This window comes from Haladaptatus ordinarius, assembly GCF_054177595.1.
This window is the reverse complement of record NZ_JBPEHH010000030.1, coordinates 1-53,714: the sequence shown is the minus strand read 5'-3', so window position 1 is coordinate 53,714 and position 53,714 is coordinate 1. Positions and strand designations below refer to the sequence as shown.

General features: G+C 62.4%; 50 protein-coding genes and 2 pseudogenes. 33 read left to right on the top strand and 19 right to left on the bottom strand.

Features of this window, described 5'->3' with window-relative positions; all coding sequences use genetic code 11:
• Both ACR3FF_RS12835 and ACR3FF_RS12830 read left to right on the top strand, forming a co-directional pair.
• Positions 1–799, top strand: a 799-nt coding sequence (locus tag ACR3FF_RS12835) for an ABC transporter permease (protein ID WP_458188464.1), incomplete at its 5' end; no start/stop codon positions are given.
• A 121-nt stretch (positions 800–920) separates the two neighbouring features.
• Positions 921–1,385 (top strand): DUF4112 domain-containing protein, encoded by a 465-nt coding sequence (locus ACR3FF_RS12830; protein WP_458188463.1) that lies wholly within the window; start codon positions 921–923, stop codon positions 1,383–1,385.
• An 86-nt stretch (positions 1,386–1,471) separates the two neighbouring features.
• On the opposite strand, the gene ACR3FF_RS12825 is transcribed toward ACR3FF_RS12830, so the two are convergent.
• Together ACR3FF_RS12825 and ACR3FF_RS12820 are read right to left on the bottom strand one after the other, a co-directional pair.
• The gene (locus ACR3FF_RS12825) at positions 1,472–1,933 is read right to left on the bottom strand and encodes a pyridoxamine 5'-phosphate oxidase family protein (protein WP_458188461.1); all 462 of its coding nucleotides are present in this window, start codon (positions 1,931–1,933) and stop codon (positions 1,472–1,474) included.
• 56 nt (positions 1,934–1,989) lie between these two features.
• A complete protein-coding gene (locus ACR3FF_RS12820; protein ID WP_458188460.1) occupies positions 1,990–2,694 on the bottom strand; it encodes a hypothetical protein in 705 nt (234 codons plus the stop codon).
• 116 nt (positions 2,695–2,810) lie between these two features.
• Between ACR3FF_RS12820 and ACR3FF_RS12815 the strand changes: the two genes are divergently transcribed.
• From ACR3FF_RS12815 to ACR3FF_RS12795, 5 genes are all read left to right on the top strand, one after another.
• A complete protein-coding gene (locus ACR3FF_RS12815) occupies positions 2,811–3,245 on the top strand; it encodes a molybdopterin-dependent oxidoreductase (RefSeq protein ID WP_458188459.1) in 435 nt (144 codons plus the stop codon).
• 81 nt (positions 3,246–3,326) lie between these two features.
• Positions 3,327–3,884: a 20S proteasome subunit A/B gene (locus tag ACR3FF_RS12810; RefSeq protein ID WP_458188458.1), complete on the top strand. Its 558-nt coding sequence runs from the start codon at positions 3,327–3,329 to the stop codon at positions 3,882–3,884.
• 524 nt (positions 3,885–4,408) lie between these two features.
• Positions 4,409–8,206, top strand: coding sequence for a PAS domain S-box protein (locus tag ACR3FF_RS12805; RefSeq protein WP_458188457.1), 3,798 nt, complete (start codon positions 4,409–4,411; stop codon positions 8,204–8,206).
• Positions 8,207–8,444: 238 nt separating this feature from the next.
• On the top strand, positions 8,445–8,726 hold the full coding sequence (locus tag ACR3FF_RS12800) for a hypothetical protein (protein WP_458188456.1): 282 nt from the start codon (positions 8,445–8,447) through the stop codon (positions 8,724–8,726).
• 419 nt (positions 8,727–9,145) lie between these two features.
• Positions 9,146–9,400, top strand: a complete 255-nt coding sequence (locus ACR3FF_RS12795; RefSeq protein ID WP_458188455.1) for a hypothetical protein — start codon at positions 9,146–9,148, stop codon at positions 9,398–9,400.
• Between the two features lie 33 nt (positions 9,401–9,433).
• On the opposite strand, the gene ACR3FF_RS12790 is transcribed toward ACR3FF_RS12795, so the two are convergent.
• Positions 9,434–10,702 (bottom strand): amidohydrolase, encoded by a 1,269-nt coding sequence (locus tag ACR3FF_RS12790; RefSeq protein ID WP_458188454.1) that lies wholly within the window; start codon positions 10,700–10,702, stop codon positions 9,434–9,436.
• Positions 10,703–10,770: 68 nt separating this feature from the next.
• Here ACR3FF_RS12790 and ACR3FF_RS12785 point away from each other — a divergent pair.
• The 9 genes and pseudogenes from ACR3FF_RS12785 to ACR3FF_RS12745 form a co-directional block, all read left to right on the top strand.
• Positions 10,771–11,261, top strand: a pseudogene (locus tag ACR3FF_RS12785) (oligopeptide/dipeptide ABC transporter ATP-binding protein); the annotation flags it as partial.
• A complete protein-coding gene (locus ACR3FF_RS12780; protein WP_458188453.1) occupies positions 11,254–12,348 on the top strand; it encodes an ABC transporter ATP-binding protein in 1,095 nt (364 codons plus the stop codon). The pseudogene ACR3FF_RS12785 and the gene ACR3FF_RS12780, both read left to right, overlap by 8 nt.
• A gap of 2 nt (positions 12,349–12,350) precedes the next feature.
• Positions 12,351–12,551 (top strand): hypothetical protein, encoded by a 201-nt coding sequence (locus ACR3FF_RS12775; protein WP_458188452.1) that lies wholly within the window; start codon positions 12,351–12,353, stop codon positions 12,549–12,551.
• 269 nt (positions 12,552–12,820) lie between these two features.
• On the top strand, positions 12,821–14,656 hold the full coding sequence (locus ACR3FF_RS12770; protein ID WP_458188451.1) for a PhoX family protein: 1,836 nt from the start codon (positions 12,821–12,823) through the stop codon (positions 14,654–14,656).
• Positions 14,657–14,881: 225 nt separating this feature from the next.
• The gene (locus ACR3FF_RS12765) at positions 14,882–15,133 is read left to right on the top strand and encodes a hypothetical protein (protein WP_458188450.1); all 252 of its coding nucleotides are present in this window, start codon (positions 14,882–14,884) and stop codon (positions 15,131–15,133) included.
• A 68-nt stretch (positions 15,134–15,201) separates the two neighbouring features.
• Positions 15,202–15,939: an SDR family NAD(P)-dependent oxidoreductase gene (locus ACR3FF_RS12760; RefSeq protein WP_458188449.1), complete on the top strand. Its 738-nt coding sequence runs from the start codon at positions 15,202–15,204 to the stop codon at positions 15,937–15,939.
• A gap of 137 nt (positions 15,940–16,076) precedes the next feature.
• Positions 16,077–16,289 (top strand): Rossmann-fold NAD(P)-binding domain-containing protein, encoded by a 213-nt coding sequence (locus tag ACR3FF_RS12755; protein WP_458188448.1) that lies wholly within the window; start codon positions 16,077–16,079, stop codon positions 16,287–16,289.
• Between the two features lie 168 nt (positions 16,290–16,457).
• Entirely contained in the window at positions 16,458–17,117 is a 660-nt protein-coding gene (gene tenA, locus ACR3FF_RS12750) for a thiaminase II (RefSeq protein WP_458188446.1), read from the top strand.
• 104 nt (positions 17,118–17,221) lie between these two features.
• Positions 17,222–17,581, top strand: a complete 360-nt coding sequence (locus ACR3FF_RS12745) for a hypothetical protein (protein ID WP_458188445.1) — start codon at positions 17,222–17,224, stop codon at positions 17,579–17,581.
• A 98-nt stretch (positions 17,582–17,679) separates the two neighbouring features.
• On the opposite strand, the gene ACR3FF_RS12740 is transcribed toward ACR3FF_RS12745, so the two are convergent.
• The 5 genes from ACR3FF_RS12740 to ACR3FF_RS12720 all read right to left on the bottom strand — a co-directional run bounded on the left by ACR3FF_RS12740 (position 17,680) and on the right by ACR3FF_RS12720 (position 22,489).
• Positions 17,680–18,117: an HD domain-containing protein gene (locus ACR3FF_RS12740; protein WP_458188444.1), complete on the bottom strand. Its 438-nt coding sequence runs from the start codon at positions 18,115–18,117 to the stop codon at positions 17,680–17,682.
• Positions 18,118–18,351, bottom strand: a complete 234-nt coding sequence (locus tag ACR3FF_RS12735) for an HD domain-containing protein (protein ID WP_458188443.1) — start codon at positions 18,349–18,351, stop codon at positions 18,118–18,120.
• Between the two features lie 95 nt (positions 18,352–18,446).
• Positions 18,447–19,331, bottom strand: coding sequence for a CehA/McbA family metallohydrolase (locus ACR3FF_RS12730; protein ID WP_458188441.1), 885 nt, complete (start codon positions 19,329–19,331; stop codon positions 18,447–18,449).
• Between the two features lie 92 nt (positions 19,332–19,423).
• The gene (locus tag ACR3FF_RS12725; protein ID WP_458188440.1) at positions 19,424–20,863 is read right to left on the bottom strand and encodes an alkaline phosphatase family protein; all 1,440 of its coding nucleotides are present in this window, start codon (positions 20,861–20,863) and stop codon (positions 19,424–19,426) included.
• 243 nt (positions 20,864–21,106) lie between these two features.
• Entirely contained in the window at positions 21,107–22,489 is a 1,383-nt protein-coding gene (locus ACR3FF_RS12720; protein ID WP_458188439.1) for an LVIVD repeat-containing protein, read from the bottom strand.
• Positions 22,490–22,902: 413 nt separating this feature from the next.
• Between ACR3FF_RS12720 and ACR3FF_RS12715 the strand changes: the two genes are divergently transcribed.
• Positions 22,903–24,072 carry a thiolase domain-containing protein gene (locus tag ACR3FF_RS12715; RefSeq protein WP_458188438.1) on the top strand — a complete coding sequence of 390 codons (1,170 nt, stop codon included), beginning with the start codon at positions 22,903–22,905 and terminating at the stop codon, positions 24,070–24,072.
• Entirely contained in the window at positions 24,069–24,452 is a 384-nt protein-coding gene (locus ACR3FF_RS12710) for a Zn-ribbon domain-containing OB-fold protein (protein WP_458188437.1), read from the top strand. The genes ACR3FF_RS12715 and ACR3FF_RS12710 overlap by 4 nt, the downstream gene beginning before the upstream one ends.
• Before the next feature lie 266 nt (positions 24,453–24,718).
• On the opposite strand, the gene ACR3FF_RS12705 is transcribed toward ACR3FF_RS12710, so the two are convergent.
• Positions 24,719–26,143 carry a pyridoxal phosphate-dependent decarboxylase family protein gene (locus tag ACR3FF_RS12705; protein ID WP_458188436.1) on the bottom strand — a complete coding sequence of 475 codons (1,425 nt, stop codon included), beginning with the start codon at positions 26,141–26,143 and terminating at the stop codon, positions 24,719–24,721.
• A 116-nt stretch (positions 26,144–26,259) separates the two neighbouring features.
• Between ACR3FF_RS12705 and ACR3FF_RS12700 the strand changes: the two genes are divergently transcribed.
• Positions 26,260–27,441, top strand: a complete 1,182-nt coding sequence (locus ACR3FF_RS12700) for an AGE family epimerase/isomerase (protein ID WP_458188435.1) — start codon at positions 26,260–26,262, stop codon at positions 27,439–27,441.
• A gap of 291 nt (positions 27,442–27,732) precedes the next feature.
• Complete coding sequence (locus ACR3FF_RS12695) at positions 27,733–28,578, top strand: VOC family protein (protein WP_458188434.1); 846 nt, start codon at positions 27,733–27,735, stop codon at positions 28,576–28,578.
• A 71-nt stretch (positions 28,579–28,649) separates the two neighbouring features.
• On the opposite strand, the gene ACR3FF_RS12690 is transcribed toward ACR3FF_RS12695, so the two are convergent.
• Positions 28,650–29,045 carry a hypothetical protein gene (locus tag ACR3FF_RS12690; protein ID WP_458188433.1) on the bottom strand — a complete coding sequence of 132 codons (396 nt, stop codon included), beginning with the start codon at positions 29,043–29,045 and terminating at the stop codon, positions 28,650–28,652.
• A gap of 193 nt (positions 29,046–29,238) precedes the next feature.
• On the opposite strand from ACR3FF_RS12690, the gene ACR3FF_RS12685 reads away from it, so the two are divergent.
• Positions 29,239–30,174 carry a hypothetical protein gene (locus ACR3FF_RS12685; protein ID WP_458188432.1) on the top strand — a complete coding sequence of 312 codons (936 nt, stop codon included), beginning with the start codon at positions 29,239–29,241 and terminating at the stop codon, positions 30,172–30,174.
• Between the two features lie 61 nt (positions 30,175–30,235).
• Here ACR3FF_RS12685 and ACR3FF_RS12680 read toward each other — a convergent pair whose 3' ends face one another.
• The 4 genes from ACR3FF_RS12680 to ACR3FF_RS12665 form a co-directional block, all read right to left on the bottom strand.
• Positions 30,236–31,939: a right-handed parallel beta-helix repeat-containing protein gene (locus ACR3FF_RS12680; protein ID WP_458188431.1), complete on the bottom strand. Its 1,704-nt coding sequence runs from the start codon at positions 31,937–31,939 to the stop codon at positions 30,236–30,238.
• 78 nt (positions 31,940–32,017) lie between these two features.
• A complete protein-coding gene (locus tag ACR3FF_RS12675) occupies positions 32,018–33,997 on the bottom strand; it encodes an amino acid permease (RefSeq protein WP_458188430.1) in 1,980 nt (659 codons plus the stop codon).
• Positions 33,998–34,345: 348 nt separating this feature from the next.
• Positions 34,346–34,510 (bottom strand): FmdB family zinc ribbon protein, encoded by a 165-nt coding sequence (locus tag ACR3FF_RS12670; RefSeq protein WP_458188429.1) that lies wholly within the window; start codon positions 34,508–34,510, stop codon positions 34,346–34,348.
• Positions 34,511–34,752: 242 nt separating this feature from the next.
• Positions 34,753–35,517, bottom strand: coding sequence for a carbon-nitrogen hydrolase family protein (locus ACR3FF_RS12665; protein WP_458188428.1), 765 nt, complete (start codon positions 35,515–35,517; stop codon positions 34,753–34,755).
• A gap of 121 nt (positions 35,518–35,638) precedes the next feature.
• Between ACR3FF_RS12665 and ACR3FF_RS12660 the strand changes: the two genes are divergently transcribed.
• From ACR3FF_RS12660 to ACR3FF_RS12615, 10 genes are all read left to right on the top strand, one after another.
• Positions 35,639–38,503, top strand: a complete 2,865-nt coding sequence (locus ACR3FF_RS12660; protein ID WP_458188427.1) for an FAD-binding and (Fe-S)-binding domain-containing protein — start codon at positions 35,639–35,641, stop codon at positions 38,501–38,503.
• Positions 38,500–39,363, top strand: coding sequence for a DUF6282 family protein (locus ACR3FF_RS12655; protein ID WP_458188426.1), 864 nt, complete (start codon positions 38,500–38,502; stop codon positions 39,361–39,363). Before ACR3FF_RS12660 ends, ACR3FF_RS12655 begins: the two co-directional genes overlap by 4 nt.
• 99 nt (positions 39,364–39,462) lie before the next feature.
• Positions 39,463–40,287 carry an amidohydrolase family protein gene (locus tag ACR3FF_RS12650; protein WP_458188425.1) on the top strand — a complete coding sequence of 275 codons (825 nt, stop codon included), beginning with the start codon at positions 39,463–39,465 and terminating at the stop codon, positions 40,285–40,287.
• Between the two features lie 68 nt (positions 40,288–40,355).
• A complete protein-coding gene (locus ACR3FF_RS12645; protein WP_458188424.1) occupies positions 40,356–41,693 on the top strand; it encodes an MmgE/PrpD family protein in 1,338 nt (445 codons plus the stop codon).
• A gap of 25 nt (positions 41,694–41,718) precedes the next feature.
• Complete coding sequence (locus ACR3FF_RS12640) at positions 41,719–42,417, top strand: helix-turn-helix domain-containing protein (protein WP_458188423.1); 699 nt, start codon at positions 41,719–41,721, stop codon at positions 42,415–42,417.
• Between the two features lie 165 nt (positions 42,418–42,582).
• Positions 42,583–43,026 carry a universal stress protein gene (locus tag ACR3FF_RS12635; RefSeq protein ID WP_458188422.1) on the top strand — a complete coding sequence of 148 codons (444 nt, stop codon included), beginning with the start codon at positions 42,583–42,585 and terminating at the stop codon, positions 43,024–43,026.
• 130 nt (positions 43,027–43,156) lie between these two features.
• Complete coding sequence (locus tag ACR3FF_RS12630) at positions 43,157–44,059, top strand: glycine betaine ABC transporter substrate-binding protein (RefSeq protein ID WP_458188465.1); 903 nt, start codon at positions 43,157–43,159, stop codon at positions 44,057–44,059.
• 4 nt (positions 44,060–44,063) lie between these two features.
• Complete coding sequence (locus tag ACR3FF_RS12625; RefSeq protein WP_458188421.1) at positions 44,064–44,873, top strand: ABC transporter permease; 810 nt, start codon at positions 44,064–44,066, stop codon at positions 44,871–44,873.
• Entirely contained in the window at positions 44,870–45,826 is a 957-nt protein-coding gene (locus ACR3FF_RS12620; RefSeq protein WP_458188420.1) for an ABC transporter ATP-binding protein, read from the top strand. The genes ACR3FF_RS12625 and ACR3FF_RS12620 overlap by 4 nt, the downstream gene beginning before the upstream one ends.
• 1 nt (position 45,827) lies before the next feature.
• Positions 45,828–46,517, top strand: a complete 690-nt coding sequence (locus tag ACR3FF_RS12615; protein WP_458188419.1) for an ABC transporter permease — start codon at positions 45,828–45,830, stop codon at positions 46,515–46,517.
• Positions 46,518–46,633: 116 nt separating this feature from the next.
• Here ACR3FF_RS12615 and ACR3FF_RS12610 read toward each other — a convergent pair.
• Together ACR3FF_RS12610 and ACR3FF_RS12605 are read right to left on the bottom strand one after the other, a co-directional pair.
• Positions 46,634–47,664: pseudogene (locus ACR3FF_RS12610) on the bottom strand (alkaline phosphatase PhoX); the annotation flags it as partial.
• Positions 47,621–47,845, bottom strand: coding sequence for a hypothetical protein (locus tag ACR3FF_RS12605; protein WP_458188466.1), 225 nt, complete (start codon positions 47,843–47,845; stop codon positions 47,621–47,623). The pseudogene ACR3FF_RS12610 and the gene ACR3FF_RS12605, both read right to left, overlap by 44 nt.
• Positions 47,846–47,921: 76 nt before the next feature.
• Between ACR3FF_RS12605 and ACR3FF_RS12600 the strand changes: the two genes are divergently transcribed.
• Positions 47,922–49,172 carry a M20 family metallopeptidase gene (locus ACR3FF_RS12600; RefSeq protein WP_458188418.1) on the top strand — a complete coding sequence of 417 codons (1,251 nt, stop codon included), beginning with the start codon at positions 47,922–47,924 and terminating at the stop codon, positions 49,170–49,172.
• Between the two features lie 178 nt (positions 49,173–49,350).
• Here the strand turns inward: ACR3FF_RS12600 and ACR3FF_RS12595 are convergent, their stop codons facing one another.
• From ACR3FF_RS12595 to ACR3FF_RS12585, 3 genes are all read right to left on the bottom strand, one after another.
• Positions 49,351–50,475 carry an MBL fold metallo-hydrolase gene (locus ACR3FF_RS12595; RefSeq protein ID WP_458188417.1) on the bottom strand — a complete coding sequence of 375 codons (1,125 nt, stop codon included), beginning with the start codon at positions 50,473–50,475 and terminating at the stop codon, positions 49,351–49,353.
• Between the two features lie 266 nt (positions 50,476–50,741).
• Positions 50,742–51,179 (bottom strand): universal stress protein, encoded by a 438-nt coding sequence (locus ACR3FF_RS12590; RefSeq protein ID WP_458188416.1) that lies wholly within the window; start codon positions 51,177–51,179, stop codon positions 50,742–50,744.
• 246 nt (positions 51,180–51,425) lie between these two features.
• Positions 51,426–52,787, bottom strand: coding sequence for an MFS transporter (locus ACR3FF_RS12585; RefSeq protein ID WP_458188415.1), 1,362 nt, complete (start codon positions 52,785–52,787; stop codon positions 51,426–51,428).
• A gap of 159 nt (positions 52,788–52,946) precedes the next feature.
• On the opposite strand from ACR3FF_RS12585, the gene ACR3FF_RS12580 reads away from it, so the two are divergent.
• Positions 52,947–53,714, top strand: a 768-nt coding sequence (locus ACR3FF_RS12580; RefSeq protein ID WP_458188414.1) for an IS110 family RNA-guided transposase, incomplete at its 3' end; no start/stop codon positions are given.

Here is a 53,714-nt window from a genome sequence, read left to right as displayed (position 1 = left end):
GTTCGGTTCTCTCCATCTGTGGACTCTAGTTCTCCTTCACTCAGCTACTACACCAGCGTTCACTCTGGTCATCCGTGACTCAGCACAGCTCACGAAGCGACGCTCGGGAAGTACCGACATTCGAACAACGCTCGTCGTGACGCAACTCAAGGATTTACTCGGCGAGTTCGAACGCCAGGAACGGGTTCGTCTCGAATCCCGACTCGAACGGACGCTGGTCTCGCTCCCGCCCGAGAGCACGGCGAGTCCGTACTTCGGATTCACCTACACCGTACTCGTCCCGCTGTTGACCTTCCTCCCGGTGTTTCTTTCCGGCAGCGTGGCGGTGGACGCCATCGCCGAGGAGTTTGACCGGGGGACGCTCGAACTCCTGCGTGTGACCCCACTGTCCGGCGTGGACATCGTGGACGGGAAGATGCTCGCGATGGGGGTGCTCGCCCCACTGCAAGCCGGAGCGTGGTTGGTGTTGCTCTCTCTGAACGGCACGACGGTCGAGAACCCCGTAGAAATCCTCTTGCTCGTGACGGGATTCTCTCTGAGCGTGGTCGCGATGGGTGCTGCGCTCGCCCTGCAGTTCCGCGACCGAAAGCAGTCCCAGTTTCTCTTCTCGATGGGTGTGCTCGTCGTCTTCAGCGCGACCTACCTGCTTCCCGAATCTCCCGCGAACACGGTGGCGAAATTCGTCATCGGCAGTCCGACGCCGCTGACGCACGTGATGGTCGGCGTCTACGTGGCGCTCTCGCTCGTGGCGTACGCAGGTGTACGACGGCTTGTCGGTTCGCGCGGGCTCGGCGAATGAGGAGAATCGGTCTCCTTTCGGTGAGTCGCCTTCGTCCGAGACGGGGACGAAACGGCAGTGACCGGTGTCGAAAACATATGCAAGCACCGGTTTTATTGGCCCACGCCGACTGTTGTCACCTATGAACGAGGACAGAAAACCCTTCGACACGAGCGCGGCGTTCGACGGCGAGTTCGACGACGAACTACCGGCGACAGTCGACAGGAGGGCGATCGAGCGAATGCGGACGGTCGCGCGTCTCTTCGACGACTTCGTCCGCGTCCCGGGGACGGATTTCAAGGTCGGAATCGACCCCGTACTCGGGGTGATTCCGGTCGTCGGTGACGTCATCAGCGCGGGACTCTCGATGTACATCGTCCTCGAAGCGGCGAGACTCGGCGTCTCGTACACGACGCTCGTGCGGATGATAGCGAACGTCGCCATCGACGTCGGCGGTGGCTCGATTCCCTACGTCGGAGGCGTCATCGACGCCGTCTGGAAGGCGAACAAGCGCAACCTCGAACTGGTCATCGAAGACCTGGTCGAGCACGCACCCGAAGAGCGATTCGACGAGGAGGACGACGCGGTGACTATCGAAGTCGAGTAACGAGTCCGTTCGGTGCGAGACGCGGTCGAAGAGTCGCCGTCCGGCGCCGTAGTGACACGCGTCTCGAAATACGATTCGGCGATTGCTCACGACTCGCGTGTCTCGGGCGACTCGCCGGTCTGTCGACCGGAGAGGTCGTCTACGACGAGCTGGTACATCTCGAACTCGACGTCGTCAGGTGGCACGTCGAACATCGTCCGAATCGGCAGTTCGGCCTCTCGGAGCACCCGGACGACGCTCACGTCGACGTCGCTGTCGGTGACCAGTTCGATTCGTCCCGACGCGATGACGCTCTTCCACCCCGACGCCACTTCGTCGTAGACGACGAGACGCGCCGTTTCGGAGGCGTCCAGATACGTCCGTTTCTCACTCTCGTCGGCGAACCCGAGTCGAACGAAAAACCGTCGGGCCGATGCGTCGAAGCCGTAGGAGACGGGGATAGCGTACGCCTCTCCTTCGTCTGCGAGCGACAACACGCCGGTACCCCCCCGTCCCAGAAAGTCGATTATCTCACGGTCCGTCATTTGCACCGCTGCGTCGTCGTCCATGCCGACAGATATGACCGCACACCACAAAAATCAGTAGGGCGACGTATTTTTGTCGTTTACTCGGTACTCCCGTCGCCCGTCTGTATCGTGAACGGGCCGTTCGTGCCGGGCGTCGCATCGAGGATTCGCTTCACTCGCCCGTGCCACGCGTCGTGGAACGCCGTCCGTTCTTCTGCGGTCGCCTCTCCGGAGACCAGTTTCGGAACGAGATTCGTGGGAGATTCGTCCCCGTCCGGCGGTACGCCGCCGTCCGAAGCCGGGTCGAACGATACACGCACGGTATCGTCTGTGTCGCGTCTGGTGAACGCGAACGACCGTCCCGAACCGGGGACGTCGCCATACGTGAGGAGGCCGTTTCGCGCACCGAATCCTCCGAACCCGGCGAATCCCGTCTCGTCGGCCGCCCCGGTGATGACGCGAACGACGTTCGCCATCGGACCGTAGCCCGGGTCGTCGGGTCGACCTCCGACGACGACAGCTATCTCGCTTCTGACGGGACAGGAATCGGGATACAGCGCGTCGAGAGCGAGTTGCGTTCCCCGGAACGCGCCCGCCACTGCGGGACAGGCGTGTCCTGCGACCGTGGCTACGTCGGCGAACGAGATTCGCAGTGGTTCGCCCTCCGGAACCATACCGAGAAGTTCCGCGAGTGGGTCTCGAATCTCGACCGGGTCGGCGTGGGCGAGTCGCTGCCTCGAGGTGGAGTCGGCGTTTCGAGAAGCCCTCGTCGATACGTCGGCGTCGGTGGGTACGTCAGTCAACGGAATCACCTACGTCACCCGTCGGTTTGCCGATTCGAAGCGATTTACACGAATATGTTCGGCCGTTGGGACACCACCGATTGAAGACCACCGCCCGCGAATAGCAGACGAGACCGATGTGCGACTCAGACACCGACGGCGTCCACGTCACGGGACGGGTCGGTACTCCCGTGACGCTCGACCGGGCGACACTCGAAACGTTCCCGCAGTCCACCAGCCACGACTCGTTTCTCTGTGCCAGCGGAACCCGCTGGGACGGTTACTGGCGAGGTGTGTCACTCCTCGACCTCCTGGATTTCGCCGACGTCTCGGGTGACACGACCCACATTCAGGTCGTCGGTCACGACGACTATGCGGCGTGTGTTTCCATCCTCGATGCGACCAGTGGTCTGCTCGCTCTTTTCCAGTCAAAATCGAACGAGGACGACCTTCGGCCCTGTCGTCCCCGATTCGTGACCGGCGGGGTGGAGGCACCGCGGACGGTAAAGGACGTCTCCGAGATTCGTGCCCTCCAGTTACAGGACGGCGAGCGTCCGGAAGAGCACGAGTAGGGGCGGGTAAAACGCGCCGTCGGGAAGCGTCGCTGGTCGCGCGGCAACAACCCTCTTTTCGTCGCCCCTCGATACTCGAATATGGCAACTGTAATCGGGATAACGTGCCCCGATGGCGTGGTGCTCGCAGGCGACCGACGTCAGACGACGGACGGGTCGGTCGTGAGCGAGACAGTACAGCGAGTGTTCGACTACGACTTCACCGGGGCGGCCGTCGTGGGCGAGGTCGGCTCGATACAGGAGTTCGACAGACGGTTCGAGTCCGAACTCCGAGCGTATCGAGACGAGAACGACGCGATACCGACGCTCGACCGAGTCGTCCGGACGGCGAGCGAAATCGCGACGACAGTCGAAGTGGATGCGCTCGTCGTGGCACGCGACCAGGACGGTACCGCTCGACTCCGCGAGGTCGGACGCGACGGGCGCGAGCTATCGGCCGAGATAGCTGCCCTCGGAAGCGGTTCGCCCGTCGCGTTCGGGCGACTCGAAGGGATGGAGACGAACCGCGACATCGACGCCGTCGAAACGCTCGCTCGAGAGACGTTACAGGCGGTCGCAGAACGGGCGGTCGACACTGGCAGCGACGTCGACGTGTTTCGACTTCCACACTTGTCGGATGCCGAGACAGGTAGTACGTGATCTCAGTTCGAAGCGGACGTCACGACGAAGCTTCTTCACCGTCGTCTACCACGGTGAGTTCCTGGGACCCACACTTCGAACAACTCGGACTGAATATCGAAACCCTCTGTTCTGTCCCACAGGCTTCGCAAACGACCTCCGTCACCGTTCTTCCCCCCCTCTGCGGCCCGCTGGGGAGCGTCGATAGCCGGGGGCCGTCCCGCGTGCTGTTAGAATACGAATTTCCGACATCTGTTACGTTTTCCATGAATTTTCTCATTGCCTTCTTCGATATTGCCTGTGTGAGTTGCTGCAGTTCGATATCTGATACTCGTATTGAAATTAGTAACACAGTTACCTAAGAATTTACTGTAAAGTATTAGTGTCAAGAAAATGTCTGAAACATCCATCCCGACATCGACGCTTCGTTGGGGTGAACATGTTCGCAACACCAGTACACATATTGTTTTCGTTGATGAATATCTGTGTGAAAATCCAGCTTCCGTTGACGGGGGTTTATCTATCATCGGTGTCTCCTGGTCGATATGGGTACTTCAGGGGACGTTCTCGGTGAAACGCTCTCCGTCTTCACTGCCGTCCAACCGCCGACCACTCCCCTCACGACGAGTGAAGTTTCGGACGCGCTGGAATGTACGCGGCGAGCGGCGTACGACCGGCTGGACAGACTCGTAGAACGCGGCGACATCGAAACCAAGAAAGTCGGGGCGCGTGGTCGCGTCTGGTGGCGGCCACACGCGGACACCAGCGACACCTCCGACGGGTCGCAACGTGACGACGAACTTACTCGTTCCGTGCTGGAAGAACTCTCGGAGACGGCACTCGTCACCGACGACGACGGCGCGTTCACCTACATCGGGCCGAACGCCCACCGAGTCTTCGGGTACTCCGTCGAGGAAATCGACGGGATGGGAACCGTCGATACGTTGCTGGGAGGGATGCCCGTCGATAGCGAAGACGTTCGAACGGGCGGCGAACTCACTGACGTCGAACGAACTGTAACCGACGCGGCGGGCGACGAACGCCGCATTCGAATCTCGGTCACGTCGGTCGAGGTCGGAGACGGGTCGGTGCTCTACACCTGTCGTGAGGTGCCCGACTACGAAGAGCGAGACCAGGACGCTCGAACGCAGCGTGACCAGTTCGAATCACTCGTCCAGACGGTCGAAGAGTACGCTATCTTCGTGCTCGATACAGACGGGACCGTCGCCAGTTGGAACACAGGAGCGGAGCGAGTCGAGGGGTACCACAGCGAGGAAATCGTCGGTGAAAACTTCTCGAGGTTCTACACCGACGAAGACCGCCACCGTGGCGTCCCCGAACGGAATCTCGCCGAAGCGAGAAAGACCGGCGGCCTCCAGGAGGAAGGCTGGCGCGTGCGAAAGGATGGGTCGCGGTTCTGGGCGACCGTCTCGATAACGCCGCTTCACGACGACGACGGAACGCTGCGTGGATACGTGAAAGTGATACGTGACATGACAGACCGACGTGACTACGAACGCGAACTGCGTTTCGAACGCAACCACGTCGAGCGGATTCTGGAAACGAGTCCTACCGGTATCGTCGTCTTCTCAGAGGACGGGGAGGTCACTCGAACGAACGCTCGCGCCATGGAGATAATCGGTGTCCCTGACGGAGACGTCTCGGACTACTCCACCGACGACTGGGACGTGTCCGATTCGTCGGGCGACCCCGTTCCGTTCGAGGAGTGGCCGGCGGTACGAGCACTGGAGACGGGAGAACCCGTGACGAATCGGGAAGTTCGAACGGTCGGGGTCGACGGCGTAGAACGGTGGATTTCGGTCAACGCGACCCCACTCGAATCGGGGGTCGAGAAGTGCGAGGAAGTCGTCGTGGCGCTGACGGACATCACACAGCTAAAAGAACAGGCACGGCGGCTCGAACACCAACGCGACGACCTCAGACACGAACTCGACGAGGTGTTCGACCGCGTAAACGACGGGGTCTTCGCGCTCGACGATGATTGGCGGTTCGATTACGTCAACGAGCGTGCAGCATCGTTCTTCGAAGAGCCCGAATCCGAGTTGCTCGGCCAGTCGATATGGAACCTCTTTCCCGATCTGACGGCGTACGAAAGCTACGATACGTTCCGCCGTGCGGTCGAAACGGAACAGTCGGTGAGCTACGAGGAGTATTACGAGCCGAACGACACGTGGCTAGAAGCACACGTCTATCCCTCGGAGACGGGGGTTTCGGTCTACTTCAGAGACGTGACCGAACGAAAAGAGCGCGAACAGGAACTCGAACGTTACGAAACCATCGTCGAGACGATATGGGACGGCGTCTACGCACTCGACCCCGACGAGCGATTCGTGCGAGCCAACGACGCGTTCCTCGAAATGACGGGATTCGACCGCGACGAACTCCTGGGGAAACACGCGTCGGTGGTCCACTCCGAGACGATAAACGACGCCGCCGCCGAGCTCAGTGAGGAAGTTCAGACCGGCGAACGCGAGGTCGCCACTATCGATTTCGACCTCAGAACGGCGGATGGCGAGTTAATTCCGGTCGAGAGCCGATTCGGCCCGTATCGATACGACGACGACGCAGTTGCGCGAACCGGCGTCGTCCGCGACGTTACCGAGCGAAAACAGTTCGAGGAGATGCTCAAAGCACTGCATAGCTCCTCACGGGCGTTCCTCGGTGCGAGGTCCAGCGAGGACGTGAGTCAAATCGCCGTCGAGACGGCGACCGAGGTTCTCGACCTTCCAGGCGTGGTCGTGTATCGTTTCGACGACGACAGGAATCTGTTGTACCCGGAGACATGCTCCGTGGAGACCGGTTTCATACGCCAGGCGTTTCCGGAGGTTCCCCCCGACGATAGCAGCACTACTGGGCACGTCTTCGCCGGGGGTGTGTCTCGGTACTACGAAGACATCCGCGAATCGCCACACTTGAACGTCGACCACTCGGACACCGAGATGCGCTCCGGATTGTTCGTCCCGATGAACGACCACGGGATACTCATCATCGGTTCGGGAGAGGTCGACGCGTTCGACGACGAAACGCGACATCTGGTCGAGTCACTGGTGGCCAACGCCGAAGCGGCCTACGACCGCGTCGAACACGAACACGAGTTGAGCCAGCAACGCGAACAGTTGGCAGCACTCGACGACCTGAACGCCGTCGTCAGGAAGATAAATGAGGCACTCATTCAGCAGTCGACACGCGAGGAGATAGAACAGGTCGTGTGCGAACATCTGGCCGAGTCGGACTCCTACCTGTTCGCGTGGACCAGTGAATTCGACCCGAAAACGCAGTCGATAACGTCTCGAGTAGCGGCCAGTGACGATGGATATACCGACGAAATCACACTCTCTGTCGACCCGAACGACCCGACGGGCCACGGCCCGACGGGCAAAGCAGTTCGGACGAAATCGATGCAGGTTACACACGATGCTCTCACGGACCCTTCATTCGAGCCGTGGCAGGAGTACGCGGAGAAGTACGGTTTCCGGTCGTCCGCTGCGATTCCGCTCGTCCACGAGGACACCCTGTACGGGATTCTTGGCGTCTATACGGAACGAAAAGCGGCGTTTCAGCACGAAGAACGGGAGGTAATCGGTCAACTGGGGGAGATGATCGGACACGCAATCGCGGCCATCGAACGAAAACACGCGCTGATGGGCGACCAGCTCGTGGAGGTTGACCTTCAGGTTCGAGACGTGTTCGAGGCAGTCGACGTCGAGACGGCGATAGACGACCCGATAACGCTCGACCGGACGGTTCCCGTCGCCAACGGAACGTATCTTCAGTACGGAACCACGACCGAGGAGATCGCAGACGAACTGGCTGAACTGACCGACGAGATACCACACTGGGAGGAACTGACAGTACTCAGCGAGCAGTTCGGTGAGAGCAGGTTCGAACTTCGACTCTCGGAACCGCCTATCGTGTTGGCCGTCGCGTCACACGGTGGGTCCATCGAACGAGTTACCGTCAAGGACGGCGACCTGCAGATGACGCTCCACCTTCCACCGTCCGTGGACGTTCGACGCGTCATCGATTCGATCAAACGAGAGTTCTCGACGGTCGATATGGTAGCACGCAGACAGGTAAATCGTCCCGAGATATCGCCGAACCGAATCCAACGGGTGTTCACGAACGAACTGACCGAACGCCAGCGAACCAGCCTGGAAGCCGCCTTCTACTCCGGATTTTTCGAGTGGCCACGAAACAGTTCCGGGGAGGACATCGCCGACACGCTCGGAGTCAGCGCACCGACGTTCCACCAACACATCAGATTGGCTGAACAAAAACTCTTCGAGGCGCTGTTCACCGAAGTCACCTCGACCAGTGAGTGAAGTTCGAAACGGTACGTGGACGCCCGTGTTCAAAGACTGACCGAGATTGAAATCAACACATTAGTACCCGTTCGGTACGTACGGGTGAGAAAGTGAGTACGATTCACCGACGAAAGTGCCCCCTCGGTGTGGCGAACTCGAAGGACGACGAGACGGTGACTGTCGACCAGTCACGAACGGTCCGGTTCGACGGACGACCGGGAAACTCGCCCGTCGGGGAACCTCCGCTAAAGTAGTTATGTTCGAACGATTCAAGAACACGTCCGAACGGACGGAACGACAGCGCCCAGACCTCACACAGGACCACCGCGTCGAAATTCGATGTCCCGAGACGTTGAACCTGATAGCCACCGAGCATACGGACCCGGACGACTGGGACTCGGACGTGAGAGACGGAGAGGGGATTGCGACGTACGAGTGCCCGGAGTGTGGACGCGAACACCGCTATCTCTGGGGGCCACCCGTTCCACTCTTACAGGGTGAGACCGACGACGAACGGTCCCTGTTCGATACCTCGTGATGGTCTGAGACCCACATAGCAAGCCGAAAAAGGTTCCTCGCGTCGAACGGTCGTCAATCAGCGCCCGCCAAGTGTCGAATCCGAACTTCGCCGGCATTTCTCCGACGGCGTCGTTCCACTCGTCCAACCAGTCGTCGGGTGTTCGAACGTACGAGACGATGAGGACGTTGGATTCGCTCGGCGGCGTCGCAGTGAGAAAATCGAGACAAGCCGATTCTCCATCGTCAGCCAGCGCAGGGGGTGGACGAGGACGTTCGTTCCGTCGGCGTCGCGTCCCCGTAGAAGGTAACTCATAGGCGTGTTTGGCTCTATCTATCACAGAGATTTCACATTATATGGTTCTTTCTATGATAGGTAGTCAGTGTGTCATATCGTCGGCGACGAGAATAGCTAAGTTCGGGACGGCGAAACGAACGTGTATGAGTCTCCTCACAGCCATCGGCATCTTCGTCGTCGGATTTCTGTCCGGGACCGTGACACGCTGGTTCGCCGGACTGGCGGCGTTCCTCGCGCTCGTCCTCGTGTTGTTGGGTGGCGTCGCCCCGGACCCACTCAGTTCACTCGTCGACCACATCCTCCAGCAGTACTATGTCGGCAACGAACTGCTGTTCATCTCCGGGTTCCTGTTCGGTATCGACGCGAAGAAGACGAAAGAGGTCGTCGTCGACCGGTAGTCGGAGGGGAGCGAGCGTCTCCGGCGTCGGTCGCTACAGACGGCGAATCGTCTCGGCGACGACGCCGACGCCGATGTCGAGCGACTCCTCTTCGATGTCGAAACGAGCGGTGTGATGGCCGTCGACGTTGCTCGCACCGATTCCGACGTACGTCGCCTGGCCGCCGTTCTCCTGGACTCGTCTGATGAGGTACGAGGCGTCCTCGCTCCCGCCCATCTCGTCGCGCTCTACGACGTTCGTCACACCCGAGACCTCGCTGGCCGCGTCGGCGACGACCGCAGTGATGCCCTCGTCGGCCGAGAACGTGGTGGTCTTCCCGTACAGTCCGGTCGTCACTTCGACGTCGTGCATGTCGGCCGCCGCCGAGACAATTCGCCGTGCCCGGTCCAGCATGTACTCGTTGAGTTCCGTGGAACCACCCCGGACCTCGACGCGCATCTCGACGTGTTCGGGAACGATGTTCTGTGGGTTCGGAGAGCGGACCTGTCCGACGTTGATTCGCGTGACGCCGTCGCTGTGTCGAGGAATCGCGTAGAGGTTCTGAATCGCCGTCGTGGCCGCCTGAAGCGCGTTCCGTCCTTCCTCGGGTGCGCCGCCCGCGTGACTCGGTTCGCCTTCGAACGTCACGTCCAGTTTGGCGTTCGAGAGGGGGTGTTCGTAGGCCGCGACGACGGTTCCCGTGTCGAACCCCAATCCCAGATGAATCGCCACGAGCTGGTCGACGTCGTCGAGATGACTCGTCTCGCTCATCGGCAACCCGCCGCGACCACCCTCCTCTGCCGGCTGGAAGAAGAGTTTCACCGTCCCATCGAACCCACCGTGCTGGTCGAGTTCGCGAGCGACACCCACCCCGATGGCGGTGTGCCCGTCGTGTCCGCAAGCGTGCATCTCGTTCGGGTGCGTGCTGGCGAAGCCCTCCCTGGCCGGCCGGTGGTCGTCGTCCTGTGCTTCGGTTCGTTCCAGCGCGTCCATATCGACTCGCACGCCGACCACCGGCCCGGTTCCGTCGCCGTACGATTTCTCGGCGACGAGACCCGTAATACCGTCCATCCGGTCGAGGTAGGTCGCTGGCGCACCTTCGTTCCGCGCTCGTTCGTCGGCGATACGAAGTTCGTCGTCGGATGGGACGCCGAGTCGCTCCTCTGCGGCGACTGCATCGCCCCCTAGAGAGAGCGTGAAACCGCGTTCGTCGAGTTCTTCGGCGACGAGCGCCGTCGTCCTGAACTCTTTCCACCCCGCTTCCGGGTGGGCGTGCAGGTCACGACGCAGGTCGGTGAGCGAAGGATTGGTAGCGTTTGACACGGTTTGGGTTTCTGGAAAGCGTGGCTAAATTTCTACGGGTTCCGGTAATCGGCCACGCGAATGGTTTACTTCATATGACCATCGAGGCACAGATTTTCGACGTGCTGGACGATTTGCAAGAGAAGTACGGGATGAGCATCGTTCTCATCACACACGACTTCGGCGTCGTCGCGGGCAGTTGCGACCGCGTCGACGTCGCCTACGCGGGACGTATCGTTGAGCGAGCGAGCGTCGAAGCCCTCTTCGAAAACCCTCGACATCCGTACACGAGAGGGCTAATGCGCTCGATACCCCGCCTTCGAAGCGGCGGTCGCGACTGACGCCAATCGAAGGAAACGTCCCGAGTCTGACCGCGCTTCCGGCGGGGTGTTCGTTCCACCCCCGGTGTCCACACGCGACCGAGTCGTGCAAGAAATACGACCCGCCGTTGCGCTCGGTGGAACCGGGACGCGAGGCGGCGTGCATTCACGCGGCAGGGTACGGACCAATTCCGGACGGACCGGCGGACGGCGGAACTGCCCCGGAAGCGGCGACGGACGGAGGTGAACGCGATGAGTGACGAATCGATAGTGGAAGTCGAACACCTGACGAAACACTTCGTCCAACAGGGCGGCGTCATCAACAAACTCCTCGGCAACACGGAGACCGTCAAGGCGGTGGAGGACGTGAGTTTCGACATCGAACACGGCGAGACGTTCGGACTGGTCGGCGAGTCGGGGAGCGGAAAATCGACCACCGCGCGAGCTATCTTGCAACTCGACGAACCCACCGCGGGAACCGTACGATACGACGGAACCGACCTCACGGAACTCTCTGCCGGTGAGATGAAACGGATGCGAAAGCGGATTCAAATCGTGTTCCAGGATCCGGCTTCGAGTCTGAATCGCCGGAAGACCATCGGCCAGATCGTCAAACAGCCGATGAAGATACACGGCCTCTACGCCGGCGAACGCGACGACTGCGTCGACGAACTCATGACGTCGGTCGGCCTCCCGCCGCAGTGGTCGACCCGCTATCCGCACGAACTGTCGGGCGGACAGCGCCAGCGCGTCGGTATCGCCCGCGCACTGGCGGTCGACCCGGACTTCATCGTCGCGGACGAACCCGTGTCGGCGCTGGATGTGTCCATTCAGGCGCAGATTCTGAACCTGATGACGGACCTCCAGGAGGAGTTCGACCTCACCTTCCTGTTCATCGCACACGATTTGAGCGTCATCCGGCACGTCTGCGACCGGGTCGCGGTGATGTATCTGGGCGAAATCGTCGAGATCGCGCAGACGGACGAACTGTTCGACAGTCCCCAGCATCCGTACACGTGGTCGCTGCTCGAAGCGATACCCGAACCGGTGCCCGAACTCGCCCGACAGCGCAAAGTACTGTCGGGCGAGGTGCCATCGCCCATCGACCCACCGTCGGGGTGTTCGTTCCACCCCCGGTGTCCGATGGCGACCGAGGAGTGCAAACGAGTCAACCCCGAACTCGAACAGGTCGACGGTGCGACGGACGACCACCATGCGGCGTGCATCCACGTCGAACGGTTCGAACCGGGAACCGGCCTGGCGGCGAACGACGGGACTGCCGACCAGCGGTACAGCGTCGAATCGTTCGACCACGCCGCGCGAAGTGACGGCGGGACAGACGAGTAATCATGACGTTCGCCCTGAAACCGATTCTCCGTCTGGCTATCACGTTCGCCCTCGTCTGGTTCTATCTGGGGCTGACGAGCGGATTCGTCGACGGGTGGGTGCAGGTAGTGCTCACGGTTGCCCTCGCCATCCCGTCGTGGCTCGTCGTCAGCCGTGCGCTCTTTCCGGTCGACGGGCCGGACCCGGCGACGAACGACGAGTAATCCCCGTCGAGCACGGAGGAGAGTCCCGGAGGCCGGTCGCGTTTTTCGCTCGTAGCGGTCGAGTTCGACGGTCGCGGGTCGTCACGCCGACGCGGTTTCCGGTCGCCGAACTCGTGCCAATCGGACGGGTCGAATCGAGAGGCGACGTGGTGGACGGCTATCCGAACCATTTGTATCCCTTCTCAATTTACGTTTCATCTACTATATTTATCTATACGATTATAATTTTCGAAGGTGTAAAGTCAAAGAAAATAAGACGTTCACTCGCTATGCGCGAACACCTGTCTCGACGGACAACACTCGAATCACTCATCGCACTATCGTTCGGCGTCCACGCGGGAACGGCCGGGGCGAGCAGCGGGCGCGTGGCCGGTCACGAGGCTCACGGTAACGAACCGACGCTCAATCGATTCGCGACGACCGTCGCGGGTGCGGAGTTCACCGGCCTCTTCCTGACGGACGACGGCCAGCTCTTTTTCAACGTCCAGCATCCGGGCGCAGACGCCGACGAACAGTACAGACCGGGGGCAATCGGGGCAGTCACCGGGGTCGATATGACCCGACTTCCCCGCGATTTCGAGAGCGTCCAGCCTCCGGCGACGCCAGCACGATACGTCGAGACGGCGGACGGGTCCTACCAGATGCTCGCAGAGGGCGGTGACGAGACGGTGGACGGAGAGCGACTCGGGGTACCGTACTCGAAGTCGGGTGAACCGTTGACCGACGGCGCGAACCCCGACTTCAACGGCTTCGTCGCGGACGACGACGGCGCCGACAGCGGCTATCTCTTCACGAACTGGGAGACACAGCCCGGCATGGTGAGCCGATTGACGCTCCAGCAGTCGAGCGACACTGGCTCGTGGACGGTCACCGAGAAGCGCAACCTCGATTTTCGACCTGTCGAGGGGACGTGGAACAACTGCTTCGGCACGGTGTCGCCGTGGGGCACGCCACTCACCTCCGAAGAGTACGAACCGGATGCGAGAGCCTGGTTCAGTTCCGAGGAGACGACGTACGGAAACGGCGAACAGTCCGTCGAGGAGTACCTCGGCTACTTCGGAAACGCATACCGCTACGGGTACATCGTCGAAATCGAATCCCCCACGGGTGAGCCCGAACCGACCAAACACTACGCGATGGGTCGGTTCTCTCACGAGAACGCCGTCGTCATGCCCGACCGGAAGACGGTCTACATGAGCGACGACGGAACCGGTACCGTCTTTTTCAAGTTCGTCGCCGACGAACCGGGTGACCTCTCGGCTGGCACCCTCTATGCCGCACGAGCGAAACAACAGGGACCGGTTGGTGATGCCGCCGAGGTCAGCTTCGAACTCGAGTGGCTCGAACTCGCCCACGCCACCGACGAGGAGGTGCTGTCGTGGATAGAAACGTACGACGACCAGGCCCCCTCGACGAATCCGAACTACGTCACCGACGCGGAGGTCGAGGCGTGGGCGAACGGCGAAGCGGACGACGACCGCGCGGCGTTCCTCGAATCGCGGAAGGCCGCCGCAGCTATTGGTGCGACAGACGAGTTCCGCAAGATGGAGGGCGTCAACGTCAAGTCCGACGCGCGACCGGGCGATTTCCTCTACATGGCGATGTCGGAAGTGAACGAGACGATGCTCCCGAACGCGGCCACCGAGGAACACGACGACCCACAGGACGACATCGCGCTGGAAGGCAACGATTACGGAGCGGTCTACCGGATGCGGTTAGACGGGCGATACGACGTCCACCGGATGGAGCCCGCCATCGTGGGGGGACCGAACGCGAACGTCTGTGGCGGCTGTCCGTACGACTCTCATCCCAACTCCAAACAGACGGTCTGTCGAGACTGTTCGTTCAATCCGACGACCGACCACGACTCGACCGATTCCTCGTCAACGGATGCGAAAGGCGTTCAAAAGGCGACCGAAACGGGGAAAGAACTGGCCGGCGGCGGGTTACGGAAACTCACGGACGCTTCGACGACCGTCGACCCGGAAAACACCATCGCCAATCCAGACAATCTCGTGGTGCTGCCGGACGGTCGGGTCGTCGTCGGTGAGGACAGCGGCCTCCACGAACCGAACATGCTCTGGGTCTACGACCCGGGACGGTAACGAGGACGAACCTCGTCTTCGATTCGGGGACGATATCACGGTGAGGAGTTCCCAGACCGGTCTTCCGCCCGCCGTCGCCTACCGTGGTAACTACCGACGTCCTCGTTCGATTGGCGAGTCGAGACCGACCGAACGGGTAGACACTCCCGGGAGGACTGCTGGACGAGTCAGTTCCGAGCAAGAATAATTATATGGTAGCATGTCACACAACTTCAAGACGACCGAATGACCGAACGCCCTGACTGGATGCGTCCCGTCGACATCGACATCCTCCTGGCCCTCCGACGGACACAGCCCGAGTACATCCCGTTGCTGGCGAACCGACTCGGGCTCCACCTCGCCTACGTCGAACGCCGATGTGAACTCCTGACCGACCACAAATTCATGACGGCTATGACGGGAGAGGCCGTCTACCAGCTCACCAGCGACGGTGAGACACTGTTGAAGGCCGAATCGCCGCCACAGCGAGAACGGTGAGACCACGGCGACTTCCGACGTCGAATGGCAAAGACTGACAAAGGTCTCTGACAAACCGTCGTACCACCATGAGTGTTACACTCGTCACGGGCGCATCACGAGGACTCGGCCGCGCTATCGCCTATCGGTTCGCCGACGATGGCTACGACGTCGCGGTGAACTACAATCGAAGTGAAGCCAAAGCGGAGACGGTCGCCGAAACTATCGAACGAGAGACGGGGCAGAACGCCGTTCCGATACAGGCAGACGTGAGCGTGCACGCCGACGCTGCCACCCTCGTCGAAACGACCGCCGAGCGATTGGGCGACGTCGACCACGTCGTGAACAACGCCGGTATCGACCAGCACGTGTACACCGACGAGCTATCGCCGGAGGACTTCGACAACGTGATGGACGTGAACGTAAACGGCGCGTTCAACGTCACGAAAGAAGCACTCGACTCCCTTCGCCAATCGGCGGTCAGCGAAGGGCCGTCGGTGACGAACGTCTCGTCGATTCTCGCCTACACCGGCGCACCGATAGAGTGTCACTACGCCGCCTCGAAGTCGGCGCTCCTGGGTCTGACTAAGAGCCACGCGAGCGATTTCGCACCGGACATCCGCGTCAACGCCATCGCACCCGGCCACATCGAAACCGACATGACCGCCGACAGAACGCCGGAAGAGGCGGCCGAAGAGCGCGAACAGATTCCGCTCGACCGTTTCGGCCAGCCCGAGGAGATAGCCGACGCTGCCGCCTACCTTCGTGATGCGACCTTCGTCACAGGTGAGACGCTGAACGTGAACGGCGGCGAACTCATGCGGTGACTCGCCTCGACACGTGGCGGCAGACGGGATGAGTGAGGCAAAATTTGTGCGGGACTGTGAAACCTCAAACCTTTTTACGTTGCATTTTGTAGTATTATACGTAGTGTGAGAGAGTGTAACACGGGAATCTAGATACCATGCCGACGACACGAACGAGACGAAAGGAGACGGGGAACGCACGACAGAACGACGAACAGTACGCAGTCGTCATCGCCGCGGAACGAGAGGGGATAGACGTCGTACTGCGTCAGTTGTCGGCGAGACGGGCGGAGCGAATCGCAGCCCAGAAAAATCGGGAGTTGGGTCCAAACGTCGCCGTCCACGTCGTGCCGGAAGCACAAGTCGAATAACAAACTCGTCCATTTTTCGGGTCGGCTGACTGGCTCCGTAGTCGACGGAGCGACGAACCGAAGTTCGATTCCACTCGTCGATTCGTCCGGACGTCTCCATTCGTCGGAATATTATTCAGTGATATTAGTTAGTTATATCTCGATGGGGCCGCTCGTTCAGGACGACGAATGCGTTACAGCGACCACTTACTCGACCACGGCGAACCGATCTGGGACGCCCAGAAAGACCACCCGTTCGTCCGCGAACTGGCCGCGGGAACGCTGGATGAAGCGGCGTTCGAACACTGGGTCCGACAGGATTACCAGTACCTCCTCGATTACGCTCGCGTCTTCTCGCTCGCAGGTGCGAAGATACCCGACGAAAAGACGATGACGCATCTACTCGACGTGGCACACACCATCCTCGATTACGAGATGGATTTACACCGCGAGTTCGCAGCGCAGTACGGCATCGACCGGGACGAACTCGAACAGGTACAGAAAGCACCCACCTGTGTCGCGTACACCAACTTCCTGATACGGACGGCATACGGGGGCTCGATAGCCGAGATTAGCGCCGCCATCTACCCCTGCGGACAGGGCTATCTGGACGTCGCTCGACACATGGCCAAACTGGCCGAGGACGACCACCGGTACACGCCGTTTATCGAGAAGTACACGAGCGAGGAGTTCGAGGAGGCCGTCACGTGGATGCGTGCGTTCGTCGACCGGTGTGCCGAACGATACCCTGGCCACCACGACGCGATGCGCGAGGCCTTCCTGACCAGCTCCCGACTCGAATATCAGTTCTGGGAGATGGCCTACACGCGAGAGACGTGGGACGTGTGACCGGGCCAGTGACGTCCAAGCGTCCGCGAAACTATCGGGGACGCCAACCCCTGACACGAGCGACAGGGCACGTCGTAAAGTATGAAGCCGACGAACGGTCAGCTATGGAAGACGAATCGTCCCCCACTACCACCGCGCGGTCGGTCTGGACGGCCCGTCCGACGATTCTCGTGTTCGGCTTTCTGGCGCTGTCGTGGTTCCTTTCGGACGTGGTCGATATCTACAGTTTCGTCCTCTTTCGCCTGTTGTACGTCCCGGCGTATCTCGTCATGCTGCTCGTCTACGACAGTCCGTGGGGATTGGAGAACCTCGTCTACGCACTCGATGTCGTACTCCCCCGAGAGAAGTACGTTTGGGAGGCCGGACTCGTAGTCACGTACTATCTGGTCGCGGTCACGGTGACCTGGCTCGGTCGTAGACTGCGTGGCGTTCGCCGACCGCGAACCGCACACGACTCGGGATGACGACCGGATTCCGTGACGCGGGTGGTGAAATCCCGCGAATTTCTCGAAATCTCGGAGGGGAGATGCGTGCTCGATTCACGCCGGCAGTCGACTGCCGGTCACCGTTCGCCGTACCATTCCGCCACGAATCGCTCGACGAACTGCTCTAAGAACGCGTGACGTTCCTCAGCCATCGTTCGCGCGGCCTCCGTATTCATCTCGTCTTCGAGATGGAACAGTTTGTCGTAGAAGTGGCCGAGACCTGAATACTCGTCCGTGTCCGGTGCCCACAGGCGATTTCCAACCACTCCTGTGAATGCAAAATTGCGGGCGATACCGACTGCTCCAATGGCGTCGAGGTTGTCCGCGTCCTGGAGTACGAGTGCTTCTGTCGTTCGAGCGGGGTTCTCCTCTCCTCTGAACTCGTGTTCCTCGTGAACTTCGACACAGTGGAGAACTGAAGGTATCTTCTCCCGTGGAAAGGAGGTCGACTCTAAGACCGAACGAACCTCCGAGAGCGACTCTTCGGGGGGAACGTACTCGTCACCGTCCCCCATCTAACGATGAATGTCGTGCGTGAGCGACGACGCGCCAACGATGTCGATATCGGCATCTTCGATTTCGGCGATTCTCACAGCCAGGTTGAATACACGCCAGGCGTGGTCGAGGTCGTGGCCCGTCGAGTCGTCACCGATCCATCCAGCCATCTCCCGTTCTATCTCCCGGAAAGCGTCGGCGTTCGAGAACTGGTCCAGTTCGTGTTCGAAGATATCACGAGACTCTTTCGACATACTTGATCGTTACTTGTCAAGTTTGATTAAATATACACCTGCGACCGTGGACGTTCGAACCCAGTTAAATTCGATTTTCCAACAGAGCCAGTGACCTAAAACAGCGACCATGGAACTCGCCGCGTGAGATACTTCGCTGTAACCATTCCCTCGGCGAGATACCAGAGACGGTCGTCTTGCAGCGAGAGCGTCGCCGCCCCGAACAGCAACGTCCCCTGCGTCAGCTTTCCGCGATGGAATGCGTACGCGGCCTGCGTGAGGAGCGTCGCGACGTTCAGATTCGACGCCGTGAGCGCGGCGTTCGCACGCTTGCTCGCGCCCTTCGTGTAGTGGTGGGTGCTGAGGGGGATGGGAGTTCGTTTGCCGCGAATCTGTGTCGTCCCATCTCTGAACGCTTCGACGATGGTCTCGGCGTCGATGTCGTCGACGGACGAGACCGAATCGATGGTCAGTTCCGTGTACGCTCTGCCGACCATCGAAGCGGTGTGGGCGTCGCTCGCGGCGACACCGGGATAGCCGTGTCGGTCTGCGTATTTTTTCGCTCGACGGTTCTTGTACCCCGTGAACAGCCACGAGTTGTACACCTCGATGGCATCGCAGTCGGCGAGATTGCGTTTTCGGACGCCGTGGCGACTCCACTGGAACGGATGTGGGACGATAGCGATGCCACCCAACTCGCGAACTCGCTCGACCGTCGTCGAAAGCGGTTGGCCGGGGGCGGGGCGCTTTTCGACACCGACCGCGAGGAGGTGGCCGTCCGCCGTCGAGACCTCGACACCGGGGATACCGATGAGCCCGTAGTCGGCGGCGAGGGAGGCCGCTCGCCGCGATTCGGTAATCGTGTCGTGGTCGGTGACGACGATGGCGTCGAGACCGATGTCGCTCGCCTGTTCGAGTAGCAGTTCGACTGGGTCGTGGCCGTCGAACGAGCCTGCAGAATGGACGTGGGGGTCGATTTGGACGGTTACTCCGGAGGGCACTCGTTCTATAAAGAGTCACATCCCATCATAAATGTTGTCCTACAATTCGTGATGAAATGGGAGACGGCCACACCGTCCCGCGGTCGACTCCCTCAGTCGTCGTCCGCGAGTACCGACGTACGGACGACGCCATCCATATCGTCCGGGACGGGGTGGCCGTGCAGGTGCAGAAGCGTCGGCGCGAGGTCGAGGATCGAGATATCGTCGACGGTGCCGGTCGTGAACGCGGGGCCAGTCGCGGCGAAGAGACCGTCTCGCGTGTTCACGCCGCGCCAAGAGTCGTGTTCGCGGGCGAATATGGTGTCTCCGCCGAGCGAGTCCGAAATGTGGACGTTCGGCGCTTTGTCGACGACGAGGTCCGGCCACTCGTCGTCGTACGCACCGTCGTACATGTCCTCGCCGCGATAGACCGCGTCGGCGACCGGCCGACCGTCGGGAGTCGTCAACCGTTTTAGCTTCGTGATGAGTTCCTCGCGGAGCGACTCGCGGTACGGGCCGTCGACGGTGAGATAGATCGGCCCCTGTGCGCTCGCGATGGCCGAAGTTTCGGTCCAGTTCGTCGTGTCGAGTTTACCACGCCCGACCTGGCCCTCGTCGTTGGGAAGTCGGTCAATGACGCTCCGCGGGACGACGTCCTCGGCGACCGACTGCGGGTCGAAGGGGAGGAGAATGTCCATCTCGGTGAGGACGCGGTTTATTCGGTCGGCAGTGACACCGGCCTGGTGGAGCGTTCCACTCACGCGAGTGTCGAACGAGAGGTAGCCCTCTCGTTCGAGCCATCGGTTGACGTAGAACACCGAGTCTATCTCCGCGTGACCGTGGTCGCTCATGAGGACGATGTTCGTGTCGCTGTCGAGCAACGACGCGATGTGGTCGTCGATGCACTTCCACGCCCGGAGGGTGTACTCGTCATCCCAGATGTGATGGTGCAGGACGTTGATGTGGAAGGTCGTCAACTGGAGAAAAGAGAGGTCGTGGCGTTCGAGCAGGTACTTACCGACGCGAAACTGCGTGTCGATGCGGTCGAGTACCTCCTCGTACGCCGCCGTCGACTCCGAGGATAGCGAGCGCCGTGTCGAGATTCGGTAGTCGAATCGCTCTTCGAGGTCGGCTTCGAGTTCCGGTGGGGAAGCGTACCCCGTCTCGTCGGCGTCCGGTGCGCCCGAAACGTACGCCTCACCGACCGATTTCGGCGGGAAGGTGGTCGGAACCCCGAGAACACCGACGCGTTCACGTTCGGCGAGCAAATCCCAGTATTCGGCGTGGTCGTGATACCGTTCCGCCGGACGGTAGACGCTCCGGTCGGTCGTATCGACGTTGTACCACCAGTAGATGCCGAGTCGACCGGGATTTTTCCCAGTAGCGTACGCTTTCCAGTTCGGCGACGTGACCGGTGGCAAGACGGACTGTAGATCACCCGTCACCCCCTGCTCGACGATTCGCTGGAGCGTCGGGAGTTCCCCTGCCGAGAGCCACTCGTCGAGGAGTTCGAATCCTGCTCCGTCGAGTCCGATGACGATAGTCCGTGTCATAAAATCACCAGTTCGACCCACGAACCGCCGTGGATGGACCCATACGACACCGCGATGTTCTTTGTTATCCGTCACTTATCGCCCGACGAAGACCGACGCTCGGACCGAGCACGGTCAGTAAGGCTAGCCTTCCCTGATAGCTCTCCTCGGGCCACACGGTGGGGTTTCCCGCCGTTTTCCGTTCAGACTGGCTGTTCGGACGTATCGAAATTGACATCCAGCGTGTCCGGCGAGGAAGACGAATCAGCCGCCGGACCGCTGGAGAAAGACGAGGGCACGGTCGATATCACTCGCGACGATATGGTTCTCGGTGACGACTGCCGTCCAGAACGCGGAGTTAGCGGCGTTGTACGTCGCGACCTCGCTGGGACTCGACGGGTCTCCGACGTCGAACACGCGAACACCCCCGCCGTACCACGACGTGTAGAGCGTGTCAGCCGTCACGTCGAAATTGTGGGAGGTACTCAGTCGACGGAGAACGGCCGGATCTTCCGGGTCGAGCATCACCCCACCGGCACCCTCGTCCATCCTCCCTCCAGGTGCCTCGATGGTACCGACCATCTCCGGCGAGTCGAGATTCGACGCGTCCCAGATATCGATGCCACCGGGTTCGTCCAGAAACGTCTCGGCTCCGACGTACACCAGGTCGCCGTCCGGCGACGGCTGGACGTAGTGGGCGTTTCCGGGCAGGGCGTTGAAACGACGGTTCGGGAAGACGGTATCGATGTAGCCGGGGTCGCCACCGAGGTCGAAGGGTCGAATCTGCTTCGTCGCCTCGGGAGCAGCGCCGAACTGCGAGACGACTCGCACGTCGCTCGGGTCGCTCACGTCGAGGACGACGACGCCAGCGTCCCAGTAGGCCACGTACGCGAGGTCGTCCTGCACGAACAGGTCGTGGCTGTTGTTGATTCCGGCGCGAGCGAACTTTGGCCGGTCGTCTCGCAACAACCATCGCCCGGCCCGCGCAGGCCGTGCCGGGTCGGAGATGTCGACGATTTCGATTCCCGTGTTACCGAAGAGTCGACCCTGGTCGACTTCGCCGTCCCCGTTCGAATCGACGTACTGCGGTTCGTTGATGACGAGGTACGCCAGGTCGCCGTCGATGAAGAAGTTGTGAACGCCGGCGTTCGCGTTGTAGAACGAGGTCTGTCGCGCCTTCGCGGGGTTCTTCACGTCGTAGAAGGCGACACCGCCTGGCCCCGGGAAGTTTGCGTCGTTGGCGAGTCCAGCGACGTCACCGTCGACCTTCGCGTCGAGCGTGTTGGGTGTCCGAAACTCGTCGGATGGGAGTTCCCGGCGCGCGACGGTTTGCGGTCGTGTCGGGTCTTCGAAATCGACGACGACGAGCGCGCCGAATCTCCCACTGCTGTCTCCCTCCCTGACACCCGTCGCGGCCACGTAGGCGTAATTTTCCTGGACGACGACCTCTTGGGCACCGTCGACCGGATGGCGACCGGCCACTCGCAACCCGTCGGCCTGCGTGGTCGTGGTCTCCTGTCGACGGCCGCGCCGTCCCCCTGCCGTTGCGGTTCCGATGACGTGCATCCCCAGTAGACTACCGGACAGAGATTTCAGGAACGTTCTCCGAGCGGTACGGCTTCGTGCCGTGTTCTCACTCCCCACCATACGAAACAGTCAAACGTCGATAACCATCAGCACTGCTGTTGGTCAACTGATCAGTTTTTCGAACGGTTCGTTGCCGAACCCGTACTGGTCTAGAGAACGTGCAGGTAGGGATGTCCCAAAGAGGGCTGTGGAGAGATACCGATGGAAGGCCCCCTTCGTCGGGAGTCGACCGGCACTGTCCAGTGGTTTCGATATCGACCGTCGTTCACGGTGTCGTTCGAGCCAGTCGCCACCCGTAGTAGTGGAACCACTCTCAGTGGATTAATAGTTGTGCCTAAAATATTCGTTAAATTATCTGTGAACGTTCAGCACGCCGGAGTTTTCAGGCGTTTCGATTCGGACGACGCCGCGTGCGATGGGTGGACAGTTCGAGAGACAGTAACTTCTTTGTCTTCCCCCGGAAACGTGTGAGCATGACACGAGCGTCCGTCGTGGGGGCAGGTATGACCACGTTCGGCCCACACGATACGCCACTCGACGAACTCTTTGCCGACGCCGCGTTTCCGGCGATAGACGACGCAGGCGTCGGTATCGACGAGGTCGACGCCTTCTATCTGGGGAACGCGCTCGGCGGCCAGGCCGAAACCGACACCCACCTCGCACCGAAACTGGCGACGCACCTCGGTCTCCAGGGGATCCCCTGCCAGCGATTCGAAGACGCCTGTGCGACCTCCTCGAACGCGTTCAAGCACGCCGTGCAGGCGGTCGAAGCGGGCGTCCACGACGTCGCGCTGGTCGGTGGCGTCGAACGCTGTACCTCCGAAACCGGTCTCGGAACCGGCGAGATGACACGGATTTTCGCCAGCGCGGCCCACCGACAGTACGAACAACCGACGGGGCTGACGTTCCCGGGCGTGTTCGCGTTGCTCACCAAGCGACACATGCACGAGTACGGAACGACGGCGGACCAGCTCGCGGAAGTCGCCGTCAAGAACCACCACCACGGGCAGTTCAATCCGAACGCCCACTTCGGCCGTGACACGACCGTGGAGGCGGTGCTGGAGAGTCCCATCGTCGCCGACCCGTTCCACCTCATGGACTGTTGTCCTTTCTCCGACGGCGCGTCTGCAGTCGTCGTCGTCGGCGATGACCTCGCAGAGAGCGTCGCGGGCGACCCGGTCGACGTGACGGGAATCGGCCACAGGACCGACGCGGTCCCGCTGGCCGACAAGGGTTCGCTTTCCGCTACACGGGCCGCCCGTGACGCCGCGAGCGAGGCGTACGCGCAAGCCGACGTCACCGCCGACGACGTGGATTTCGCCGAAGTACACGACTGTTTCACGGGCGCGGAGATACTTGCCATCGAAGCGCTCGGCCTCTTCGACGACGGCGAGGGTGGGCGTGCGGCGGCGGACGGCCACACCTACGTGGACGGCGACGTCCCGGTGAATCCGAGTGGCGGACTCAAAGCGAAGGGCCATCCCATCGGCGCGACTGGAACCGCACAGATAGTGGAACTGACCGAACAACTACGCGGCGACGCCGACCGACGCCAGGTCGAGGACGCGACGACCGGAGTCGCGCACAACCTCGGCGGCGACGCTGCGACGACCGTCGTCACCGTCATGGAGGAACGAGCATGAGTCCGAGCGACCGCGAGGAAAGCGAGACGGTAACGTACGCCGAGTGGCGAGAACACCTCGAAGCAGGACGACTGGTCGGCCTGCAATGTCGGTCGTGTGGTCACGTCACCGCCACACCCAAACGCGCCTGCATCGACTGTGGCGACCGCGACCTCGTGTCGCACGAACTCCCACAGCAGGGCGAGGTCCACAGCGAGACCACCATCGCCGTCCCGCCGACGGGCCTCGAGGGGCCGTATCAGGTCGCCCTCGTCGAACTCGGCGACACTCGTCTCCTCGGCCGAATCGAAGGGCGCGTCGAAATCGGAGACGCCGTCGAGTTCACCGATAGCACGACGATGGACGGGATGCCAGCCCCCGTGTTCGAACCCGTCGGCTGACGGTTCCGGGCGACATCGCGCCTACTCGTTTCCGACGAAGTATCCGACACCGAAGAGGGCGGTCAGCGAGTCGTCGGGCAGACCATCGGGAGAGTAGACGACGTTCGTTCGAGACCTCGACAGTCGGAACAGCGCGGGTCATCACGGATGGGAGATCCAATCGATTTCCACAGCGTTCTGACGTAGTCGTTTCGCCCCTGGCGGACTCGTCTCTTCCCGCGCCGTATCGTCCATGTGGCCCGAAGTGGTGGAGTAGCGGTCGGCGGTCAGTCCACGAGCTGTCGGCTGACCGTCGCGACGTCCTCGATGCAGTGTTCGACGTGCTCGCGGTGTGTTCGGAAGGAGAGGACGCTGATACGCGGGGTGAACCGCTCGTCCAACGTCGTTCCCGAGAGATGTACGCGGCCGAGTCGATTGACGGTCGCCAGCAGTTCGCGATTGAGACTGTCGAGCGTTTCGCCGTCCGTGTTCGGGGGTTCGAGACGGAACGCGAGCGTCGAGAGCTGTGGTTCGGCTACGACGCGGACGTCGTCCATCTCGTCCAGTCGGTCGGCGGCCCATCGTGCGAGTTCCATCTTCTCAGCCAGGTTCGTGCGAAACGGTTCGATGCCGTGCATCTTCAGCGGCAACCAGACGCGCAGGCCACGAAAATCGCGGGAGAGCTCCGGGCCGAGTTGACTGAAATCCGCCAACCCGGAGTCGGACTCCCAGTCGGGGATGTAGTCGGCGCTCACGGCGTGGGCGTGGGCCAGCGTTTCACCGTCTCGAACCAGTAGCGCACCCGTCCCGTACGGGAGAAACAGTCCCTTGTGGGGGTCCAACGTGATGGAATCACACCGGTCGAGTCCCGCGAGTCGGCGGCATCCCTCCTCGGTCAGAACGAAGAACCCGCCGTAGGCGGCGTCCGCGTGGAGCCACAGGTCTTCACGGGCACAGCAGTCGGCGAGCGCGTCGAGGTCGTCGACCGCCCCCGTGTTTGTGCTCCCGGCGTTCGCGACGACGAGGAAGGGTCGTTTCCCGTCAGCACGGTCGTCCTCGATAGCCCGTTCGAGGGCATCGACTCGGATGTGGTACGTCTCGTCGGTCGGAATCGAGCGGACGTTTTCCGGGGGAAACCCGGCCAATACCGCGGATTTGGCGACCGAGTGGTGTGACTGGTCGCTGGTGTAAACGACACCGTCGAGAAAATCGTCTGCGAGGCGATTCCGCCGCGCAGTGACGGACGCGATGAGGTTGGCCATGGACCCACCGGTCGTGAGCAGGCCGAACGCCTCCTCGGGGTAGCCGACCATCTCGCAGAACCACTCGATTACGTTCATCTCGATGCGAACCAGTGCGGGTGCACCGAACCACGTCCCGGTGTACCGGTTGGTCGCGTCGGCGATGAGGTCGGCCACGGCCGAGTGAAAGAGACCGCCACCCGGAATGTACGCGAGGTACCCCGGATGCGGCGCGTTCAGCGAGTACGGGATGGCCTCCTCGAACAGCAGGTCGAGCAGTTCGTCGAACGACGTGGATTCTTCGGGCAGTGGCTCGCGCAGACGCTCTGCTCGCTCCTCGGCGTCGTCGACGTTGGTCGTCGGCTGGTCCGGCAGCGTCTCCAGATGGTCCAAAACGCGCTCGCTGGCCTCGTCTACCATTCGTCTCATCTCGTCGCGGGAGAGTTCGAGGGAACGGTCGGAGCGTGTCATCACACGAGAGGACGGAAAGTGTTCGCAAAGACCTATCGACAGCGCGGGGGCCGACGAACGGGAGCGCGATCTCAACCGACCGGAAGAGTCTCCTGTCTCCATTCGGCAGTTCGGGTATGGTCTCGCCGAACAACCGCGACCCGTGGGTGCTCCGCCAGCGGATGCTGAACGTTCTCAACTTCTACTATCCGGCGTGTATCGACCGCCGATTCGGCGGATACGTCGCGCAACTCGACGAGCGAGACGGCCACGTCTACGACGGACGCACGAAACATCTCGTCGCGACCGCACGAGCAGTCCACAACTTCAGCGTCGGCGTCCTCGTAGACGGGCCGGACTGGTGTCGAACTGCGGCCGAACACGGGCTCTCGTTCCTCTCGAACCACCACTGGGACGACGAACACGAGGGCTACGACTGGCTACTCCGTGGAACGAAGACCGAAGACGACACCCGATACTGCTACGGTCACGCGTTCGTGTTGCTGGCGAGCGCTCGGGCGGTCGAGGCGGGAGTACCCGGCGCGAGAGAGGAACTCCAGACCGCGTTCGAGACCATCGACGAGGGGTTCTGGGAACCCGAGCACGGACTGTGTGCCGACCGAGCGGACGGACGGTGGGAGACCGTCGCCCCCTACCGCGGACAGAACGCGAACATGCACACCTGCGAAGCGTTGCTCGCAGCCTACGAAGCGACTGGACGGACGCGATATCTCGACCGTGCGTACAGCATCGCCAAAGTACTCGTCAGCGACCTCGCAGACGAGACGGACGGACGCCTCTGGGAGCACTTCGACGCGGAGTGGAACCACGACATGGAGCACAACAGGGACGACCCCCGCCATCAGTTTCGCCCGTGGGGCTACCAGCCCGGCCACCACCTCGAATGGTCGAAGCTCCTGTCGACGCTCGCCGACCACCGGGAAGACGAGTGGGTGACGACGCGCGCCCGGGAACTCTTCGACCTCGCCGTCGAGATGGGATGGGACGACGAGCACGGCGGATTCTACTACACGGTCGACGAAGATGGCGAACCGGTCGTCGCCGACAAGTACGGGTGGGCGGTCGCCGAAGGCATCGGCGCAACAGCCCTCCTGAGCGAGCGCGATAGCGAGTACGAAGACTGGTACGACAGGCTGTGGGAGTACGCCGACGAACGGTTCGTCAACTCGAAGTACGGGAACTGGTTCGAGCGACTGTCCCGAGAGAACGACCGCGATGGGCCGAATCGAGGAATCGAAGTGGAACCGGGATACCATCCGCTCGCCAACGCTTACGTCGCGACGACCGTGTTCGAGTGAACGTCCGGAATCGACTACCCGCGAGGGGACCGCAAGATAGTTACACCCAGATAACAGCCACAAATTATTTACCGCAGAGGGAAACAGGATCGATTGCAGGGAGAATCACACTAGTACCATGGCACACCTTGGCTTTCGTGTTGTCTGACACCCACCACCCTCTGTTCTCCCTGCGACCGCCGTCCCCCCGACGGGAACTCCGAAGACGCACGGTATCTCGTTCTCGCTCACACGTCGACCAACGGGAACAGACGGCATCGTTATCCCCGTGTTGAACCAGAGTCTAGAGTGATGAATGAGGATGCCGACCATCCAGCAACGGCGCGTATCGGGCGCGTGTCACTCCGCGTGAACGACTTAGACGAGATGGTCGGGTTCTATCGAGACGTCGTCGGACTCACCGTCCAACGGCGAAGAGCCGAACGTGCGACGCTCGGAGTCGGGAACGAACCGCTCCTCGAACTGGTCGCACGACCGGACGCCGCGGAGCGTCGACCCGACGAGTCGGGACTGTTTCACGTCGCGTTCAACGTCCCCTCGCGCGTCGCTCTCGGGGACACATTGTCTCGGGTTCGAGAACAGTGGCGACTCGATGGCGCGTCGGACCACCTTGTGAGTGAAGCCCTGTATTTCAGCGACCCGGAAGGCAACGGCATCGAGGTGTACCGAGACCGGCCATCGGTGGCGTGGCCGCGAGCGGACGACGGGACCATCCGCATGGAGACGCTTCCGCTCGACCTCGACGCGATACGTAAAGGCGACCGAAGTAGCCCGAACCTTCCGGAGGGGACGACGGTGGGACACGTCCACCTGGAGGTTTCGTCGCTGTCCGAGTCGGAGACGTTCTACGTCGAGATTCTCGGAATGGACGTTCGCCAACGGTACGGTGAATCGGCGCTGTTCGTGGCGGACGGTGATTACCATCACCACGTGGGATTGAACGTCTGGAACGGCCGAACTGCGCCACCGACCGGGCGTGGCCTCCGATGGTTCGAACTCGTCGTTCCAGACCGAAAGCGCCTCGACGCGATACGGCGACGATTCGACGAGCTAAACCGGTCGATTTCGACTCTCGACGGCGGCGTTTCTGTGACCGACCCGAACGGAATCGAACTCCACATCCGCGTTTCGCAGTAACTCGCGAGGATTCGCCAATCCGAAAAACGACGCGTTGGGGAACGGTCCCCGTGTTCTCGTCCGCTCTGCTCTCAGTTCCTGCTTCGAGTCGTCGTGCTCAACAGATTGAGTTCGCTGCTGAAGACGTTCGCATCGCCGGAGAACCGACGTCTGTCACCACGGCTGAAGGTAGCGTCCCGCGAAAACATCATGGCAGTTATCGCGGCGTCTCGGCCGCCGAGGTCGTATCGGATGACCCAGCCTCTGTAATCGTCGGGTTGGGTGATTTCGGGCACGTCTCCGCCGCCAGGTCGCTGGAGGAGTCGAACGACCGTGGACTGTTCGAGCGCGTTCGTGATTCTGAACGGCACGTTCGGGTGGTACGCGTACGTGTACACGAGTACAGTTGCGGACTCCTGGGCAGCGACGGTCCCAGCGCTGCCGAGACCGAGTGCGAGCGCGCTCGCCCCCAGCGCGCCCTTTTTCATGAACGATCTGCGAGACCCGTCTGAAAAGATGCCCCCTGCGTCTCTCTCCGAGTCTACTGTGTCTATTTTGCCACTCTCTTCCATATTCGACCGCAACGAGAATCTAGAACTCGGACGAGCATAAACAGGTAGTATTGTTAGAAAATGAGACACGTGGATGGAAGAAACTTCGACGTTTCGTGGGCTTCGTCCAGTGACGAACGAAGATGGATACTTCGAAGACGAGGAACGTTTCGAGAACACCCAATACGATGTCACGTACGCGAACGGTGGGGCAAAGAACACGACGACAGAGCCAAAACACTCACTTTGTCGCCTGCCGAGTGTCAGCGTACTCGGGGTTACATCTTATCACATGTTCGACGCGACCGTCGGTGTCCTCCAGGCGTCGCCACTGGCAATCGTCCCGCTGTTGGTTCTCGGTTCGTTCGTCGGCAAGAGACTCGTTCAGCGTGACGGCGTCGGCTACCGACTCGTCAGACGACTCGTCACGTTCGGTGTGATACCACTGGTCTTCCTCTTCGTCCTCGGAAAAGCCACGGGGCAGGCGGAAGTCCTCGACCTTGCAAGGTGGCTGTTCGAGTTCGAAGCACGACTCGTTACGGGGTCACTCGAAGTAATCGACGGCGTTCTCGCCACACTGTTAGAGGCGTTCCTCGGACTCGTAGAGAGCGTCTTTGGCGTCTCGAACGGTGGGACGGACGGGTCGTCGTCGTGGAACCCACTCGGAATCGTCTCGACCGTCGGAATACTGGTCGCAATCTTCGTCCTCCACGCGCTCGCTGGCGGTCTCCTCGTCTGGCTCACCGACGGGTCGGTGTCTGCCACGGACGGTTGGCTGACCGGTGCCGGAGTGGTGTTTTTCGTCTCCGGTCTGGTGTGGACGTTCCTGCAACTCGACGCGTTCGGCGTCGGAGACGTCGGTCCGGGGTTCGCGGTACTGGCGTCGTCGCTCGGCGTGTCCGTCGGCGTGGGTGTGACCGCATTCTCCGTAACCCCGTCTCTCGACGCCGACGAACCCAATCGGCGGCCGTCGCCGGTCGATTCCGACACCGACGACCGCGGGTGGCGAAGCTACTACGAGCGACTGAAGCGGACGGTTCGAACCGTTCCGCTGCGTCGTCGGTGACGTCCCGAGGAACCGTCGTCAGCGACCGGTGAGACGGCCACGCAGAACGAATCGAGTTCGTTCACACCGGATCGACGAAGACGTCGACCGTGGCACCCGGCGACTCGACCTCGAGCGTCACCCCCTCGAAATCGCCGTCTGCCGTCGTGACGTAGGACGTCGACCTGACGCCGCCGCCGATACGACCGAACGTCAGCTTCGGTCGTCGTGCGTACGGTTTGTCGAATCGCACCATGACGACGCCGTCCTGGTCGGCGACGAGACCGCGATGGACGTCGAACGCCGGGACGTGGTTTCGGACGAGCGACGTCGGGCTGTCGACGAGCCACGGGTCGCGTGCGCCGGTCCAGTTTTCGCCGTAGAACGTGGCACCGCCACTGTCGCCTTCGACGATTGCCGGGCCGTCGCTCCGATAGATTCGATTTCCTCGGACGACGTTTCGCTCGGTTCGAATCAGGATACCGGCGTCGTGGCCGCCGCCCTCACCGTATCCCCGGAGGTGGTTGCCGATAATCTCGTGGTGTGTCTCCCCCTGGCCGTGGGCGACGATTCCCGCACGCTCGACCCGTCTGACGCGGTTGCTCTCGACGACGGCGAACCGCGCGTCGTCCAGCAACACACCTGCCCGTCCAGCGTTCACGATGGTGTTGTGTTCGACCGTTCCGTTCGTCGCGCCGACGAGACGTATGCCGTCGGTTCCGGCGTCGTAAATCCCGTTTCTCGCGACGACGAACGACGAGATACCGCGTCCGAGATTAACGCCCGCCCCGCCGTAGTCGTAGAGGTCGTTGTCGGCGACGGTGACGTTCGTCGCGCGTTCGATGTCTATCGAGATACCGGAGAACGCCGACGATTCGTCGGCGACGCTCACGTTGCCGGCGATTCGGACGTTGCTGATCCCGCCCGTGAAGCCCACGTGGCAGAACGATTTGTGAGCGCCGAACCCGACGTTGTTAGCCACGAGCACGTATCCACGGTCGGTCTTCGCGTCGTTTCCACCGAGACCGACCAGGCTCCCCTCGCTGTTGTCTCCCAGCACGTTCCCGACAATGGCGACGTTCCGTCCCTGCTCGTGGTTTCCTGACCGCCAGACGTCACACGAGATGGAGCGGTCGAAGCCGTTCGTGACGACGTTTCCGGAGACGACGACGCCCTGTCCTGCGACCTGGATACCTCTATCGCCGACGTCGTCGATTCGATTGCCGAGGATACGAACGTGTCGACACTCGCGCTCTGCGCTGATACCGCTGCCGCCGTCTCCGTGTTCGCGATACGGGTGCGTTCGTGTCAGGTAGTTTCCGGAGAGGGTGACGTTCCTCGCGTCTCGAACGAGGATACCGTGAAGTCGCTTGGCGAACGAGCGCTGGCCAGCGGGATTGCCGTGGTAGCCGATACCCCGAATCGTCACGTTCTCACAGTGACGGTTGGAGCCGATTCGGATACCGCCGACGTTCGCGTCGTCTGCAGGTTGGACCAGGGCGGGAACGCCGGGACCGACGACCGTCACGCCGTCTACGTCGACGTCGAGCCAGCGGGTCGTTCGGTAGGGGGCGTTTTCGCCCGTAACGACGAGCGTCTCCCCGCCGGTGAGCGCGTCGAACGCGGCTTCGAGTTCGGTCGTCGTCGTGGCGACGTAGTCGGCGACGGGGCCGAAACGCGTCTCCGCCCGCGGGTCGCGGTACTCGGTCGGGGTTCCCCAGCCGGTGAACGCGAACGCCAGTCCAGCGGTTCCCCGCAGTATCCGTCGTCGTGGAATCTCGGGCATTCTCCTTCCGAGTGACGACGGGAACCTAGCACTGCTTTGTGGCCGAGCAGTCCGCGTCGCCACGGACTGTGGACAGTCTCAGTAGACGAGTCGGTCGATGAGCGCCCGCAAGAACGTGTGCCGTCGTGATTTTCGCGAGTGAGTGAGCAAGACGGTACACTCCAATCGCTCCACCAGTTCGTCCGGGACGGCCCCGAAGAGCACGTCGTAGACGAGATGGTGGGCGGAGGTTCCGATGACGACCACGTCAGACGACCGGGCAGCGTCGACCATACCTTCCACACTGTCGTCGGACGTGACCACCGTCGTTTCACACCGCCTGCGGCAGAACTCGCCGAGAGCGTCGAGATACTGCACCGCCGTTTCGAGTTGTTTGTCAGAAGCGGATTCTTCGACCGTGGCCACGAACCGAATCGTCGCATCTGACGCGGTGGCGATGCCGTCTGCGACGACGATTTCGAGTGGGTCGAACGGCCCCTGGTCGGCGATGACGGTGATTTCGTCGACGGAGTCGTATCCCCGGTTACGGACGAAGACGAGGTCGGCGGCGGTGTTTCGCATGTACCAGTCCACGTCAGCGCCGAGGAGTTCGGCGTGCCACCGACTCGGGTGCCACTCACCGAGAACGATGTCGACGTCGTAGTGGTCAGCGAAGTTCGCGACCGCCCGCTTCGTGTCGTGGGTGACTATCTCACCGAATTCGACCGGAACGTCGGTGGCCTCTAAGAGTTCACCGGTGTCGGATTCCAGTTCGACGTTCACCGTGGACTGGTCTACTGCTGCAGAGAGTCCGAGTTGCTCGGGTATCTCTTCGAAGTGGACGACCTGAACCCGACCGTCCGTGGGACGAACGACGTCCGACCCGAGACGAATCAGTTCGACGAGTTCTCGCCGACGTTCGGGAGTCGGCTCCCGGCCGACCGGGACGAGCAGTCGCATCGGACGCTGCGCAGAACGGACCTCCCTCGTCCGTTCGAGTGCACGCTCTACGGAACTCCGACGGATGGCGTCGAGCGCCGCACCTTCCCGTTCCGTCCGTTCCCGGCCGTACAGTCGATACCAGAGGAGGCCACCGGTGACGATGCCGACAGCACCGGCGATAGGAATCGGTCCCATCTGCGTGAGAAGCACCAGTCCACCGAGCATCCCGAACAGTTGCACCCACGGATAGGCAGGGGCGACGAACTCCGGTTCGTACCACGAAAGCTCGCTCTCACGAAACGCGACCAGCGCCGCGTTCACGAATACGAACACCAGAATCTGAAACGCGCTGGCGAGCTTTGCCAACGACACGACCGGGACGAACAGGACGAGGATAACGAGGATGAGTCCGGTGAAGCCGATTGAGAAGACGGGAGTCCGAAATCGGTCGTTAATCCGGGCCAATATCGGCGGCGCGAGCGAATCGCGGCTCATGGCGAGCGGGTATCGCGACGACGAGAGGATACCCGCGTTCGCCATGCTCGTGAGCGCCAGTACGGCGACGACGCTGATACCGAGTTGGCCGGCAGACCCGAGGATTTCGTTCGTGGCGAGCGCCATCGGAGTCAGCGAATCCGACAGTTCGGCCGCCGGCGCAACACCCACGATGACGAAGACGACGAAGGTGTAGACGAACATCATGAGGACGACAGACGAGATGATACCTGCGGGAATGTTTCGCCCCGGGTCTTCGACCTCTTCGGCGACGCTCGCTATCTTCGTCACACCGGCGTAGCTCACGAACACGAATCCGGTCGCCGCCAACAGACCGTCCCCACCGTGGGCGAGAAACGGATGGTAGTTGGGTTGGTCGACGTACGTGAGTCCGTCCCCGATGAATACGACGAGCGAGAGCAAGACGACGCTGACGATGGCGGCCTGCAATCGTCCGCTCTGTTTGACGCCGACGACGTTGACGAGGAAGAGTCCGAGTGCGAGTACGAGGCCGACGACGGTGACCGCTTCGGCAGGGACGGAGACGACCAACAGGAGATACGCTCCGAGTCCGACGACTGCGAAAGCGCTCTTGAACACGAGGGTGAACCACGCACCGATTCCGACGATGGTTCCCGGCAACGGTCCCATCGCCCGGTCGATGTACAGATACGTTCCGCCTGCTTTGGGGCATCGCGGTCGCCATCTCGGCTTTCGAAAGCGCGGCGGGGAGAACGAGCACCCCCGCGAGTAAGTACGCGAGGACGACCGACGGGCCGGTAATCTTCGACGCCAGTCCGGGGAGCACGAAGATTCCGCTCCCGACCATCGCGCCGATACTTATCGTGAGGGTCGCGTACAGTCCGAGGTCGCGCTCCAGTTCTCTGACCACGGCTCTAGAACGATACGGCGTGCAACGGTTTGAAGATACACGTAGAAAAGCCGACCAATCGGTCGAGGGGTTCGACTCCCGTCGACGAACGACGACAGCTAACTGCTATCCCAGTTCGTCCGAGTGAAATTGTACCCGCCACACTCCGGACAGACCTGCCGTTGAACCTCGAACGACCGCCCGCAGCCGCCACAGGTGAAGAGCACTCGCTCGTCTGCCCGATCGAACAGCGTCCTGCGGAGTTTGTCGAGGGGGCGAAACATACCTCGAAACGACGGTAAACTGTGTAATAGGTAATTTCCGGTTACTACGGCTGTGCGACCGTTTCACGGAGATTGTCGGAGAACTACCCCGACCTACTCGACGCTTGGAGCAACGCGATTTCGGCGACAGTTCGAGAGTGAGACCTCGTCCGTTCGTCCGACCGAGAACGACCCCGCAGCGTACCGAAAGTGGAACCACCGGCGTCCTTTTCGAGGTTCCCCGTCGAAGTGGGAGACGAACGCTACGACCAGCCTCGACTCTCCCGAACCGGATTTCGCGTCCGACACGTTTCGATTCGTTCGCGGTCCACCGGAACGACGGCGTGGCCAGCACCCTCGGTGACCTCCGACAGAACCGTTCCGAATGGGTCGGCGACGAGACTCCGGCCAGCGTGGTCGCGCCCACGCTGGTCGCCGACGTGATTCGACCCGACGACGTAGTACGGGCCGTCGAGCGCCCGGGCACGGAGCAGGAGTCGCCAATCGTCCACGTAACTGGTGCGCCAGGCGGCCGACACCGCGAGGACGTCACAGCCCTCGCGAGCGTACTCGAGGCCGACTTCCGGGAAGTTGAGGTCGTAACAGAGCGCGAGGCCGACGGTACCGACGGACGTTTCGACCGTCGTCGGACCGTCGCCGGTCGCGAAGACGTCCGCCTCGTCCCCCCACGGGTGCCGTTTTCGGTAGGTGGCGCGAACGCCGTCGCCGTCCACGACGACGAGACTGTTGTACAGTCGCTCGCCGTCGCGTTCCGGAACGCCAGCGACGACGGGCACGTCGTGTTCGGCGGCGAGGGGGACGATTCGTTCGGTCAGATCGCCCGGAACCGGCGTCGCACGTTCGCTGATGACGTCGAGGTCGTACCCCGTGACACAGAGTTCGGGGAAGACGGCGAGGGCGACGTTCGACGGGAGACTGGCGAGGGTTCGCTCGACGGTTTCGAGGTTGCCGGTGACGTCACCGACGGCCGGTTCGAACTGGCACGCGGCGACGCGATGCTCGCTCATAGGTACCACGACTCGAGCCGACCACTTTAGCCTGTTCGAAAACATGTCCACCGCTTTATCACCTAAAACCCGAACCATGTTGGAGTGAAGGGTCATCCCGCTCGCGGGCAGACCGACGACCATGAGCGTAGACAGAGAGACGGAACGGGAGGCGGTTCCGACCGGTCTCCCGAACCTGGACGGCGAGACCGACTTCGGCGAGACGGCCCGGACGTTGTACGCGACGGACGCGAGCATCTACCGGGTCGAACCCGCCGGGGTCGTCTGGCCGGCCTCGGTCGCTGACGTTCGACGGACGCTTCGATTCGCCCGCGAGACCGGGACGAGCGTGGTCGCTCGGGGTGCGGGTTCGAGCCTCACCGGGAACGCGGTCGGCGAGGGAATCGTCCTCGACTGTTCGCGTCACTTCGACGAGGTCGTGTCGGTCGACCCCGCGGCGAAGACGGTCACCGTCCAACCCGGTGTCGTCCTGGACGAGTTGAACGACGCGCTGGCCGAACACGGACTGTACTTTCCGCCCGACCCGAGCACGTCGAGCACCTGTACCATCGGCGGGATGGTCGCCAACGACGCGGCGGGCCCGCACTCGGTTCGCCACGGGACGACCCGGGACAATGTCAGCCGAGTCGAGTGCGTGTTGCCCGAGGGCACCACCGCGACGTTCGACCGACGAGACGGTGAGCGACTCGACGGCGAACTCGCCCGCGACGACCGCGTCGGAGAACTCTACCGAACCGTCCTCGACCTCGCCGACGAACACGCCGACGAAATCGAGCGCCGCTATCCCGACGTCGACCGCAACTCCAGTGGCTACGACTTAGAATCGAGCGTCGCCAACGACGGTTCGTGGGTCGACCTCTCGAACCTCCTCGTCGGGAGCGAGGGCACTCTCGGTATCGTCACCGAGGTGACGCTCGAACTGACCGAGCGTCCAGAGGCCCGAGCGGCCGCGCTGGTGTTTTACGACGACGTTCGAAGCGCCGCCGACGCCGTGACCGACGCACTGACCGCCGACCCGAGCGCAGTCGAACTCGTAGACGACGCCGTGCTGGGCTACGCCCGCGAGGCGTGGGGTATCGACCTCGTCCCCGACGAGGCGGGAGCCGCGTTGCTCGTCGAGGTCGAGAGCGACGCGAGCGAACGGGAACGCCGCCTCGACACGGCCATCGCCGCCTCCCGAACCGCGAAGACCGTCGCCGTCGAACGTGCGGTCACCGACGAAGAACAGGAGCGGCTCTGGCGGGTTCGAAAGGCCTCGAACCCGCTGCTCAACCGCCGACCGGGCGACGAGCAGGCCCCCTCGTTCGTGGAGGACGCGGCGATTCCACCCGAGGAACTGCCCGCGTACCTCGACCGCGTCGCCGACGTCCTCGCCGACCACGGCCTCGACGCCAGCGTGTTCGGCCACGCGGGGCAGGGCGTGCTCCACGTCAAACCGTTCCTGAACCTCAAAGACGAGTCGGACCGCGAACACCTCCGCTCGGTCTCCGAGAAGGTTCACGACGTGGTGCTCGACGTTGGGGGTGCCGTCTCCGGCGAACACGGCGACGGTCGCCTCCGCTCCGAACACCTCCCCGAGATGTACGGCGAGACGTTGTACGAGGCGTTCGAGACCATCAAACGAACCGTCGACCCCGACGACGTCTGTAATCCGGCGAAGGTCGTTCCCGATTCCACCGGCGACCTTGCCAGAGTCGACGAGGCACTCCGATACGACGGCTACGACCCCCGCGAGGTCGAGACGGCGCTCGACTTCGGCGACGAACGCGGGTTCGACTCGATGGTCGAACAGTGCAACGGCTGCTCGAAGTGCCGGACGACCGACGGGGGCGTGATGTGTCCGTCGTACCGGGCGACCGGCGAGGAGGTCACGAGCACGCGGGGGCGGGCGAACGCCCTCCGAGACGCAATCGACGGCGAACTCGGCGAGGACGCACTGACGAGCGACTGGTTCCAGGAGGAAGTGCTCGACCGCTGTCTCGCCTGCAAGGCCTGCGAGACGGAGTGTCCGACCGGCGTCGACGTGGCGAAACTGAAGACCGAGGCGAAACACCAGAAACACGAACGAGAGGGCACTCCCCTCCGCGCCCGTCTGTTCGGCAACGTGCGGACGCTGAACCGGGTCGGAAGCGCCCTCGCACCGATTGCGAACCGACTCGCCGGGTTCGAACCGGGTCGCATCGTCGCGGAGAAGACGCTCGGTATCGACCGGCGGCGGGAACTTCCCGAGTTCGTAAGCGAGTCGCTGCTCGAGTGGTTCGCCGCCCGCGACCCCGCGCCGACGGCCGGCGAGCGCGGTGCGGTCGTCCTCTACCCCGACTGCTACACGACGTTCAATCATCCCTCCGTCGGCAGGGCGGCGGTCCGCGTCCTCGAAGGATTCGGCTACGCCGTCGAGGTTCCGGACGTGAACTGCTGTGGCCGCCCTGCGCTCTCACAGGGGATGGTCGAGACGGCACGGGTCGCCGCCGCCGAAAACGTCGAGACGCTAGGGAACACAGCCGAAGACGTGCCCGTACTGAGCCTCGAACCGTCCTGTGCTAGCGCGCTGGAGGAGTACGACGACCTCGTGGCCGACCCCGGCCCCGTTCCCGACGCGGCCGACACCGTGGCCGGATTCCTCTTCGGCCGGGTCGTGACTGGCGACCTCACGATTCAGGACGAAGCCGACCGGTCGGTGGCCTATCACGGTCACTGTCACGCAACCGCTCGCGGGCGCGACCACGCGCCCGTCGGCCTGCTCAGGCAGGCGGGCTACGACGTGACGCCGGTCGACGCGACCTGTTGTGGGATGGCCGGTGCGTTCGGCTACGAGACCGAACACTACGACCTCTCGATGGAACTGGGAACCGACCTCGCGGAGCGACTCAACGCGGTCGACGCCGACGTGGTCGCCGCGGGCGGTGCGTCCTGTAGCCAACAACTCGCGGACTGTGACGTGGAGACACGCCACCCCATGGAACTGCTGGCGGAGGTGGTGGCGTGACCGAAAGCGACCTGCTCAGCGATGCCATCGACCTACACGTCCACACGGCCCCCGACCTCGTCGAACGGTTCGAGAGCGACGTCGAACTGGCGCGAGAGGCCCGCGAAGCCGGGATGCGCGGCGTCGTCGTCAAGAGCCACGTCGTCCCGACGGCCGGCCGAGTCGACCTCGTGAACGAGACGGTCGGCGAGGACGTGCTGTACGGCGGCGTCGCCTGCAACGGCACCGTCGGCGGACTGAACCGGGACGCCGTCGAAACCGCCCTCGAACTCGGTGCAAAGGTCGTCTGGCTTCCCACGGCGTGGAGCGCGAACCACGCCTCGCAGGCACGAGCGGCGGGCGTCGAGCGGTTCGTCGGCCAGCGCGTTCCGGATGCAGACGAGGAGATTCCGGTCGCCGTGGACGGCGAGGTGACGCCCGCGACTCGAACCATCGTCGACCTGGTCGCAGAGTACGACGCGGTGGTCGGAACCGGCCACGCGACCCCCGCCGAGGTGGAGTCCGTCGCGGCGGCCTGCGCCGACGCGGGCGTGGACTGCCTGGTCAATCACCCGTGTTTCCGGGTTGTGGACGTCCCGCTCGACCAGCAGGAACGACTCGCCGAACTGGGTGCAGTCATGGAATACTGTGCCTACTCGGTCGAGAGCACCGAGAGCCACAGTATCGAGCGCGTCGCGGAGGCAATTGAGCGCGTCGGCCCCGAGCACGCGGTACTCGCGACGGACTACGGGCAGGCCGAGAACCCGCCGGTTCCGGGGTTGCGGGAGTTCGCCGCGCTCGTCGTCGAAGCGGGCGTTCCCCGCGAGACGGTGCGGCGCTGTCTCACCGAGACGCCAGCCACACTCCTGGGTCTGGACTGACGTCGACGTTCCGCCCTAACCCGATTTTCACCCCCACTTCAATGGTTTACACGTTGGGGTCAACTCTCATGCATGGTATCCCAGCAATAATCAATCGCTATGGCAGACTACCCCGTCGTCAACGGCCACCACCACCTTGGCAACGAGAACGCAGAACAGGACCGCACGTTCGAGTGGTCCGAGAGCGTCGAACAGATTATCGACGCGATGGACGAGAACAAGGTCGACGCGACCATCCTCCAGCCGCTCGGCGGCGAGACGGACAAGTCCGTCTCGGAGGTTCACGACCAGATATACGAGGCGAGCCAGGAGTACCCCGGACGCATCTTCGGAACCGCGGCGGTCAACCCGCACCTCGGCACCGAGTTCGTCCACGAAGAGATAACGCGGTGCGTGCAGGAGCTCGATTTTAAGTTCGTCAAACTCCACACGCTCGCGTGGGGCGTCGACCCGACCTCCGACATCGCCTACGACGTCTTCGACGCCTGCGTCGAGAACGACGTGCCCGTGATGGTCCACACCGGTCCCCACGGGATGCCGTTCTCGGTTCCGGGCATGTACATGGACGTCGCCGACGACTACCCCGACCTGCCTATCATCTTCGCTCACATGGGCGGGGCGTACACCCTCACGCAGGAGGCCATCCAGATGGCCGACCGCTGGGACAACATCTACCTCGACACCACGCTCGCCATGAACATGTACATCCGTCGAGCGATGGAGCGGGTCGGCGCGGAGAAACTCATCATGGCCGCCGAACACTCCTCGAACATCCCGGTCGCACTGGAGAAGATAAACTGCATCGGGGCCGACGAGGAACAGAAGGCGAAGATACTCGGCCAGAACGCCGTCGACCTCTACGGCCTGGACGTGGCGAAACAGAACTGGGAGCAAGTCGAGGCCGCACCCGCAGACGACGACTGATACCGACACCCGCTGGCCCGTCGACCACCCGCTTCCGACCGCAGGGCCGACCATCCATTCGTTTTTTCATGACAACCGACACTGCCGTCTCCTTCGTCCACGACGCGTCGCTCGACGAGTTTAGCTCCGAGGTCCGCGACCAACTGCGGAGTCGCGTCCTCGATACGCTCGCGGCCACGACCGCCGGATTTCGCCTTCCGACCGCAGACGTCGTCCGGACGTACGCGAACCTCGAACACGACGGCGACGCCGCGACCCTGCTCGGTGGTGAGGGGACCACCCTGTCGGAACGGGGTGCGACGCTTGTCAACGCGACGGCAGCGAACGCGCTCGACGTGGACGACGGACACCGCGAGGTGAAGGGTCATCCCGCCGCCGTCGTCGTCCCGCCGGCACTCGCCGCCGCAGAGGCGACCGAAGCGACGGTCGGCGAGTTCCTCACCGCCGTCGGCATCGGGTACGAACTCGCGGTTCGTGCGGGACTGGCCATCCACGCGACCGACGGCGTCTACACCGGGACCGGGTCGTGGGGCGCGGTCGGTGCGGCGGCCGCAGTGGCGCGCCTCCGTGGACTCGACCGGGAGACGACGGCCGCAGCCCTCGGGACCGCCGAGTACCACGCACCGCGGACGCCCATCATGCGCGGCGTGGAGTCGCCGGGGATGACCAAAGACGGCGTCGGCTGGGGTGCGTACGCTGGCCTGGCCGCCGCCGACCTCGCGGCAGTCGGGTTCACCGCTTCGGGAACCGTCTTCGACGAGGAGGCGGTCACCGTGACAGACAACCTCGGCGACCAGTTCTACCTGACGACCAGCTACCTCAAACCGTACCCCTGCTGTCGATGGGCCCAACCCGGCGTCGACGCCGTACTCGCCCTTCGGGACGCCCACGACGTCGAGCCAGAATCGGTCGAGTCGGTTCGCGTACACACCTTCGAGGCGGCGACACACCTCCATACGCGTTGTCCCGGCACGGCCGAAGAGGCGGAGTATTCGTATCCCTACCCAGTGGCGGCGGCGCTGGTCGGTGGTCGGTTCACGCCCGACGAACTGACCGCCGCGTGGCGCGAAGACCCGACGATTCGCACGCTCGCCGACCGCGTGGAACTAATCGAGGACGTGGACCTCGAAGGTCGCTTCCCGGCCGAGTGTCTCGCGCGGGTCGAAATCGAGACGAGCGACGGTCGCACCGTCACGTCGGACGTGACACGCCCACGCGGTGCCCGCGAGCGACCGCTTTCGCCCCCCGAGCGACGGGAGAAAGCGGCCGACCTGTTCGACCCCACGGTCCCACCCGAGACCGTCGAACACGTCGAGGGTGTACTCGAAACCCCCGCCACCAGCGTCGGGACGCTGTTGGAACCGTGGCGGGAGCGAGACGAGACGGACGACCACGGGTGGGTTTAATATTCAGCCCGATAGCGTTCCATCAATGCTCACCGCCAAGGTCTGTGTCCAGTACGAAGAGGACTGGACCGCCGAACTCGAACGATACGGCGTCTTCGCGGAGTTCGTCGCGTCGACGTTTCGGAACCGGCGCTACATCGGCATCGTGGCCCTGGAGACGAACGAACTTGACGCGTCACTGGCGGTCATCGAAGACCACCGATCGACGGACGAGGTCGACGTGCTCGAGCGATTCGAACTCGAACACGCCGACCGGGAGTCGGCGACGCTGTTCATCCGCGGGTCGCTCACGGAGTTCACGCCGCTACAGACGTTGCTCTACGAGGGATTTCTCCCCATCGGGCCGACCAAACTCGAAGACGGTCGCGAGTGCTTCGACCTGCTGTTGAACGACCGCGAAGAACTCTCGAAGGCGACGGAAGTGCTCTCCGAGTTCGGCCCCGTCGTAGTCGAACGCATCTCCAACGACTTCAGTCGGAGGGTGACGCCGAGTGCGGCGGAGTGGCAGGAACTCCTCGGTACCGTCCCACCCCGACAGCGCGAATTGATATCACTCGCACTCGAGGAGGGCTACTTCGACATTCCCCGCGGAACGACGCTGGAGGAACTCGCCGAGGAGATGGACATCACCAAGTCGACGGCGTCCAACCACCTCCGAAAGGCAGAGCGTACGTTCATGGAGTTTCTGGTGACCTACATCAATCTCGCAGCGGACGATAGCTGACCGCTCGCGCTTCGGTGTCACTTCGCCGTGGCGCGTTCGGTGACGGGCTGGCGCGATTCGAGTCGGCCGCGTCGCTCGGTGCGAGGGCGTCGCCACGGAGCGGCGACTTATAGTCGACCACATGTGAGGCAATCGAATGATAGCCACATCGGTTCTCCCTCCGATATGGGAACTACCGTCCTGTTGGCGGTGAAGAATCACGCACCGTGGGCCAGAGACGTGGCGGAAGTCGTCACGAACGTGGAAGACGAGGACACCGAAGCCGTCGTCTTGCACGTCTTCGACGACGGAGAGGTGGCGTCGACCAGGGCGAACCTCGACGACGACGCGCTCTCGGTGAACGACCTCGCCTCCCGGAAGGTAGGTGTCGATGCGGCCACCGGAGTTCTGATCGACGGCGGACTCGACGCGACGCCGCGTGGCGTCCGCGAGGACGACCGGACGGCCGACGCCATCCTCGACGTGGCCGAGTCGGAAGACGCAGACCGCCTCTACCTCTACGGCAGGAAGCGGAGTCCGGCCGGCAAAGCCGTCTTCGGCAGCACCGTCCAGCGAGTCGTCCTCAACGCGAGTGTCCCCGTGACCATCGTTCCGGCAGGGGTGGCCTGACGTACGTACTTAAAGACCAGGAGATGTTTGTGGCAATAATTAATCGGGATATTCATCTTATGGTGTGATAGCCATGAGAAGAGAGACCACACGGCGAGAAACGCTGCGGAAAGCTGGGGCTGTGGCTGGCGTGACTGGCTTGACTTCGACTGCAGGGTGTTCCGCAATTCTCGGGGGAGGCGGCGGTGGCAGCGGTTCTGTCGCCGTCTCCTCGAAATCGTTCACAGAACAGAAGATACTCGGCTATCTCGCTGTCGAGTCGCTGAAGGCCAACACGGACGTTGAGGTGAAAGACAAGGTCGGTCTGGGTGGCACCGTCACGAACTTCGAGGCGCTCAAGAACGGCGAGTCAGACCTCTACTGGGAGTACACCGGAACGAGTTGGGCGACGCTCCCACCGAAACACGACGAGGTCATCACCGACTCGGAGAAGATCTACAACAAAGTCGAGAAAGAGTTCGAGAAGAAATACGACATCACCCTTCTCGAACGCTCGCCGTTCAACAACACGTACGTCCTCCTGGCCCGGAAACAGTGGGCGAAAAAGCAGGGCATCTCCAGCCTCACCGATTTCTCTAAGTGGGTGAAAGACGGCAACACCAACAGCACAGTCGTGATGAACGCCGAGTTCGAACAGCGCGAGGACGGGTGGCCCGGCGTGACCAAACACTACGACTTCGCGAACGCCGCGAAGAAGCTCAACGTCAAGAACGTCGGTTCGGCGCTCACCTACAAGGTCGTCGGGAACGGTCAGGCCATCCTCGGGAGCGGGTTCAACACGAATCCGAAGATACTGAAGTTCGACCTCACTGCGCTCGAAGACGACGAAGGGTTCTTCCCCGTGTACAACCCCGCGCCGATGACTCGAAAGGAGGTTCTCGACGAGAACTCCGGTATCAAAAAGCCCCTGAACGACGTCGCGAAAGCGCTCTCGACGGACACTATCCGGTCGCTGAACGAGAAGGTCTCCATCCAGGGGAAAGACGCACAGACGGTCGCCAAGAACTACCTGAAGTCCGAAGGAATCGTCTAACGTCATGACCACTACCGCTGTCCTGTTCGCTGGTGAACCCGCCACCGTCGTACTGGGCTTTTTCACCAACGTGCTCCAGTACTTCGTCGACAACCAGTCACAACTGCTCGGATACACCCGCGAGCACGCCATCCTCGTCCTGCGGGCGCTCGTCATCGCGGTTCCGCTCGGCGTCGTCCTCGGGACGGTCATCACCTACAACGACAAACTCGCGACGGTAGTGCTGTGGCTGGCGGGCATCATGATGACGATTCCGTCAGTGGCTCTCTTCGCGTTGCTCCTCCCGTCGTTGGGAACCGGGTCACCCCCAGTCGTGATGGCGCTCATCCTCTACACGCAGTTGCCCGTCATCCGGAACACGTACGTCGGGCTGACCGGCGTGAACAAAGCCGCCGTCGAGGCCGGGCAGGGGCTCGGGATGACGAAGTTCCAGCGCCTGCGGAAGATACAGATACCCATGGCGTTACCGGTGGTCATGTCCGGGGTCAGAAACGCAGTCGTCTTGCTCGTTGGCATCGCCGCCATCGGTGAAATCGTCGGCGCAGGTGGTCTCGGCGTCCCCATCTTCGAGGGCTACCGGAGTTCGAACACGGTCGAAATCGTCGGCGCGACCATCGCTCTCGCACTGCTCACGCTCACCATCGACTACGTCTTCGGCGTGATAGAGCAGACGTTCCGACTGCGAAACGGTGAGGACATCCAGCCGAACCTCGGAACGCGGGCGGTCCGTGGACTCGCCGGCATCGCCCCGTCGCGGCTCACGAGAGCCGACGACGACACTGAGACGACCACAACCACGAGCGCACAACCATGATAGAATTCGATAACGTCACGAAACAGTACAGCGACGGGACCATCGCCATCGAGGACATCCGTTTCGAGGTCGAAGAGGGAACGACGACGGTACTGGTCGGCCCATCGGGCTGTGGAAAGACGACGACGATGAAACTGGTCAACCGACTCATCGACCCCACCGAGGGAACCGTCTACTTCGACGGCACCGACATCGCGGAGAAAGACGAGATAGAGTTGCGTCGGGACATCGGCTACGTCATCCAGGAAATCGGCCTCTTCGACCACATGACCGTCGGTGAGAACGTCGCCACCGTCCCGAAACTCAAAGGCTGGGACGACGACCGCATTCAGGAACGTGTCCGCGAACTGCTCGACCTGATGGACCTCCCGGCAGAAGAGTACGCCGACCAGCACCCGACCGAACTGTCGGGCGGTCAGCGACAGCGCGTCGGCGTCGCCCGTGCGCTCGCGGCCGACCCGGACGTGATGCTGATGGACGAACCGTTCGGTGCACTCGACCCTATCACCCGCGAGGAGCTACAGGACGAGTTCCTCGGTATCCAGGCGGAACTCGACGTGACCATCCTGTTCGTCACCCACAGCGTCGAGGAAGCACTGAAGATGGGCGACCGCATCGCCATCTTCGACGTGGGCGAACTCGTTCAGTACGACACGCCGCAGAACATCCTGGAGAACCCGAAAAACGACTTTGTCCGCGACTTCATCGGCCAGGACCGTGAGCTGAAGAAGTTACAGGTCACGCCGGTCAGGAACGTGATGTGCGAGGCGAACGGCCAGCCCGTCCCCGACGTCGAACCCATTACGCCGAGCGACACCGCGCAGGTCGCACTCTCACGGCTGCTCGAAACCGACGACGAGCGGATTCCAGTCGCCCAGAACGGGCAAGTCGTCGGCGTCGTCGAGGAGTCGGACCTCCGTGGGACGAGTGACCCGACACGGAGGTCGGTCTGAGATGGCCGTCGTACCGCTTGGCGTCCTCGGCGAGATACCGGGAGCCTACGAGTTCATCACGAGCCACTGGTCGCAGTTCCTCCATCACCTCTCGACGCACATCAAACTCGTGCTAGTCGCGGAACTGTTGGCGATACTGGTCGCCGTCCCGCTGGGAATCGCGGCGACGCGGTTCCCTCGGGCGAAATCCAGCATCAAAGGCTTCGGCAACACCGCCCAGACCATCCCGACGCTCGCCATCATCTTCATCATGTTACCCATCACCGGTATCGGCTTCGTGACGGCCGTCGCCGGCCTGTTCGTCTACGCGCTGTTGCCCATCCTCACGAACACCATCGCCGGAATCGAGGGCGTGGACGATGGAATCGTCGAGGCAGCCAGGGGGATGGGGATGACGGACGTGGAGATTCTCCGGAAGATTCAACTGCCGAAGGCCATCCCGGTCATCTTCGCCGGCATCCGGACGAGTTCGGTCATCGGCGTGGGAGCCGCCTATCTGGCCTTCTTCGTCGGTGCTGGCGGCCTCGGCACCTGGGTCCTCCAGGGTATCAAACTGTACCAGATGGAGATGGCGATCGCCGGAGCGGTTCCCGGCGCACTCCTCGCCATCACACTCGACTCCGGATTCGCACTACTGGAACGGTATCTCGGCGGCGAGGCCCTACAATCTGAGGACATCGCGACGGCCTGAGAAATTCGACCTGGCAGTGACCGTTTCGAACCCGTAAAAGGCGTTTGAGTGGTAAAGTCGCGACCCCCGACGCGTCTTCGTGGGAAGGAGTGGGAGCGTCAGGGTGTGTAGAGGACCTAGTTTTCGCCTGACCCGGGGTTGTCCCCGTCATCACCTTCGTCGTTGCCGTGACCGCAGTCTGCGTCGTCGGGTCGGTAGACGTACAGACAGTCGTTGCTGTACGACCGCCCGAACTTATCTGCGTCCTCACAACAGAGGACGCGACCGTCGTCCATCACGTAGACGTTGTCGACGTTGATGAGCGCGTCGTTCGCGATGGCGGCAGGGTCGCTCGCGTCCGGACCGACGATGAGCGGGTCGAGCGTCGAGTGACTGACCACGGTCTTCCGTCGTATCCGCCGCACGGACCGACGATGACCGGGTCGAGCGTCGAGACGTTGTAGTCGGCTTCGAGTTCGGCACGGTAGACGACCCCGCCGTCGACGCGGTCGAGTTGGATGTCGCCCATGTCGTTGGACATGTCGTCGTTGAGCTCAGAGATGGCGAAATAGACGTAGTCGCCCGGACCGGCACCGTCGACGCTGTCGACTCCTTCGGCTTTGTTGAACTCGATGCTCGCGCCAATCTCCTTGGCCGCCGCTCGTGTCTCCAGGAAGGGTACCTTGCGGAGGTCGTCCGAAACACCGCTCGGACCGTGTGCTTCGTACTGTTCGGCCCAGCTGAGTATCTCCTCGTCAGTAACGTAGTCTCGGTTGCCGTTCTCGACGACTTCCCTGTCAGCCTCTTTGATGGCCGTCTCGAGGTCGTCCTCCCAGTCGGTGTCTGCGTGACTCTCGAGGTAGTCTTCCTGGGTGATGCCGTCGTATTCGGCGATCCACGACTCGACCTCGCGGTTGGTGGCGTGTCCCATCTCCATCCACTCGAACTCGAGGTTGACGTCCGCAGGTGGGTTCTTCTTCGCGGCCTCTTCGTTGGTCACCGTCGGCGCGTAGAGCGTGCCGGCGATATCCATCGGGTCGTCGTAGCTGTCGAGAGGCGCGTCTGCGACGAACTTGTAGATTCCTTTGCTATCGCCGTCCGAGCAGCCGTACACCGTCCGGTTGTCACTCTGGATGTCGGGTGCCTCCCAGGACGCCCGGCCCATCCGGAACTGGAAGCAAGCAGAGCAGGTTCGCCCGCTCGGTGTGGACGGCCTCATCGCCGACTTTCCGAGTGTGAACCGCTTCGGTGAGGTTCGAGACCTCGGCTGGGCGAACGAAGGAAGCGAGTAGGACCGGGAACGCACTCTCGGGAGCGTTCGAATCCATGGTCGAATCGAGCGTCGACACCGTTCTTTTCTCTCCCCCTCGTCACGTATACACACGAACCTACTGTGTTATCACAGACCACTGATAATGTCGAGGTATGGTCGAGCAAGTTCCACCGATTTCGTTTCTCGACGACGACGAAGATACGGTGGTGGAGAAAACGCTCGAGTGCTTGGCGTTCGATACGCAGAATCCACCCGGTCAGACACGCGAACTCGTCCACTGGATAAAACAGTACACCGACGCGTTGGGATTGGAATCCGAGACGTTCGCTATCGACCCCGCCAAACCGAGCCTCCTCCTCACCGTTCCCGGAGAGCGCGAAGAGACGCTACTCTACAACGGTCACCTCGATACCGTTCCGTTCGACAGGAGCGAGTGGACACGAGACCCGCTCGGCGAACGGGAGGGTGAGAGAATCTACGGGCGCGGCGCGACGGATATGAAGGGGGCAGTAGCCGCGATGCTCGAGACGATTCGTGCGTTCGTCGAAACCGACACGACGCCGCCGGTCAGCCTCCAGTTCGCGTTCGTGAGCGACGAGGAAACCGGTGGCGACGCGGGACTCGGTGCCCTGCTGGACGCCGAGGAACTCGCCGCGGATGGCTGTGTCATCGGGGAAACCACCTGCGAGCAGGGACGACACTCGGTGACGGTCGGCGACAAGGGGAGCATCTGGCTGACGGTGACGGCGACGGGCAAGGCAGCCCACGGGTCGCGCCCGATGGCCGGAGAGAACGCTATCGACCGACTGTACGAGGCCATCACGACGCTCAGAGAACGGCTCGAAACGCGGCGGCTCTCCCTCGACGACGAGTTATCACCCATCGTCGACGAATCCGTCGCGTACTACGGGCCGATGCTGGGGGAAACCGCCGCCCGCGACCTGTTCGACTATCCGACGGTCAACCTCGGAACCCTCGTGGGTGGCGAGGCGGTCAACACCGTGCCGGTGACGGCGACGGCGGAGGTCGACATCCGATTGACCGCGGGCGTCCACACGCCGGACGTCCTCTTAGCCATCCGCGAGTGCGTTTCCGACTGTGAGGGCGTCACCGTAACCGACGTCTCGTGGAGCGTCGGAACCTACGAACCCATCGACAGTCCGCTCGTCGAGGCGGTCGCGAACACCGCCGAGGAGGTCACCGGGGGACACGTCTATCGGCGAAGCGCGACGGGCGGTGGGGACGCGAAGAAGCTCCGGAACGCCGACATTCCGACGGTCGAGTTCGGTCTCGGAACCGACACGGTTCACGCCGTCGACGAGTACACGACGGTCGACGCGGTGGTCGACAACAGCCTCGTTTACGCGGCCCTCCCGTACGAGTACGCCGACCACCTCGATTGAGAGCCGTCTGTACCCGGTCTCGCCGTCGACCGGCGTTCGGTTCGTCAGCGACGCCCGTGCTTTCGCCACGCGAAGAACCGACGCTCACCGGACGGTCGAGAATCGCTCACGGAAAACAGAAAAAGTGCGGCGTGGTGTGTATTTCGCACGTTCTCCGCCTGCCAGTTCACAGCGCCGTTCAGTTCGCGGCGCAGTTGTTCGGCCCGAGTTCGAGGTCTTCCGCGTCGTCGTCGAGGGGTTCGTCGCCCCAGTTGATGTGTTTTATCTGCTGATAGTTGTTCGGCGTGTCCGAGAGACTCTCGACGATGGTCTCGACGAACTGCGATTCGTCGTCGTCCTCGACCAGTTCGAACAGTTCGTTGTCCGTTTCGACGCTGTACAGCGTCGTCGCGAGCGGACGAATCTCCTCGTCGCTGAAGTGGCCGGGGAGGACAATGGTGTCGTCGGGTCGGTCCGCGAGTCGCTGAAGACTCTCGAAGAGATCGGATGCGGCCTCTCGAATCGCTTCTTCGCTCCCGTCTTCGAGGTCGGGGCGACCGACGCTCTGGAGGAAGAGCGTATCTCCGGAGAGGACGCTTCCCCCGAACGCGAAGGAGGCACTGCCGGGCGTGTGGCCGGGGGTGTGGATGACTTCGAGTTCGCGGTCACCGACGGGGAGCGTCTCACCGTCCTGAATCGGCGTGTACTCGTCGAGTGACCCGGTGTCGTCCTCGTGGAGGTAGTACGGAACGTCGAACTTGTCGGCGATTTCGCGGCCCCCGCTGATGTGGTCGGCGTGGGCGTGCGAGTCGACGGCACCGACGATTTCGACGCCGTACTCGTCGGCGATGTCGCGGTACCGAGAGACGTACTGGCTCGGGTCGACGACGAGTGCTTCGTCACCGTCGTACACCAGATACGAGACACAGCCGGTACCCGGTCGGACGATCTGGAGGACGCCCCGCTCTCCGTCGACCTCGTACGCCTGGTGGACGCGACCCCAGCCACGCATCCCGTCGGCGACCGAACGGGCCTCGTAGCCTCGCTCGGTGAGGAACTCGGCAGCGTACGCCGACGTGACTCCCGCGACGCAGATGACGGCAATTTCCTCGTCTTTGGGAATCTCGTCGAGCGAGGACTCCAGCCCCGAGAAATCCTCGTCCAGCAGCTCGTCGTATATCGGGACGTTGTAGCTCCCGCTGACGGCCCACTCCTCGTAGTCGTCCTCGTTCCGAACGTCGAGGACGAACAACTCGTCGTCGTCGCGTCGCTCGGCTACTTCACTCGGACTGACCTCCGCTGAGGCGAAGTCTGTATTGCTCATTACGGACAATACTATCGGGGCCGGACGTATAAACGGTGCGCTTGCGGAGAACCACGAATCGCCCCGACTGACTGGTGTGAGTGGCACATCATCGGTCGTGAACGAGACGAACGAGGACGGGGAGCCGAAAGCGACCGATACGACTTTTCACCGTGGAAACTACACGAAGGCTGGCGAACGGACGCTCGTCGGAGCGATTCACGACTTCGTCCATCGACGGGGAAAACGAGTCGATTCCGAGACGACCGAGTTTGCTACCGCGAGCGTTACGATGATGCAGAATCGGGCATCCGAGCAGTCAGTACCGGCACGTCCGACGAACGGACGACCTTCTCCGTGACGCTGCCGAGGAGGTAGCGGTCGAGTCCCGTCCGACCGTGCGTTCCCATGACGACGAGGTCGATGTCGCGTTCGTCGACGAAATCGAGAATCGCCCGATGGGGGACTCCCCGAGCGACGTGGGCTTCGGTCGTCCTAACGCCTGCTTCGTCGGCCATTTCGACGGCCTGGTCTATCGCATCCTGTGCCGCGCTCTCGAGTGACGCGAGTACGGTTCCGCCCTCGTTTCCTGCGAGAGTGTCCACGTCGACGACGTAGAGGGTGTACAAAGCGGCGTCGTACGTTGTTGCGATGTCGATAGCTAACTCGATAGCTCGCTCGGAGCCTTCGCTCCCGTCGGTCGGCACGAGAACCTTCTCGAACATGCACCACACCGTTCAACATCTCCACGTATAACTGTTCAGCTACACATCACTATTCGGGAATAAGGCCGGTATGACGTTTTTACGCCGGTCGTCACGTCTAGCTATCACGGTCGGCGAATCTGCGGTCGATTCGTCGGAGCGAGGTCGCCCCCGGAGGAACACGAAGGAGAGTCCGATTTCGGAGTCGAAGAACGGACGTTCGGGGAAAATCGCGGTGGTCGAGTCGACCTGTGCGTCCCTTCCTCCTTAATCCTCGGAGGGTGGGACTGTGGCATCTCCCGAGCGTTCGCCGGGATTCCTGGTGGGGACGTCGCTCGGCCGGTCGTCTCCCGATATCGCTCGGAGCGAGAGGACGAGTGCAGCACCGAGAAGGACGAGTCCACCTGCGACTCCGAAGGCGACCAGGTATCCGAACGTCGCCATCCAGCCACCGAGAATGCCACCGACGCCGCCCGCGACCGCCCCCAACGCGGTGTGGATGCCGAGAACCTCCCCGCGGACAGTCGGCGGAGCGAGGCGAGTGACGATGGCCGTTCCCACCACCGCGATGACCGCCCACGTCAGTCCGATGGCGGCGAGGCCCACGCCTGCAACGCCGACTTCGAGCGATAGCGTCCCCAGACCGGTGACGAGGGCGATTACCGGGAACAACACGCCACGGACCGTGAGCGCACCCGACTGGAGCAGTCGAACGTCGTACGATGCCGCGAACTTCCCGGCCCCTTCGTAGAAGACGGCGGAGGTGAGACTGGACGCCAGATACAGAGCGAAGACCTGCCCGGAATCGAAACCGGCGTTCGTGAAGAACAGCGGAAGTGGTGCCCAGAAGGCGGCGAATCCGGTGAAGAAGAAGAATGCGGCACCCAGGTACGTGACGAGCGCCGAATCGAGACGTCCGGGGAGTCGTCGGGGGTGAATTTTCCGCGTCGTCCAGTACAGTCGGTTCGGTGAGAACGCGAACGTGGTTCCTCTAACGCCGCGCCGCGACTTCGTGAGGAGACGGGCGATTCGACGGATTTGTCGTTCGTTCGTCGGGACGTGTGAATCGGGGCGCGGTAAGGACCTGACAGCCCCCACGACACTCGCTCCGGCACAAACCGCCAGCACCCAGAACAACGTTCGAGTGACCGCCGTCGCACCGACGAATTGCGTCCCGGCGAGCGGCCACACCGTTCCGAGGACGAGACCGCCAGCCCACCCGTACCCCTGGTACTTGTTCAGCATCCCGATTCGTTCGCTCCACGCTGCTTCCGGGGCGTCTGCGACGACGAGCATGGTCAGCACGGGGCCGTTCGACGCCACGACCAGCCAGAGAGCCGCGTTGGCGACTATCACTGCGGTGATGCTGGTCAACGTCGGAATCGAGGCGAGGACGACCGCGACCGTGACCAGCGTGGTCAACACGAGCGGCCGTCGATGTCCGACTCGGTCGGCGAGTCGTCCGAACAGGATGGCTCCAGGGGCTCCGATAATCGCCGCCGTCGACGCCAGGATACCCAACTGCACCGGAGACGCACCCAACTGGACGATATACAGGGGGACGAGCAGGGAGGCACCACCGAAGGCGACCGACCCGACAGCCCACGAGTAGAGCCAACGATTCGGCATGGTCGATGGTGTGTCGGTGTTGGATTAAGAAGTGCCGGTATCGGAGACGGGTGATGGACGCCCTCGAATTCACCACTCACCGGAAACTATCTACGCAGTATCGCATCGATGAACGACGAAAGCACTGCTTCACGCACTGGCGTCCCGGGTGAACGAACCATGTACCTCGGAATTGATGTCCACAAACGGTACGCACAGGTGGCAGTGATGGATGAGGCTGGGAAGATCGTCGAAGAGGTTCGCGTCGAGAACGCGAACCTCGACGACCTGGCCCAGCGGTACGCCGGCGCACAAGCCGTGCTTGAGGCGACCTCCAACTACTACCACATCCACGATACGCTGTCGGAGCACTTGGATGTAACCGTCGCTCATCCGAAAAAGCTCAACCAGATCGCAGACACTGACAAGAAAACCGACCGCGTAGACGCGAAAGAACTCGCGCGGATGCTACGGTTGAACTCGGTGCCTGAAAGCTACGTTCCAACCGAGGAAGTGAGGGAAGCCCGCGCACTCGTGCGCGGGCGACAGACGTTGGTCGAAACCCGTACCAAGTACGCCAATAAGGTTCACGGACTCCTCTCCGATCACGGCATCACTGAGGACGTGAAACCACTGACCGTGAAGGGACGAGAGTTCCTGCGGGAACTCTCGCTCCCGACGCCGTTCGACGCGTTGCTTGAGTCGTATCTCGACCTGATCGAGTCGCTCACCGAAGAGATTCAGAAGCTTGATGAGACGATCGAGGAGCGCGCTGGGTCTCTGAAGGAGACCCAGCTGCTGATGAGCATTCCGGGTGTGAGTTACTTTACGGCGCTGACGATCTACGCGGAGCTAGGTGGGATCGACCGGTTTGACGGTGACAAAGAAGTCGTCAGTTACGTCGGATTGAACCCGGTGATCCGCGAGTCAGGCGACTCGCGGATCGAA

Excerpts from the sequence above, each read along its gene's own strand:
- ACR3FF_RS12830 (WP_458188463.1), top strand. The coding sequence starts at position 921 with ATGAACGAGGACAGAAAACCCTTCGACACGAGCGCGGCGTTCGACGGC.
- ACR3FF_RS12825 (WP_458188461.1), bottom strand. The coding sequence starts at position 1,933 with ATGGACGACGACGCAGCGGTGCAAATGACGGACCGTGAGATAATCGAC.
- ACR3FF_RS12815 (WP_458188459.1), top strand. The coding sequence starts at position 2,811 with ATGTGCGACTCAGACACCGACGGCGTCCACGTCACGGGACGGGTCGGT.
- ACR3FF_RS12810 (WP_458188458.1), top strand. The coding sequence starts at position 3,327 with ATGGCAACTGTAATCGGGATAACGTGCCCCGATGGCGTGGTGCTCGCA.
- ACR3FF_RS12805 (WP_458188457.1), top strand. The coding sequence starts at position 4,409 with ATGGGTACTTCAGGGGACGTTCTCGGTGAAACGCTCTCCGTCTTCACT.
- ACR3FF_RS12800 (WP_458188456.1), top strand. The coding sequence starts at position 8,445 with ATGTTCGAACGATTCAAGAACACGTCCGAACGGACGGAACGACAGCGC.
- ACR3FF_RS12795 (WP_458188455.1), top strand. The coding sequence starts at position 9,146 with ATGAGTCTCCTCACAGCCATCGGCATCTTCGTCGTCGGATTTCTGTCC.
- ACR3FF_RS12780 (WP_458188453.1), top strand. The coding sequence starts at position 11,254 with ATGAGTGACGAATCGATAGTGGAAGTCGAACACCTGACGAAACACTTC.
- ACR3FF_RS12775 (WP_458188452.1), top strand. The coding sequence starts at position 12,351 with ATGACGTTCGCCCTGAAACCGATTCTCCGTCTGGCTATCACGTTCGCC.
- ACR3FF_RS12770 (WP_458188451.1), top strand. The coding sequence starts at position 12,821 with ATGCGCGAACACCTGTCTCGACGGACAACACTCGAATCACTCATCGCA.
- ACR3FF_RS12765 (WP_458188450.1), top strand. The coding sequence starts at position 14,882 with ATGACCGAACGCCCTGACTGGATGCGTCCCGTCGACATCGACATCCTC.
- ACR3FF_RS12760 (WP_458188449.1), top strand. The coding sequence starts at position 15,202 with ATGAGTGTTACACTCGTCACGGGCGCATCACGAGGACTCGGCCGCGCT.
- ACR3FF_RS12755 (WP_458188448.1), top strand. The coding sequence starts at position 16,077 with ATGCCGACGACACGAACGAGACGAAAGGAGACGGGGAACGCACGACAG.
- tenA (WP_458188446.1), top strand. The coding sequence starts at position 16,458 with ATGCGTTACAGCGACCACTTACTCGACCACGGCGAACCGATCTGGGAC.
- ACR3FF_RS12745 (WP_458188445.1), top strand. The coding sequence starts at position 17,222 with ATGGAAGACGAATCGTCCCCCACTACCACCGCGCGGTCGGTCTGGACG.
- ACR3FF_RS12740 (WP_458188444.1), bottom strand. The coding sequence starts at position 18,117 with ATGGGGGACGGTGACGAGTACGTTCCCCCCGAAGAGTCGCTCTCGGAG.
- ACR3FF_RS12735 (WP_458188443.1), bottom strand. The coding sequence starts at position 18,351 with ATGTCGAAAGAGTCTCGTGATATCTTCGAACACGAACTGGACCAGTTC.
- ACR3FF_RS12725 (WP_458188440.1), bottom strand. The coding sequence starts at position 20,863 with ATGACACGGACTATCGTCATCGGACTCGACGGAGCAGGATTCGAACTC.
- ACR3FF_RS12720 (WP_458188439.1), bottom strand. The coding sequence starts at position 22,489 with ATGGTGGGGAGTGAGAACACGGCACGAAGCCGTACCGCTCGGAGAACG.
- ACR3FF_RS12715 (WP_458188438.1), top strand. The coding sequence starts at position 22,903 with ATGACACGAGCGTCCGTCGTGGGGGCAGGTATGACCACGTTCGGCCCA.
- ACR3FF_RS12710 (WP_458188437.1), top strand. The coding sequence starts at position 24,069 with ATGAGTCCGAGCGACCGCGAGGAAAGCGAGACGGTAACGTACGCCGAG.
- ACR3FF_RS12705 (WP_458188436.1), bottom strand. The coding sequence starts at position 26,143 with ATGACACGCTCCGACCGTTCCCTCGAACTCTCCCGCGACGAGATGAGA.
- ACR3FF_RS12700 (WP_458188435.1), top strand. The coding sequence starts at position 26,260 with ATGGTCTCGCCGAACAACCGCGACCCGTGGGTGCTCCGCCAGCGGATG.
- ACR3FF_RS12695 (WP_458188434.1), top strand. The coding sequence starts at position 27,733 with ATGAATGAGGATGCCGACCATCCAGCAACGGCGCGTATCGGGCGCGTG.
- ACR3FF_RS12690 (WP_458188433.1), bottom strand. The coding sequence starts at position 29,045 with ATGAAAAAGGGCGCGCTGGGGGCGAGCGCGCTCGCACTCGGTCTCGGC.
- ACR3FF_RS12680 (WP_458188431.1), bottom strand. The coding sequence starts at position 31,939 with ATGCCCGAGATTCCACGACGACGGATACTGCGGGGAACCGCTGGACTG.
- ACR3FF_RS12670 (WP_458188429.1), bottom strand. The coding sequence starts at position 34,510 with ATGTTTCGCCCCCTCGACAAACTCCGCAGGACGCTGTTCGATCGGGCA.
- ACR3FF_RS12665 (WP_458188428.1), bottom strand. The coding sequence starts at position 35,517 with ATGAGCGAGCATCGCGTCGCCGCGTGCCAGTTCGAACCGGCCGTCGGT.
- ACR3FF_RS12660 (WP_458188427.1), top strand. The coding sequence starts at position 35,639 with ATGAGCGTAGACAGAGAGACGGAACGGGAGGCGGTTCCGACCGGTCTC.
- ACR3FF_RS12650 (WP_458188425.1), top strand. The coding sequence starts at position 39,463 with ATGGCAGACTACCCCGTCGTCAACGGCCACCACCACCTTGGCAACGAG.
- ACR3FF_RS12645 (WP_458188424.1), top strand. The coding sequence starts at position 40,356 with ATGACAACCGACACTGCCGTCTCCTTCGTCCACGACGCGTCGCTCGAC.
- ACR3FF_RS12640 (WP_458188423.1), top strand. The coding sequence starts at position 41,719 with ATGCTCACCGCCAAGGTCTGTGTCCAGTACGAAGAGGACTGGACCGCC.
- ACR3FF_RS12635 (WP_458188422.1), top strand. The coding sequence starts at position 42,583 with ATGGGAACTACCGTCCTGTTGGCGGTGAAGAATCACGCACCGTGGGCC.
- ACR3FF_RS12625 (WP_458188421.1), top strand. The coding sequence starts at position 44,064 with ATGACCACTACCGCTGTCCTGTTCGCTGGTGAACCCGCCACCGTCGTA.
- ACR3FF_RS12620 (WP_458188420.1), top strand. The coding sequence starts at position 44,870 with ATGATAGAATTCGATAACGTCACGAAACAGTACAGCGACGGGACCATC.
- ACR3FF_RS12615 (WP_458188419.1), top strand. The coding sequence starts at position 45,828 with ATGGCCGTCGTACCGCTTGGCGTCCTCGGCGAGATACCGGGAGCCTAC.
- ACR3FF_RS12600 (WP_458188418.1), top strand. The coding sequence starts at position 47,922 with ATGGTCGAGCAAGTTCCACCGATTTCGTTTCTCGACGACGACGAAGAT.
- ACR3FF_RS12595 (WP_458188417.1), bottom strand. The coding sequence starts at position 50,475 with ATGAGCAATACAGACTTCGCCTCAGCGGAGGTCAGTCCGAGTGAAGTA.
- ACR3FF_RS12590 (WP_458188416.1), bottom strand. The coding sequence starts at position 51,179 with ATGTTCGAGAAGGTTCTCGTGCCGACCGACGGGAGCGAAGGCTCCGAG.
- ACR3FF_RS12585 (WP_458188415.1), bottom strand. The coding sequence starts at position 52,787 with ATGCCGAATCGTTGGCTCTACTCGTGGGCTGTCGGGTCGGTCGCCTTC.